Below are 57,671 nucleotides of genomic sequence, written 5' to 3'. Positions count from 1 at the left end.
CGGCTTCCGGCAGGTGGCCGAATCGCTGGAGAACCAGCTGGCCAAGCTGGGCCTCGAGCAGTTCGGCACGGCCGGCGAGCTGTTCGACCCGAACGTGCACGAGGCGCTGATGCACACGGTCTCCCCGGACGTCGAGGAGGACACCTGCGTGGAGATCCTGCAGCCCGGGTACCGCCTCGGTGACAGGATCCTGCGGGTCGCCCGGGTAACCGTGGCCCAGCCCGGAGAGCCCGACGAGTAGCCGGCCCGCGGCGGTGTGTGCCGCACGGCAGTTCAGCGATCTTCGAGCACCGCAAGGAGCAGAGGCGAACCCGAGATGAGCACCAAGGACTACCTCGAGAAGGACTACTACAAGGTGCTCGGCGTCCCCAAGGACGCTCCCGCGGCCGACATCAAGAAGGCCTACCGGAAGCTGGCCCGGCAGTATCACCCGGACGCCAACAAGGGGGACGCCGCCGCCGAGGAGAAGTTCAAGGAGATCTCAGAGGCCTACGACGTCCTGTCCGACGACAAGCGGCGCAAGGAGTACGACGAGGCCAGGTCGCTGTTCGGGGGCGGGTTCCGCGGCGCCGGGGCGGGCAACGGCTTCCCGTTCGACCTCGGCGACCTGCTCGGCAACGCCGGCGGGACCGCGGGCGGCGGGCTCGGCGACATCCTCGGCGGGATCTTCAACCGTGGCCGCACGACCACGACGCAGACCACCCCCGGCCGGCGCGGCGCGGACGTCGAGACCGAGGCCACGATCACCTTCATGCAGTCGATCGACGGCGTGACCATCCCGCTGCGGATGACCAGCGAGCACCCGTGCCGGGCCTGTTCCGGCACCGGGGCAAGGGCTGGAACGACGCCGCGGGTGTGCCCGAACTGCGCCGGGACCGGCCAGGTGAGCCGCAACCAGGGCGGCTTCGCCTTCTCCGAGCCCTGCCGGGACTGCAAGGGCCGCGGCCTGGTGGTGGACGACCCGTGCCCGGTCTGCCACGGCTCCGGACGCGCCGCCTCGACGCGCACGCTTCAGGCGCGCATCCCCTCGGGCGTGCGGGACGGGATGCGGATCAGGCTTAAGGGCAAGGGCGCTCCGGGCGAGCGCGGCGGACCGGCGGGAGACCTGTACGTGGTGGTGCATGTGAAGCCGCACAAGGTTTTCGGGCGGGACGGCGACAACCTGACCGTGACCGTGCCGGTGACATACCCGGAGGCGGTGCTCGGCGCGGACATCAAGGTACCGGTGCTCGGCGGATTGCCGGTCACCGTGAAGCTTCCGGCCGGCAGCGCGAACGGCCGGACCCTGCGGGTGCGCGGCAAGGGCGCCCCGCGCAAGGACGGCAGCCGCGGCGACCTGCTGGTCACCTTCGAGGTCGCCGTGCCCACGAAGCTGAGCGAGGCCGCGAATGCGGCCCTGGAGAAGTACCGCGAAGCGACCGCGGACCACGACGTGCGAGCCGAACTGCTCGACGCGGCGAAGGGAGAGGCCTGAAATGTCGGCGGAGAACGGGAACCCGGGCGGGCGTAACGCGGCAGGGGAGGCGGCGATGTACGTGATCTCCGTCGCCGCGGAGCTCTCCGGCCTGCACCCGCAGACCCTGCGACAGTATGACCGGCTCGGCCTGGTCAGCCCGGATCGGGCGCCCGGCCGCGGCCGCCGCTACTCGGCGCGCGACATCGAGCGGCTGCGCGAGGTGCAGCGCCTCTCGCAGGACGAGGGCGTGAACCTGGCCGGGATCAAGCGGATCCGCGAGCTTCAGGACCAGGTCGAGCTGCTCAGCGCGCGGGTGGCCGAGCTGGAGGAGAGCCTGGCGATGGCCCGGGCGACCACGATCCCGGTGGCCGTTCCGGTCCAGCAGCCCGAGTACCAGGCCAGTGCGCAGGCGCAGGCCGCGGCGAACCCGCTGTACCGCCCGGACCTGCTTCCCGCGCTTCCGGCGTTCGGCACCTCCACCGCACTTGTGGTCTGGAAGCCGCAGCAGCACTAACCGCGTCATGCGGTCGAGACGGCGCTGAGTGGCCAAGTGAATAGCTCGCCCTGAGTTCCGTCGGTTTGGAAGTACAAGACAACGGGACGAGGAGCACCTGATGGAGCCCTACAAGCTGACCACTCGGTCGCAGGAGGCGTTGTCCGTCGCCGTGCGGTCGGCAGCCGCGGCGGGCAATCCGCAAGTGGAGACCGCGCACCTTCTCCTCGCCCTGCTCGCGCAGCAGGACGGCACGGCCAGGCCGCTGCTGGAGGCCGTCGGCGTGGACCGGGCGGATCTGACCGCGCGGGCACAGCGCCTCGTCAACCAGCTGCCCAAGGCCGCCGGTTCGACTGTCGCGGCGCCCGAGCTCGCGCGCACCACGATCACCGCGATGAACCAGGCCGCCGACGAGGCGCGCAGGCTGGATGACGAGTACGTCTCCACCGAGCACATCCTCGTCGGCCTCGCGGCCGGGCAGGACAAGACCGCCGACATCCTCAAGGCCTCGGGCGCGACGCAGCAGGCGCTGCGCGACGCTTTCACCAAGGTGCGCGGCAGCGCCCGGGTCACCTCCCCCGACCCCGAGGCGACGTTCCAGGCCTTGGAGAAGTACAGCCTGGACCTGACCGCAGCAGCGCGCGAAGGCAAGCTCGACCCGGTGATCGGCCGCGACACCGAGATCCGGCGCGTGGTGCAGGTCCTCTCCCGGCGCACCAAGAACAACCCGGTGCTCATCGGCGAGCCCGGCGTCGGGAAGACCGCGGTGGTCGAGGGTCTGGCGCAGCGGATCGTGGCCGGCGACGTGCCAGAGTCGCTGCGCGGGAAGCGGCTGGTCTCGCTGGACCTGGGCGCGATGGTGGCCGGCGCGAAGTACCGCGGCGAGTTCGAGGAGCGGCTGAAGGCGGTGCTCGGCGAGATCCGCGAGTCCGGCGGCCAGGTGATCACCTTCATCGACGAGCTGCACACCGTGGTCGGCGCCGGCGCGACCGGCGAGTCGGCGATGGACGCGGGCAACATGCTCAAGCCGATGCTGGCGCGCGGCGAGCTGCGGATGGTCGGCGCGACGACGCTGGACGAGTACCGCGAGCACATCGAGAAGGACCCGGCGCTGGAGCGGCGCTTCCAGCAGGTGCTGGTCGGCGAGCCGTCGGCCGAGGACACCGTGGCGATCCTGCGCGGCCTCAAGGGCCGGTACGAGGCGCACCACCAGGTGCAGATCTCGGACGCCGCGCTGGTGGCGGCGGCGACGCTGTCAGAGCGCTACATCACCGCCCGGTTCCTGCCGGACAAGGCGATCGACCTGATCGACGAGGCGGCGTCCAGGCTGCGCATGGAGATCGACTCGCGGCCGGTGGAGATCGACGAGCTGCAGCGCGCGGTGGACCGGCTGCGCATGGAGGAGCTGGCCCTCGCCAAGGAGTCGGACCCCGCCTCGAAGGAGCGCCTTGAGCGGATTCGCCGCGAGCTGGCGGACCGTCAGGAGCAGCTGAACGCGCTCAATGCGCGCTGGGAGCAGGAGAAGTCCGGCCTCAACCGGGTCGGTGAGCTGAAGAAGCGGCTCGACGATCTGCGCGGCCAGGCGGATCGGGCCCAGCGCGACGGCGACTTCGAGGCCGCGTCCCGGCTGATGTACGCCGAGATCCCGGCCGCGGAGCGCGAGCTGGCCGAGGCGTCGCAGGTCGCGAACACCCGCGAAACCATGGTCAAGGAAGAGGTCGGTCCGGACGACGTGGCCGAGGTGGTGGCCGCGTGGACCGGCATTCCGGCCGGTCGGCTGCTCGAGGGCGAGACCGCGAAGCTGCTGCGCATGGAGCAGGAGCTGGGCAAGCGGCTAATCGGACAGCTCGATGCGGTACGGGCGGTGTCGGATGCGGTACGTCGTGCCCGCGCCGGTATCTCCGATCCGGACCGGCCCACTGGCTCGTTCCTCTTCCTCGGCCCGACCGGCGTCGGCAAGACCGAGCTGGCGAAGTCGCTCGCCGACTTCCTCTTCGACGATGAGCACGCGATGGTCCGCATCGACATGTCCGAGTACGGAGAGAAGCACTCGGTCGCGCGGCTGGTCGGTGCCCCTCCCGGATACGTCGGCTACGAGGAAGGCGGGCAGCTGACCGAGGCGGTGCGGCGCCGGCCGTACACGGTCGTGCTGCTCGACGAGGTGGAGAAGGCGCACCCCGAGGTCTTCGACATCCTGCTTCAGGTGCTCGACGACGGCCGGCTCACCGACGGTCAGGGCCGCACCGTGGACTTCCGCAACACCATCCTCATCCTGACCTCGAACCTAGGCTCGCAGTTCCTGGTGGACCCGGCGCTGGGGGAGGAAAAGAAGCGCGCCCTGGTGATGAACCTGGTGCGTGCGACCTTCAAGCCGGAGTTCCTGAACCGGCTCGACGACATCGTGCTCTTCGACGCGCTCGGCACCGAGGAGCTCGGGCTGATCGTCGAGCAGCAGGTCGCCCGGCTCCAGCGCAGGCTGGCCGACCGGCGGCTGACGCTGGACGTGACCGCCGCGGCCCGGGACTGGCTGGTGCTCACCGGCTACGACCCGGCTTACGGCGCGCGTCCGCTGCGTCGGCTGGTGCAGTCGGCGATCGGCGACCAGTTGGCGAAGGCGATCCTGTCCGGCCGGGTGCGCGACGGGGCGACTGTGCGCGTCGACGTGGCGGACACGGAAGACGGGCTCTCGATCGAGGCGGTCTGACGCGGACCGGGACCAAAGTCCTCTCGCGCGGCTTTCCGCGCGAGAGGATAGTGAGGGTATGTCCAGAATCCGAGCCAAGATCGGGAAAGACGGAAAAGGCCGCAAGACGCCCCGAGCCGGTGAGCTGGGTTTGGTGGTGCTGCTGCTGGCGGCGGGAACCTTCGCTGCCCGGCTGATGGGCTACAAGCTGGGGCGCGAGACCATCGTGCGGTGCCGGGCCGGCCACCTTTACACGACGATCTGGATCCCGGGCGCGTCGTTGAAAGCGGTGCGGCTCGGCATGGTCCGCTGGCAGCGCTGCCCGGTCGGGAAGCACTGGACGCTGGTCTCGCCGGTGAACGAGGCCGACCTCACCGACGCCGAGCGGGAACTCGCCGCGCTGTCCCACGACGTACGCGTTCCCTGACACACGGTCAGCCGGTGAACCGGTCGGTCGTCACTCCGGTTTCGCCAGCACCGCCAGTCGATCCAGCGCCGCGCTGAGCACCTGTGGCTGCTTGCAGAAGGTGAAGCGCACGAAGGGCGCGCCCGCCTGCTTGTCGTCGTAGAAGACCGCGTTAGGAATCGCCACCACGCCGCAGCGCTCGGGCAGCGCGCGGCAGAACGCCAATCCGTCCTGCTCGCCGAGCGGCCGGATGTCCGTGGTGATGAAGTACGTGCCCTCAGTCGTGGATACGCCGAATCCGAGGTCTGCGAGGCCAGTGGCGAGCAGGTCTCGCCGTGCCCGCAGGCTTTCGCCGATCTCGGTGTAGTAGTCGCGCGGCAAGCGCAGCGCCTCGGCGATCGCGTACTGGAACGGGCCGCCGCTGACGTAGGTGAGGAACTGCTTGGTGGTACGCACGGCGGCGACCAGTTCGGGCGTGCCGGTGACCCAGCCGATCTTCCAGCCGGTGAACGAGAAGGTCTTGCCGGAGGAGGAGATCGTCACGGTGCGATCCCGCAGGCCGGGCAGCGTGGCCATCGGGATGTGTGAGCCTTCGAACACCAGGTGCTCGTAGACCTCGTCGGTGATGACGATCAGGTCGTGCTCGATCGCGAGCTGGGCGAGCCGGCGCAGCTCCGCTTCGTTGAGCACCATGCCGGTCGGGTTGTGCGGGGTGTTGAGCAGCAGCGCCCTGGTTCGGCTGGTGATCGATGCGGCCAGCGCGTCGAGATCGGGGTGCCAACGCGGCTGCTGCTGCGTCGGCGGGCGCAGCGTGGCGGGGACGCGCACCCCGCCGGCCATGGCGATACACGCGGCGTATGAGTCGTAGTAGGGCTCGAAGGCGATCACCTCGTCGCCCGGATTGACCACGGCGAGCAGCGCCGCGGCGATCGCCTCGGTGGCTCCGGCGGTGATCAGCACCTCGGTGTCGGGGTCGTATTCGAGGCCGTACCAGTCGGCCTGGTGGTCGGCGACCGCGCGGCGCAGTTCCGGGATGCCCGGGCCGGGCGGGTACTGGTTGCCCCGGCCTTCCAGGATCGCGCGGGCGGCGGCCTCGGCGACCGCGGCTGGGCCGTCGGTGTCCGGGAAACCCTGGCCGAGATTGATCGACCCGGTGGCCACGGCGAGCGCGGACATCTCGGCGAAGATCGTGGTGCCGAGCCCGCTCAGCCGCGAGGCCAGCACTGGGCGCCGGGCACCCGGTACGTCTTTCGGGTGATCTGCCTCAGGCGTGGCGTGATGACTCACGCGTCCTCCAGTCGTTGACCCAGGGCGAGCCGTTTGTCAGACAGAACGCCTTTTCTGGCAGCACGGCCCCCACCGGGAGAAGCCTACGGCCTGGGACGGTGCCGATCGATGTTCGTCGAGTTGACCGCGGCTTATTGCGATACCAGCGCCGAAGAGCTGGGCTGGTCGATGCAGCTGGAGCCGCAGCCCGCATTGGCCGTTCGGCGGCTCGACCTCACGCCGTTCCACGCGGAGCTGCGATTGCTGGGCGCCTCGCACCAGATCTCCGTATGGCTAGGCGGTGGCGGTCCGCCGGGAGGCGTCGAGCCGCTGTGCCTGGAAACCGTCGCCTGCCTGCCGGAACGCACGGTGCCGCTGCCCCGGACGGCCGAATGTGAACTGAGCGGCTGGCGGTACACGATCGAGTCGGACGTGCGCACCTGCTCCGAGGCGGAGTTCAGCGTGCGGGTCGCCGGAATCGAGCGATGCGCGGCCCACGGACTGGTCGGCCGGTACCCGGGGCTGCCGGGCGCGCTGACGGCGATCGTGATGCGACCGTGGCAGGCAGGGCTCTGGTGGACCACGTGGCATACGTATCCACAGGACTGCCAGATCGCTACGACGCTGAGCTTTCTGCGCCTGGAGTGATGATCACGCAGTGAAGATAACAAAACAGGTGATAGCGACCCATGCGATGCTCACGGCGACGCGGCGGCGTACGCTGGCCTGCGAGCACGGCGGTCCGTCGCCGTTGCGGCTGCCGGAAGCAGTGAGGGTGTCGATGCCGTACGAGGCCACGGTCCCGGTCCACCGACGACTGCTCTGGCCCGCTGTCACCGATGCCGAGCGTCTGATCGGCGCGCTGCCGAACGCCTCCATCGACGCCTCCGGCGCTCAAGGCGTGGCCGGGCGGCTGCGGGTACGCACCCGCGAGCAAACCGTCACCTTCCGCGGGGTCGCGCGCATAGTCGAGGTGGTGCCCGCCTCACTGCGCGTCTCGCTGGAGGTAGAGGCGGTGTTCGGCCGGGCCGGCGGCACCGTGGAAGGTGTCGTGGAGATCGCGTTGCGGCAGTCCGGTCCGGGCACTCGCGTAGTCGTCGGCGGGCAACTGGACATCTCGCCGGGGTCCGCTCCCTTCTCCGTCGAAGCGCTGGACAGCGCGTTCCAGCGAGTCGTGCAGCGCTGGTTCACCGCACTCGCCGAGACCTCGCCGGCGGCCAAGCCCGCCGCGGAGGAACGTCCCGAGCGGCGCGAACTGCCCGACTCGCCCCCGGAGGCCCAAGCGACGGAACCGCGGCCCGACACCGAGCTTCCGCGCAGGCGCAGCTCGAAACGCGCCCCGCTGGCCGTGGTACGGGACCTTCCGACAGGACAGCAGAAGCCGGGCAACGGCGCCTCCGCACCGGCTCAGCCTGCGCAGCCCGCCGAGCCGGAACCGCAGCGCTCGAGTCCTGCGAACGGCTGGTCCAGGCCCCCGCAGCAGGAGACGGCCGAATACGCAGCTGATGAGGCGCAGGCCGCTGAAGCGAAGACCTCTGAGAAGAAGAGTCCGGAGCCGAAGAACCCGGAGACAGGGACTCCGGAACCAAACAACGCAGAATCGAAGAACGCAGAATCAAAGAACGCTGAGCCGAAGAAGACCGTGCCGCACTCGCCGGCACCGCTGCGCCTTGTGACGCCTGAGCCCGAGGCAGCGCCGGACCCCGACGAACCCTCCGAGCCGGAGCCGCCCGAAACGGTCGGCGAGCAAGCCACGTCGGTGACCGAGGACGCGACCGTGCCGATCGAACCGGAACCCGACGACATCTGGAGCCGGCTGCGCGACCGCAGCCTGCCACCCTGGATCCCGTTCCTCGTCGGCGCCGCGACGGCGACGCTCGCCGCGCTGGCCTTCGTGCTCGCGGCGCTGCGCCGCCACTATCGCCGCTGAGCCCGCACGCTCGTAAGACCCCGGCATTCGCGCTGCGGAGGCGCCGTATGGGCGTCTTCTCCGGAGAGTGAGTCTTGTCATCGGATCGAGTGGTTGTCGGCTGAATCGGCGGCATCACCTCGACGCTGCTCCTACTGTGTGCATCACGTTCTGTGCGCGACCGGACGCGCACTGCAAGTCAGGAGCCGAAGCGTATGTACGTCGAAGGGTGGAACGTCCACCGGGTCGTCCGGCCCAGCCGCCTGGCCAACGCCGTGATCGAACGGCTCCTGCTGCGGATACTGGACGGCGAGTTCCAGCCCGGGGGCGACCTGCCGCCCGAGGCCGCGCTTGCCCAGGAGTTCGCGGTCAGCCGCACCATCCTGCGCGAAGCGCTCAAGGCGCTGGAGGAGAAGCGGGTCCTGCGGATCCGGCACGGCCGCGGCACCACCGTGCGGCCCAAGGCGGACTGGAACATCCTGGATCCGCTGGTGCTGTCGGTGCTGCTGGAGTACGGCGGCTCAGCCACGCTGGCCACCGAGCTCGACGAGGTGCGCACGGCGCTGCACCTGCTGATGGCCGACCTGGCCGCGCAGCGCATCGAGCCGGAGCAGCGCGACGCGCTCGACCTCGCGATCGGCCGGATGCGCGCCTGCCTGCCGAGCGACGTCTCCCCGGGCGATGTGCTCAGCTACCGCGAGGCCGCGCACCAGTTCGGGAAGATCCTCGCCGAGGCGTCGTGCAACGAGGTCGCGCGGTGTGTCGTCGAGACGATCGACGTTCCGGCGCCGGAAGCCGCGCTGGAGGACGAGCTGGCCGCGATGGCCAAGACTCAGGAGTTCGCCGAACGCCTTTACGCACGCATCGTGCGCGGGACGGACGCGGCCCGCGGTATCGAGAGCCCTGCGGTGCAGTACAGCGCGCCAGTCGCCGAGGATCTGACGCGACGTGAGATGGCAGCCGCCGAACCGAACGCTTCTAACGCGTCCGGTCTGCCCTTGCCGAACCAGTCGCCGCTACGCACGCAGCAGCTGCGTCGGCGGCCCGGTGTGGAACTGCGCCCGACGATGGTCGGCGCGGGAAGCGGTACCCGCTCGCTGCTATGAGCCGGCCGCCTTACCGCATTCCTTCCCTTCCCTCTCCTCACTCTCCTCCTGGTCGGGGCGTACCGCGGACTGATCCGCGTTCCGGCTGATCCGTATCCTTTGTGGGACGCCCCGACCGGAAGGACCATCCGCGATGCCGATCACCTACGCCCCGGCGAGCCAGCACCGCGCCGAACTCCTCGCGCAGATCAAGGCGAAGGCCGTGGTGCACGGCAAAGTCACGCTCAGCTCGGGTCAGGAGGCGGACTTCTACATCGATCTGCGCCGGGTCGGTCTCGACGGCGCGGCGGCCCCGCTGGTCGGGCTCGTCATGCTGGATCTGGTCCGCGATCTCGAGTTCGACGCGGTCGGCGGCCTGACCCTCGGCGCCGACCCGGTCGCCTCGGCGATGCTGCACGCGGCGGCCGCGCACCCGGAACTGGTGGGCGGCCGCAAGCTCGACGCCTTCGTCGTGCGTAAGACGGAGAAGGCGCACGGTCTGCAGCGGCGCATCGAGGGCCCGGACATCGCGGGACGGCGGGTGCTCATTGTGGAGGACACCTCCACCACGGGCAGTTCGCCGCTCACCGCAGTCGAGGCCGCGCGTGCCGCGGGTGCGGAGGTGGTCGCGGTCGCGGTGATCGTCGAGCGCGGCGCACAGCCGGCGATCGACAAGGCCGGTCTGCCTTACTACGCGGCTTTCAGCCTTACCGATCTCGGCCTGTAACTTTCCGCATCAAGCGGCCTTAGGCGCTACCGCATTCTCTCGGAGCCTCGGGCCGCGCGGCCCTGCGGTGCGAATGTCCCGAATCAGTCCCATCCTCACGCGACGTAAGGCGCCGGCTCACTTTCAACAGGTAGTCTTCCGCCGTGAGCTTCCACGCCCTCAGCATCCTCAACCCGGCATCTCTGATCAGCTCGTTCGGCCTGGTCGGCGTCTACGCCATCATCTTCGTCGAGTGCGCGCTGATCATCGGGTTCTTCCTGCCCGGCGACTCGCTGCTCTTCGTGGCCGGCGTGGCCGCGTCCAGCGCGGCGGACAAGCTCGTCGGCGCCCACCTGAACTACGCGGCCCTGCTGGTCGGAACGCCGATCGTCGCGATCGTCGGCTCGCAGATCGGTCACTACACCGGGGCGCGGTTCGGCCGCCGGCTCTTCGACAAGCCGGACTCGCGCTTCTTCAAGCGCAAGTACGCGGTGCGCGCCGAGTTCTACTTCAACAAGTACGGCGGCGCGAAGGCCGTGCTGGTGAGCCGGTTCATCGTCGGCGTGCGCACCTTCGTCAACCCGCTGGCCGGGATGCTGGAGATGCCCTCGCGGGCGTTCCTGCTGTGGAGCACCATCGGCAACATCTTCTGGGTGGAGCTGATGCTGGTGCTCGGCCACGAGCTCGGCGCGAAGGTCAAGGGCAACATCGACACCACCATCCTGCCGATCGCGGCCGTGGTCGCGGTGATCACGCTCATCCCGCTGGGCCTGGAGATGCTCAAGGAGCGCCGGGCCGCACAGCGCGGGGAGCTCACCGACCTGCAGCGCTTCGAGCAGGAGCAGGAGGAGATGTACTACGGCCGCTCGCCGCAGCAGCAGGCGCCGCTGCCCGTGGCCGGAGCGCGCCACCGCAAGTAACGGCTGATCCGCCGCCGCGCGCGGCCCCGCGCAGGGCCTTACGGCCCTGGCGCCGCGAACCCCGAAAAGCGACCGTGACGTGGGAGCCATCCCACATCACGGCCGCTTTTCCATTCCCTTGGGCGGGTCTGCGAGACTGGCCGGTGAGAGACAGGATCGTTTCGAGGAGTCCACATGCCCATCGCAAGCCCTGAGGTCTACGCGGAGATGATCGACCGGGCCAAGGCCGGCCGGTTCGCCTACCCCGCCATCAACGTGACCTCGTCGCAGACGCTCAACGCCGCGCTGCGCGGCTTCGCCGAGGCCGAGAGCGACGGCATCGTCCAGGTCTCCACCGGCGGCGCCGAGTTCCTCTCCGGCAGCACGGTCAAGGACATGGTGATCGGCGCCAGGGCGCTGGCCGAGTACGCGCATGTGGTCGCGGAGAAGTACGACATCAACATCGCGCTGCACACCGACCACTGCCCGAAGGACAAGCTGGACGGCTTCATGAAGCCGCTGGTCGCCATCTCGCAGGAGCGGGTCGCCAAGGGCCTTGAGCCGCTGTTCCAGTCGCACATGTGGGACGGCTCCGCGGTGCCGCTGGACGAGAACCTGCGGATCGCGGCGGAGCTGCTTGAGCAGACCGCGAAGGCGCGCACCATCCTGGAGATCGAGATCGGCGTGGTCGGCGGCGAAGAGGACGGCGTCGCCAACGAGATCAACGAGAAGCTGTACACCACCCCCGAGGACGTGCTGAAGACCGCCGAGGCGCTGGGCATCGGCGAGAACGGCCGCTACCTGCTGGCCGCCACCTTCGGCAACGTGCACGGCGTGTACAAGCCGGGCAACGTGAAGCTGCGCCCGTCGATCCTCAAGGAGATCCAGGACGCGGTCGGCGCCAAGTACAACAAGGACAAGCCGTTCGACCTGGTCTTCCACGGCGGCTCCGGCTCGCTGCTCTCGGAGATCCGCGAGGCGCTGGACTACGGCGTGGTGAAGATGAACGTGGACACCGACACCCAGTACGCGTTCACCCGGCCGATCGTGGACCACGTGTTCAAGAACTACGACGGCGTGCTGAAGATCGACGGCGAGGTCGGCAACAAGAAGGCCTACGACCCGCGCTCCTACGGCAAGTCGGCCGAGGCGGGCATGGCCCAGCGCGTGGTGACCGCGTGCCAGGACCTGCGCTCCGCGGGCACCAAGATCAAGTAACCCGGCGGTGCGAAGGACGCGGCCCGGATGGGTTCCGGGCCGCGTCCTTCGAGGTAGCCGGGAAAGTCCGGCTCAGGTAAGCTCTTGTTGCAAGAGGCCCGGTCGCGCTTGCACCGGGCTTTCACTATGTCCGGAAGAGGTGTAACCGGAATGCCAGCGCTTGTGCTCGTCGGCGCCCAATGGGGCGACGAAGGAAAGGGCAAGGCCACCGACCTGCTCGGCGGGTCCGTTGACTACGTCGTGCGCTACCAGGGCGGCAACAACGCGGGTCACACCGTCGTCATCGGCGACCAGTCCTACGCCCTGCACCTGCTGCCTTCCGGCATCCTGACCCCCGGCTGCGTTCCGGTGATCGGCAACGGGGTGGTGATCGACCCGGCGGTGCTGCTCCAGGAGCTCGACGGCCTCAGCGCCCGGGGCGTGGACACCTCCAACCTGGTCATCTCCGCCAACGCACACCTGATCACGCCGTACCACCGCACGATCGACAAGGTCTCCGAGCGGTTCCTGGGCAACAACCGGATCGGCACCACCGGCCGCGGCATCGGCCCGACGTACGCGGACAAGATCTCGCGCATGGGCATCCGGGTCCAGGACCTGTTCGACCCTGGCATCCTGGCCAAGAAGGTCGACGCCGCGCTGCGTGACCGCAACCAGATGTTGGTGAAGCTGTACAACCGGCGGGCGATCGCGGCCGAGGCCATCGTCGAGGAGTACCTCGGATACGCGGAACGGCTGCGCCCACACGTCGCGGACACTTCGCTGCTGCTCAACAAGGCGCTCGACGAGGGCAAGGTGGTGCTTTTGGAGGGATCTCAGGGCACGCTGCTCGACGTCGACCACGGCACGTATCCATTCGTTACGTCGTCGAACCCGACTACGGGCGGCGCGTGCTCCGGTTCAGGCATCGGGCCGACGAAGATCACCCGCTCGATCGGCATCCTCAAGGCGTACACCACGCGGGTCGGCGCTGGTCCGTTCCCGACCGAGCTGTTCGACGCGGACGGCGAAGCGCTGCGCTCAAAGGGTCACGAGCGCGGCGTGACGACCGGCCGGGACCGGCGCTGTGGCTGGTTCGACGCGGTGATCGCGCGGTACGCGACGCGGGTGAACGGCCTGACCGACTTCTTCCTCACCAAGCTGGACATCCTCACCGGCTGGGAGCGCATCCCGGTGTGCGTGGCGTATGACGTGGACGGCGTGCGGTACGACGAGCTGCCGATGACGCAGACCGACTTCCACCACGCCAAGCCGATCTACGAGTTCCTGCCCGGCTGGGACGAGGACATCACCAAGGCCCGGGACTTCTCTGACCTGCCGACGAACGCGCAAAGCTACGTGCGGACGCTGGAGCAGATGTCCGGAGCGCCGATCTCCGCGATCGGCGTCGGCCCGGAGCGGGACGCGACGATCCAGCTGCGCAGCTTCCTCTAGCCGGCCTGCTTCGCCGCGCGGTGGCGCCCGCGCGCTAGACAACCTGCCCGGATCGGGCCGTCCCGTCGTACAGAGTGGCGATGGAGCGGCCCGATCCGCGTTTCCTACGCTGGATGGCATGACCGATATCGCGCCCGCCGCGCCTTCCCTCCCCGCGCCCGACTCCGCCGTGCCGGATCTGACTGTGCCGGATCCAGGCGCGGGGAAGGCGGTGTTCGAGCGCGACCGGGCCCACGTCTTCCACTCCTGGTCCGCGCAGGACCAGATCGCCCCGCTGCCGATCGCCGGGGCCGCCGGCGCGCGGTTCTGGGACTACGAGGGCAACAGCTTTCTCGACTTCGCCAGCCAGCTGGTCTTCACCAACATCGGGCATCAGCACCCGAAGGTCGTCGCCGCGATCCAGGAGCAGGCGGCGCGGCTGTGCACGATCGCGCCGGGCTTCGGCAATGACAAGCGCGCCGAGGCCGCGGAACTGATCACGTCGTACGCACCGGAGGGCCTGAACCGGGTCTTCTTCACCAACGCCGGGGCTGACGCGATCGAGAATGCGGTACGCATGGCCCGCATTCACACCGGCCGGCCCAAAGTGCTGACGGCGTACCGCTCGTACCACGGCAACACCGCGACCGCGATCAGCTTGACCGGTGATCCTCGCCGCTGGGCCAACGAGAACGCTGGGCACCACGACGGCAACGTCGCGCATTTCTTCGGCCCGTACCTTTACCGCTCCTCCTTCTACGCGACCACGGAGGCGGAGGAGTCCGAGCGGGCGCTGGACCACCTTGAGCAGACGATCGTGTTCGAAGGCCCCGGTACCGTGGCCGCGATCCTGCTTGAGACCGTGGTCGGCACCAACGGCATCCTCATTCCGCCGCCGGGCTACCTGGCCGGCGTGCGCGCGCTGTGCGACAAGTACGGCATCGTCTACATCGCCGACGAGGTCATGGCGGGCTTCGGCCGGACCGGGGCCTGGTTCGCGGTGGACCACTGGAACGTGGCCCCGGACCTGATCACCTTCGCGAAGGGTGTCAACTCCGGGTATGTGCCGCTCGGCGGCGTGATCATCTCAGACGCGATTCACGACACGTTCCGCAACCAGGTCTTCCCCGGTGGCTTGACCTACTCCGGGCACCCGTTGGCCTGCGCGGCCGCGGTCGCGACGATCGAGGCGATGCGCGACGAGCGGATCGTGGAGAACGCGGCGTGGCTCGGCGAGAACGTGTTCGGCCCGACGTTGCGCGAGTTCGCCGAGCGGCATCCGTCGGTCGGCGAGGCCCGCGGCATCGGCGCGTTCTGGGCGCTGGACCTGGTGAAGAACAAGGAGACGCGTGAACCATTGGTGCCGTACGGCGCCGGAGGCGCTGCGGCCGCGCCGATGAACGCGGTCCTCGCCGAGTGCAAGAAGCACGGTACCTGGCCGTTCACCCACTTCAACCGGTTGCAGCTCACCCCGCCGCTGAACCTGACCGAGGCTGAGGCGCGCGAGGGCCTGGCCGCGATCGACAAGGCGCTCAATGTCGCCGACTCGTACACCGAGCAGTAGTTCGGTCATTCGGTCACACCTCGGCTGCCGACGCTAGGCTGCGTAAGTGATCGATGGTGTTCATAAGCTGATCGACGGTGTCGTGATGCGTCCGGCGGAAGTCGCCGATGCTGACGCGTTGGCGCGTGCCTATGTGCGCAACAGGGAGCATCTCGCGCCGTGGGAGCCCGTGCGCAGTGAGGAGTTCTTCACCGCGCGCGGGCAGGCGGCTCTGCTCGATCTGGAAGCGCGCAACCGCGGGGCTGGCCAGATGATGCGCTGGCTGCTGGCCGAGCCGACCGGAGAGATCATCGGCAGCGTGGCCCTGAGCGGAATCGTCTTCGGGCCGTTCCGCAGCGCCAACCTCGGATACTGGGTCGATAGCGAGGCGGGCGGCCGAGGGTTGGCCACCGCCGCGGTGCGGACCGTCTGCGGTCTGACCGACAGCGAGCTCAACCTGCACCGGATCCAGGCCGGCACGCTTCTGGACAACGTCAGGTCGCAGCGGGTGCTGGTTAAATGCGGGTTCGAATCCTTCGGGGTGGCGCCACGCTACCTACACATCGCGGGCCGGTGGCAGGACATACGGCTCTTTCAACGCCTTCTGAACGACCGCGAGCCGGGAGAGCCCGCGGCTGTGGCGTCGTCCGACTGACACAACAGGTCCGCTCCCTACGAGGGCCACTGCGGCTTGCGTCTCTCGGCGAAGGCACGGATGCCTTCGACTCGGTCGGCGGAAAAGGCAGTGGCTCGCCACGCTGAGTCTTCGACATCGAGCCCTGCGGTAAGCGGTAATTCGATGCCCGTGCGCAGTGCGTGCTTGGCGTTACGCACGCCTACCGGCGAGTTGGCGGCGATTTGTGCAGCCAGCTCTAGGGCAGCGTCGCGAGCGGTGTGCCGTCCAGGCACGCGTCGGTTCACGATGCCAAGCGCGCTCGCCTCGTCAGCGCTAATCCGCCGTCCGGTGTAGATCAGATCTGCTGCGCGGGTGAGGCCGCTGCGCCGCGAGAGCAGCTGTGTACCGCCGCCGCCCGGAACCAGTCCAACGGTGACCTCAGGCAGCCCGAACTGCGCACCGTCGTCTGCCACGATCAAGTCACAGCCAAGCGCCAGCTCGAAGCCGCCGCCGAGTGCGAATCCGCTGACGGCCGCGATCGCGGGCACTGGTAGATCGATGATCGAGCCGAAGGCGCGGCGGAACACCGGGCGCTGAGCGAGCAGGTCGGCGTCCGTGAACTCGTTGCGCTCCTTGAGATCCGCGCCCACGCAGAACGCCCGATCACCGGCAGCGCTGAGCACGACTGCGCGAACGTTCGGATCGGATGCGAGCGCGGAGACCTTGTCGCCCAGTTCGGCGGCCAGCGCGGTACTGATCGCGTTCAGTGCGTCGGGACGGTCGAGGACGACCTCGGCGACCTGGCCGTGGCGCCGCACCGCGATATGTGCGGGAGCGGCGTCCTGCGGCGCAGCATTGTCCGAGGGAGCAGGGTTGTTCAGGGACACAGTGCGAGCGTATCTGGGCTGACTTTCACGTACACCCGCAGGCCGATGCGGGCCCTCAGAATTGCATCTAGGCTGATCAGGTGGCCCTGACAGCGCCGTCCGGATCCGGCGGCGAATCCAGTTCCGGCGCACGCGCCGACGTTCTGATGCGCGCGCTGCGAACCGTGCTGACCGGGCCGCATCTGCGCGCATTCCGGCTGCTGTTCGCCACGCGGATCGTCGGGCAGCTTTCCGACGGCGCCTTCCAGGTCGCCCTGGCCTCCTACGTGATCTTCTCGCCGGAGAAACAGGCCACGGCGGCGCAGGTCGCCCAAGCGTTCGCGGTGCTGTTGCTGCCGTTCACCATCGTCGGTCCGTTCGCGGGGGTGTTCCTGGACCGCTGGCCGCGCCGGCAGGTGCTGGTCTGGGCGAACCTGCTGCGCGCGGCGCTGGTCGTCCTGGTCGCGGTGCTGGTAGATCTGCGCGTGCCCAACGTGGTGTTCTACATCGGCGCGCTCGGCGTGCTCTCCGCGAACCGGTTCATCCTGGCCGGGCTCTCCGCCTCGCTGCCGCACACCGTCCCGGCCAACAAACTGGTCATCGCCAACTCGGTACTGCCCACCGCCGGGACGCTCGCCGCGACGGCCGGCGGCGCCGTGAGCCTGATCGTGCACGCCCTTCTGGGCACCGGTAACAACGCCACCATCGGCGAGCTGGTCTGCGTCGCGGGGCTGTACACGGTCGCGGCGATGTTCGCGCTGGGCATCGGCCGGGCGAAACTCGGTCCGCTGGAGCTGCCGCAGGAAAGCACCTGGGCCGCGGTGCGCGCGGTGGCCCGCGGGGTGCTGGAAGGCGCGCGGCATCTCGCGGCGCGGCCGATCGCGGGGCGGGCACTGGCCGCGGTGACCGTATCCAGGTTCTGCTATGGCGTGGTCACCATCATCACGCTGCTGCTCTACCGCAACGCCTTCAACGACCCGAACCAGCCGAGCAAGGGTCTGGCCGGATTTGCGCTCGCGGTGGGGCTCTCCGGGGCCGGATTTGGACTCAGCGCCCTGATCACCCCGCTGGTCAGCCGCCGGATCCCATTGCCCGCGTGGATCACCCTGTGCCTGCTGGGCGCCTCCGTCACCGAGCTCTGCTTCGGCCTTCCGTTCCGCCCCGTCCCGCTGCTGATCGGTGCTTTCCTGCTCGGCGTGGCATCGCAGGGTCAGAAGATCTGCACCGACACCCTCGTGCAGCGCTCGGTCGACGACGAGTTCCGCGGACGCGTGTTCGTGTTCTACGACATGGTCTTCAACGGTGCCTTCGTGCTCGCCGCCGCCTTCGCCGCGGCCGCGCTACCGGCAAACGGCAAGTCGTACCTCGTCGTCATCATCGTCGCAGCCTGCTATGCCGTCATCGGGCTCTGGTACGGCGTGCGGACTCTGCGTAATCCGGTCAGCGTGCCGCCGTCTAATTCTGATGCTCCGGCTGAGTCGCCCACCACTCCCGCAGTGCGCTGACAGCGGCCTCATGCTCCAGCGGGCCCTGATCCAGCCGCAGCTCCAGCAGGAACTTGTACGCCCGGCCGACCACCGGCCCCGGCGAGACACCCAGAAGTTCCATGATCTGGTTGCCATCCAGGTCGGGCCGGATCGCGTCCAGCTCTTCCTGCTCCTTGAGCCGCTCGATCCGAGCCTCGAGCGCGTCGTAGGTCGCGGCGAGCGCCGCGGCCTTTCGGCGATTGCGGGTCGTGCAGTCGGAGCGGGTCAGCTTGTGCAGCCTGGTCAGCAGTGGGCCTGCGTCCCGCACGTAGCGGCGCACCGCCGAGTCGGTCCACTCGCCGTCGCCGTAGCCGTGGAAGCGAAGGTGCAACTCCACCAGGCGCGCGACGTCGTCGACGATCTCGTTTGAGTACTTCAGCTCGCGCAGCCGCTTCTTGGTCATCTTCGCGCCGACCAGCTCATGGTGGTGGAACGAGACCCCGCCGCCGGGCTCGAAGCGGCGCGTGCGCGGCTTGCCGATGTCGTGGAGCAGCGCGGCGAGACGCAGCACCAGGTCTGGTCCGTCATCCTCCAGCGCGATGGCCTGATCGAGGACGGTCAGCGTGTGCTCGTAGACGTCCTTGTGCCGGTGATGCTCGTCGATCTCCAGGCGCAGCCTCGGCAATTCGGGCAGCACGTACTCGGCGAGGCCAGTGTCTGTGAGCAGACCGAGGCCGATCCGCGGGTGTGGCGAGAGCAGCAGCTTGGTCAGTTCATCCCGGACGCGTTCCGCCGACACGATCTTCAGCCGGTCTGCCATCTCCCGCATCGCGGCGACGACTTCAGCTGCGACGTCGAAGTTGAGCTGCGCGGCGAAACGCGCGGCGCGCAGCATACGCAGCGGGTCGTCTGAAAAAGACTCTTCCGGCGTGGCAGGCGTACGCAGCGTCCGCTTGGCCAGGTCGCGAAGACCACCGTGCGGATCCACGAACTCGCGCTGCGGTAGCCGCAACGCCATCGCGTTAACGGTGAAGTCGCGACGCACCAGGTCATCCTCAAGCGTCTCGCCGTAGGACACCGCGGGCTTGCGCGACGTACGGTCGTACGCCTCGCTGCGGTACGTCGTGATCTCCAGCTTGTATCCGTCCTTCTGGCAGCCGATCGTGCCGAAGGCGATGCCCACGTCCCAGACCGCCTCGGCCCAACCCTTGACCAGCTTGAGCACCTGCTGTGGCCGCGCGTCGGTGGTGAAGTCGAGATCCTCTCCGAGCCGGCCCAGCAGGCCGTCCCGCACCGAGCCGCCGACCAGCGCGAGTTCGTGACCGGCCGCAGCGAAGCGGGCGGCCAGGTCATCCGCGACCGGGGCGAGCCTCAACAGCTGCGCGGCCGCCGCGGTGGCGCGGGCCGAGGCATCCGCGTCCGGGCGATCGGGCGGTGCGGCATCCGAAGGAGAGGTAGACACGTCATCCAAGGGTACGTGCTCCGCACGGGCGACCCGTCCGTGCGGCACTCCGCTGCACAACTAGGATTCCGCCCGTGAGTTCGCTCCGCGCCATGCGGCGCCACACCTGCGGCCTGCTCGCATTGGTCGCGGTTCTGGCCGCCCAGGTCTTGATGCTCGCCGCTCCCGCGCCGTCGTACGCGGCGAGCGGGAGTGCGAACGCGATCACGGTCGAACTCTCCTCGCTCAGTCCGGCCATAGCGGTCAAGGGCAGCACGCTGCACCTGGCCGGGAACCTCGTCGGAGGCTCCACAGCGCACACGAACGTAACCGTGTGGTTGGCGGTCGCCGAGATGCAGGTGCGTTCCGACATGACGAGCAACGCCGGCGTCGGCTCGCGCCTCATCTTCGGGCATGACTACACGGCCGGTACGGTCGCCTCCGGCGCGACGGTTCCGTGGTCACTCTCCATGCCGGTTTCCGCGCTCTCCTTGACCAGCCAGACGGTCTACGCGCTCGACGTCGAGGCGTACTCCGGTGACGTACGTATCGGCGCGACGCGCACCTACCTGCCTTACGCCATGAACGGCGATTCAAGCTTCCATGCGACGCAGATGGTCGTGGTCTGGCCGGTTACCGCAGCACCGACTCTCGACGGCCAAGTCGACAAGGACGTGCCCGAGGCCGTCAGCGACAGTCTCGCCACGCAGTTCGCTGCGGGCGGGCGGCTCGACAAGGCGCTGAGCGTTCCGGCGTCTATCAAGAACCTCACTGTTTCCTGGGCTGTCGATCCGGATCTGCTGACCACGGCCGATCGTGAGAGCCACGGGTACTCGCTCTACCCGGACAGCGATGCCGGAGTCGGCGCGCAGGACGCGTCGATCTGGCTGGCCGAGGCCAAGAGCGTGCTGAGCAGCGGCGGCGAGCTGTGGCAACTGCCGGCCACCGATCCCGATCTCGGCTCACTCGGTCGCGCGAACCCGACCGTGGCGGCGCAGCTCGTCCAAAGCGCGACGACCCGCTCCGGCAGCACGATTCAGGACCTGCTCGGGCGCGCGCCTCAGGGCACGCTGGCCTGGCCCGCCGACGGTCAGGCCGATTCCGGGACGCTCAACCTCGCCAAGGCTGCTGATCCGGACGCGGTGATCGTGCGTGCCGATTCGATCGGTCTGCACACCGCGCTCGACAGCTACACGCCCACGGGGCGTGCGCAGATTGGCGGCCAGGCGCTGGCGGTCAGCGATACGGCTCTCGACGCAATCTTCGCCGGGGACACGGCCGATACGGTGTGGAAGGGCTCGAACCAGTCCCTGCTGGCCTCCCAGCGCTTCCTGGCCGAGAGCGCGCTGATCGCACACGAGCGCCCGAATCTGTCCACGCCGCGCACGATCATGGTCACCGCCCCGCGCGGCGGCACCCCGGATCCGGCGCTGCTCACCGCGGTCAGCCAGGCGAGCTGGATCAAGACCGTGGGACTTTCCACGCTGCTCAACGCCAAGCCAGACCCGCACGCGCAGACCTCCGCGCCCAAGCGTGCCGCGGCGACGGCGCAGTCAGATCTGAGCACCACTCAGCTCTCCACCACCTCTTCGCTGAACGCTTCACTCGGCGCGCTCACGTCGATCATGGTCGGGCCGCAGCCGCAGCAGGCCACGGACAGCTACTACCCGGCGGTGCTGCGCACGGTCTCCACAGCCTGGCGTTCCTCCTCGGCGCAGCAGACCGAGTTCAGTAGCGCGGTGGCGAACCGGCTGGACACCACGATGGGCCTGGTGACGCTGGTTAAAAAGTCAGACCTGACGTTGTCCGGCAAGAGCGGAATCATTCCTTTCACGGTCGAGAACCGCTTCGACCATCCGGTCCGCGTCGGCATCCGGATCACCACCGATCACGGCGGGCTGACCGTGCAGTCCATCACGGTGCAGACCGTGCAGCAGGGCACTACCCCCATTAACGTGCACGTCAGCTCCAAGGTGTCGGGCACGCGCGTGACCGTTACCGCACAGCTGGTCACTCCCGACGGCGCCGACTACGGAGATCCACAGTCGCTTCAGGTGACGGTGTCGTCCATCGGCTCCGTGACATTGATCATTTTCGCGTTGTCAGCCGCGCTCCTGGTCATCGCTGTAGGGTTGCGTATCTACCGGGGCAGACGGACTCGTACCGCGCACACCGAGTCCGACTCGTCCGGCGCGTCCACGGACAACGGCGCCTTAGCCGATGCGGAACGGGAACAATGATTAATTGAACGCGGGGGCAGCCCGCGCGCGATGAAGGGTACCGAGGACCGGAGCCATGGCACGCTGGGCAGAAGACGATCGACCGCGCGCCGCCGCCCGGACGCAGCCACCACGGCAAGACCTGTGGTACCCGGCCATACCCGAAGACGAAGCTCCCGAGGAACGCGCGGCCCGCCGCGCCGCGTACGCCGAGGCGGTCGACGCCACCCGGTTCAACCTGCCGGTCTTCGGCACTTCCTTCCTCGACCCGGCGGCGATCCAGCAGCTGATCCCGCCGCGCCGCGGCCAAGTGCAGGGCCCGGCCACCCGGCCCGACGAGCTCGGCCCGTTCGACCCGTGGACCCCGGCGCCGGCCACCGGCACGATCGACGCGGTCCGCGAAGGGCAGGCGGCGCCGACCACCAGCGTGTCGCGGGCCAGCCGGATCATGGCGCTGGGCACCATCGTCTCCCGCGCCACTGGCATGATCCGCCAGCTGTTGCTGGTCGCCGCGCTCGGCACGGCCGCACTCGGCACCGGCTACAACATCGCCAACAACGTGCCGAACACGATCTACCTGCTGGTGATCGGCGGTGCGGTCAACTCCATCTTCGTGCCGCAACTGGTGCGCGCGATGAAGGACGACGCCGACGGCGGCCAGGCGTTCATGGACCGGCTGCTGACCCTGACCATCATCATCATGGCCGCACTCACCCTGGTGTGCGTGCTGTTCGCGCCCGAGATCGTCTCGCTGTTCAACCCGAACGCGACGATGGCCAACCGCGAGATCACGATCGTCTTCGCGCGCTACATGCTGCCGCAGATCTTCTTCTACGGCATGTTCGTGATGTTCGGGCAGATCTTGAACGCCAAGGACAAGTTCGGCCCGATGATGTGGACGCCGGTGCTGGCCAACGTCATCCAGATCGCCACCTTCGGCGCCTACCTCTGGATCGCCGGCTACGTGCAGAGCACCGCGAACATCACGCAGAACGAGCTGGCGCTGCTCGGCCTCGGCTCCACGATCAGCATCGCGCTGCAAACGGTGGCGCTGATCCCTTATCTGCGCCAGGTCGGCATCAGCTTCCGGCCCCGGTTCGACTGGCGCGGCGTCGGCCTGGGCAAGTCGATGACGCTGGCCAAGTGGACCATGGGCATGGTGCTGGTCGGGCAGATCAGCACGACGGTCATCACCCGGCTCAGCAGCTCAATGGACACGAGCGGTGCCCATCAGACCGAGGGGGTCGGCTACACCGCCTACTCGAACGCGCTGACCATCTGGATTCTGCCGCAGGCCATCATCACCGTGTCCATCATCACGGCCCTGCTGCCCCGGATGAGCCGGGCCGCGCAGTCGGGGGACCGGGGCGCGGTACGCGACTCCATCTCCTACGGCCTGCGCGTGAGTGCGGTCGCGATCGTGCCCTGCGCGTTCCTGTTCCTCGCCTTCGGCCAGCAGATCTCCGCGCTGCTCTTCGAGCACGGTGCGACGAACGCGACGATGGCCCGCAACCTCGGCTACATGCTGATGGCGTTCGGTCTCGGCCTGATCCCGTTCTCGGCGCAGTACCTGATGATGCGTGGGTTCTACGCATACGAGGACACCAAGACACCGTTCGTGGTTACCGCCTGGATCTCGTTCTTCAACGGGGGCCTGGCTTACGTCTCCTACGAGCTGCTGCACACCACGAAGTGGGCGGTCGCGGGCATGTGCGTGGGCTACGTCATCGCCTACACCATCGGCATGGTGATGACCGGTGCCAAGCTCAGCCGCAAGTTGCGCGGCCTGGACACGACGCGGATCGTGCGCACGCACGCCAAGCTCGGCGCGGCCTCGGCGCTGGGGGCGCTGATCGGCGGCCCGATCGGTTTCGAGATCACGCAGGCGCTGCACGGCGGCCTGACCGGGGCCGGGGCCGGGATCGTGGTCGGCGGCGGCCTGTTCGGCCTGCTCTTCCTGGCGGCCTCGCGCAAGATGCGCATCGAGGAGGTAGACATGCTGCTCGGAACGGTGCGGTCCCGCTTCGGCCGCTGAACCGCCGGATAGCGGTAAACCGAACCGAAAAGCGCTCACGAAGCGTCGTTGTTGCAGTGCGGACCGCACGAAGACGTGTCGTTCTTTCAGGGCGGCGCGCCCCGCGCTTCGGTTCGACGGGTGAGAACCGGGCACTAGCATGAGAGCGAGCGCGCTTTCGCGCGCGGGAGCCCCACGACGCCAACGATGCACAAGAGGGAGGGCCGTGGCTTCCCTGGCCGAAAAGCCCGCCGGAGACAGCGAGAACTCCGACCGCGCCCGCTTCGACCAACGGGTCCACGTCGGCGCGAGGCTGGCCGGCCGGTATCGGCTGGAACGGGAGCTGCGCCGGTTCTCCGGTGGGGAAGGGCCCGGGCCGCAGGCTTGGGTCGGCTTCGACGAGCTGCTCAACCGCGAAGTGGGCGTCGACCTGATCGACTCTGGCCACCCGCGCGCCCGGGCGATGGAGGCGGCCGCGCGTAACGCGGCGACCGTCCCCGACGTACGGTTCGTCCAAGTACTCGACGTGGCGGACGAGAACGGCCTGGTCTACGTCGTTACCGAGTGGGTTTCCGATGCCTCGGCGCTGACCCAGCGGCTCGCTCGCGGGCCGCTCTCCGTCGCGCTCGCGACCCGGATCGCGCGGGAACTGGCCGTGGCGATGGCGGAGGCGCACGCCTGTGAGATGCGACACGGAGCGCTCGACCCTGACAAGGTACTGCTGACCACCACGAACCAGGTCAAAATTCTCGGCCTGTGCCTGGAAACCGCGATGTCCGGCGCCGAGATGGCCACGCCGGCCGAGGACGTCCGGGCGGTCGGCGCGATCTGGTACGCCGCGCTGACCGGCCGCTGGCCGGGCGAGGAGCCGGCGTTCGGGCTACCCGCGGCGCCGCGCGCCCACGGCAAGCCGTTCACCCCGGCCCAGATCCGCGCTGCCATCCCGAAGGCGGTGGACCAGCTCGTAGAGCAGGCCCTCGAAGCCGCAGACGCCGACGTGCCGGTCATCGACAGCGCGAAAACCCTGACGTCGAGCATCGCGGCCCTGCCCAAGCTGCGCGACGAGTCGGAAACCACCGACGTCATCCCCCGGCCGATCCCCCGCCGCGCTCCGGTCTACCCGGTCGCGGCGCCGACCGCGGTGCAGCAACTCGGGAATCAAGGCGGCGGCCGCTCAGCGGGCCGGGTGCCGCGCGGTGTGCTCGCGGTGATCCTCGGCGTCGTCGTGGTCATCGGCGCGGTCGCGGCCTTCCAGCTCGGCGGCCACAACGGCGGCTCGTCGATGCCCCCGTCGAACAGCCCGCAAGCCCGCTCGGCTTCGTCCGCCCCGGCCACCACGCAGCAGCTGGCGATCACGGGCGCGTCGATATGGGACTCCGACAAGGGCCAAGACGACATCGAGCGGCTGCAACAGTCGTACAACGGCTCTTCGGAAGGCTGGATCACCACCACCTACAAGGACGGGCCCGACATAACGTCCTATCGGAGGGGCACCGGCATCATCTTCGACCTCGGCTCGGCGAAGAACGTCAGCAAGGTGACGTTCACCGTGGGCGTCCCGGGGGCGACCACCGAGGTGTGGACCGCCGATGCCGGACTCACCTCGCTGCCGTCGGTACAGAACGCGGCTCCGCCCGGGTTCGCCAAGCAGGCCACCAAGGCAGATGTGGGCGGCGGCGAGGTCGATGTGACGTTCTCGACCGCGGTCAAGACCCGGTACGTGATGATCTGGTTCACCGTCCTGCCCCATCAGGACGCCGGGCAGTACAACATCGCGGGCTACCGTGACAGCCTGGCGAACGTCAAAATCTTCTCGTAGCGCTTCGGCCCCGCGAAGCGCGCACGAACGGTGCGGGGGAGGAGCGGATGCGCGCACGTCGTGGCGAGGAGCAGCGCGCGCGTGATGACGCCGCCGACCGCGCCCTCATGGCCCGGCACGTCGATGGCGATCCCGAGGCATTCAGCGAGCTGTTCAATCGGCATCGGGACCGGCTGTGGGCCGTCGCGCTGCGTACGACCGGCGATCCGGAAGAGGCCGCGGATGCTCTCCAAGACGCGGCTGTCTCTGCGTTCCGCGCGGCGGCGAGCTTCCGCTCGGAAGCCGCGGTCGGGACGTGGCTGTACCGGATCGTGGTGAACGCCTGCGTAGACCGAGTGCGCCGGCAAGCCGCCCGGCCTACGGTCCGCTATCCCGACGAGCAGTCGGCGGCGTGGCAGCGTGCGGTTCGCGATCCGTCGGACATGGCCGAGAACCGCGAGCTGCGCATCGTTCTGGAGGACGCTCTTGCCACCCTGCCGCTCGACCAGCGCGCGGCCGTCGTCGCCGTGGACATCGAGGGGCTGTCGGTGGACGAGGCGGCGCAAGCGCTCGGTGTTCCCACGGGCACGGTCAAGAGCCGGTGTGCGCGGGGCCGGGCGAAGCTCGCGGTCTTGCTCGCGGATCTGCGGAACCGACCGGCCGTGGCGTCCGTCCAAGAGCAGACACCCGGCCGAAGCAGGGACGGCGGCAAACAGCACGACGGCGGCTCGGGAGTTGGCGACAGCCCGGAGCCGATGGAACGAGGTGTGCGGTGACAACGGCACACGAGCCCCGTAGAGGCCCGGACGTCCATCTTTCGACTGAGGACCTGTCCGCGTTGGCGGAAGGCGAGCAGCCGACCGCTGAGGGCGCGTCAGAACACCTTCTCGACTGCGCCGCCTGCCGTGCCGAGGTCGACGCGATCGCGCAACTGCTCGCCGCGTTCGAGACCTTGGAGGCTCCGCAGCTGCCGCAGGAGGTGGCGATCCGGATCGACGCGGCCCTCGCTCGCGAAGCGGCCGCCCGGGCCAGTTCGCCGAGTGCTGATGGTGCGATCGCATCCGCGAGCCAGGGCAGCGCATCGAGCGGGCGTCGGCGGTGGTGGCTGTCGCGTCGCGTCGGCGTGGGGTTGGCCTCACTCGCGGCATTGGCCGGCGGCCTGGCGCTGGCGGTCAACCTCATCTCCTCGAACGCGTCGAGCAACGGCGCGGCTTCCAGCAGCGGTTCCGCAGCACTCAGGCCTGATGCGGCCAGCAGCGGTCCTCGGCGGGCCCAAGGCTTGGTGGAGTCCCCCAACACGGTCGCTCCGACCGCTCCCCTGGCCGTCTGGGTGAAGCAGACGCTGGGCACTACGAGGCCGGATCTCGAGATCAACTCGCCGTGTTTGGCGAATCCGGCATTCAGCGGCGACCAAGCGCTGCGCGTGGTGACCGGAACCTTCGAGGGCGTGCCGGCAACGCTCGTCATCTACCCGAACGGTGGTGACGCCACGACGGTCAGGGCAGTCGTCTACTCGCAGTCGTGTGCCGCGTCGAACTACGAGGTTCTCGCGCAGGGGATCGTCGCGAAGTAGGCAGCGACTCAGCGCTCGCATCCGAGCGGAGATTCGAGTTAAGGCAAAAGCGCTAGTGGCCACCCGGAGTCGGGTGGCCACTAGCGCTTCGCGTTTGTCGTCTAGTGCTGCTACTGCGGTTCCGCTCAGGCGGAGACGAACTCCTGGAGGTCGTTGAGCAGAGCGCGCTTCGGCTTGGCGCCGACGATGGTCTTGGCGACCTCGCCCTTGACGTAGACGTTGAGCATCGGGATGTTCAGCACCCCGTACTTCGCGGCGATCTGCGGGTTCTCGTCGATGTTCACCTTGACGATCTCCAGCGAGTCGCCGTGCTCGGCGGCGATCTGGTCCAGGATCGGCGCGATCATCCGGCACGGAGCGCACCACGGCGCCCAGAAGTCCACCAGGACCGGCTTGTCGCTGTCGAGCACGTCCTGCTGGAAGGACGCGTCGGTTACCTGCTTGAGGTCTGACATGTTTCCTCGTCTCCCGGTGTCTCTTTGGTGCTGCCTTCGCCCGTCCGAAACGCCGCCTCGGACGGTTCTGCTTCCGATCGACGTAGCCGTCGATCCGTGTGCTGCCAACTCGGCTCGTGGCGCTCGTGTGCGGATCAGACCGCGGGCGCGCCGTCCTTCAACGCTGCCAGGTACCGCTCGGCGTCGAGCGCGGCCGCGCAGCCGGTGCCGGCGGCGGTGATTGCCTGACGGTATACGTGGTCGACCACGTCGCCGCTTGCGAACACCCCCGGCAGGTTCGTCCTGGTGCTCGGGGCGTCCACCTTGATGTAGCCCTCTGCGTCGATGTCGATCTGGCCGCGGAACAGGTCGCTGCGCGGTTCGTGGCCGATCGCGATGAACAGACCGGTGGCGGCCAGGGTGCGCTCCTCCCCTGTCACCGTGTCACGCAGCCGCACGGCGCTGACCCGGTCCTCGCCCTCGATGCCGACGACCTCGCTGTTCCAGGCGAAGGAGATCTTCGGATTGGCGAAGGCCCGGTTCTGCATGATCTTGCTGGCGCGCAGCTGGTCGCGGCGGTGCACCACGGTCACCGAGCGGGCGAACCGGGTCAGGAAGGTGGCCTCCTCGATCGCGGTGTCGCCGCCGCCGACCACGACGATGTCCTGCTCGCGGAAGAAGAAGCCGTCACAGGTGGCGCACCAAGAGACGCCGTGGCCGGACAGCCGCTTCTCGTCGGGCAGTCCGAGCTCGCGGTAGCCGGATCCGGTGGCGATGATGACGGTCTGCGCGAGGTGGGCCTCGCCCGCGCCGTCCACGACGCGCTTCAGCTCGCCGGTCAGCTCGACCTCGGTGACGTCATCCGCGACCAGTTCGGCGCCGAAGCGCTCGGCCTGCTTGCGGAGATTGTCCATCAGGTCCGGGCCCATGACGCCGTCGGGGAAGCCGGGGAAGTTCTCTACGTCCGTGGTGTTCATCAGCGCGCCGCCCGCGGTGACCGAGCCCTCGAACACGAGCGGCTTGAGTCCGGCCCGCGCGGTGTAGATAGCCGCTGTGTACCCGGCCGGGCCCGAACCGATGATGATGACTTCACGAACCTCGCTGGTTCGCTCTTCCGAGTTCTGCGGCACGGCTCGCTGACCTTCCCTCTTGGTGTGGCTGCATGGAGACGAACGGATACCGGGGGCCGGCTATTCCGCCGGTCCGCCCGGCCTCCCGACAGGGCGAGAGTAGTGGCCCGGCACAGCGATGGCCCCCCTGTTCCACGTGAAACATAGGGGACCATCGGGTGCGTAGTAAGGCCGAGTGCGAAGCAAGGCTTCGCCACACAGAGCGCTGTTAAGCCTCGACTGCGTTAGCGCCACCGGATCGCGCACGCACGCGCTCTCCGGGCACGAGCGTGGAGATGATGCGCTCCAGGTCCTCGATCGAGGCGAACTCGACCACGATCTTCCCGCGGCGGGCGCCGAGGTCCACCCGTACCCGGGTCTCCAGCCGATCGGACAGGCGCCCGGCGAGTTCGGAGAGCTCGGGGGAGACGCGGCTTCCGGCGCGCACCTTGCGCGGTGCGCGGGCGCGATCGCTTTCCGGATCCCCCACCGCCACGATCTCTTCGACCGTGCGCACCGATAGGCCCTCGGCGATGATGCGCTCGGCCAGGTGCTGCTGTTCCTCGGCGGTGTCCAGACCGAGCAGCGCCCGCGCGTGACCGGCGCTCAGCAGACCGCTTGCGACGCGCAGCTGCACCTTGGGCGGCAGCTTGAGCAGACGCAGCGTGTTCGACACCTGCGGACGGGAGCGGCCGATCCGGTCGGCCAACTCCTCGTGCGTGCAGGAGAAGTCCTTGAGCAGTTGGTCGTAGGCGGCCGCCTCTTCCAGCGGGTTGAGCTGTGACCGGTGCAGGTTCTCCAGGAGCGCGTCGAGGAGCATCCGCTCGTCTTCGGTCTCCCGGACAATCGCCGGGATGCGCTCGAGTCCCGCCTGCTGGGCGGCGCGCCACCGGCGCTCGCCCATGATGAGCTCGTACTTGCCGCTGCCGCTCGGCCCCTCCGGGCGCACCACGATCGGCTGGAGCAGACCCACCTCGCGGATCGAGTGGATCAGCTCTTCCATCGCGGTCTCGTCGAAGAAGTCGCGAGGCTGCTTGGCGTTCGGCACGATCGCGTCGATGGGCAGTTCGGCGAAGTGCGCTCCGGGTACCTCGTCGGCCACGATGGACGCGGCTACGAAGACCGGTTCGGTGGACTCCGGCTCCGGTGCCTCCTCCGCCTCGGGCCGGTAGATCTCGCCGAGCGGCAGTCGCCGTTGCGGCACGGACGGCGCGGCCGCCGGAGCGGTCAGCGCCGAGGTCCCCTCGGCTCCTTCCGCAGGCATCGTCGGGATCAGTGCCCCGAGTCCGCGGCCGAGTCCCCGTCGCCGGTCGTTCATCGCTTCACCTCAGCGTCGATCCCAACTTGCGTGCTGCCGTGCGTGCTGCCCTCATCCAACTGCACCGGGATGCGGGAAACCTTCTCCCGCGCCGCCCACCGCTCGGCGATTTCCCGGGCCGCCTCCCGATACGCGAGCGCACCGGTCGAGGCGGGGTCGTAGGTCATCACCGTCTGCATGTAGCTCGGCGCCTCGGAGATACGCACCGAGCGCGGCACCGAGGTGCGCAGGACCTGGTCCGGGAAGTGGGTGCGAACCTCGTCGGCGACCTGTGAGGCCAGCCGCGTGCGCGCGTCGTACATCGTCAGCAGGATCGTCGAGACGTGCAGGTTGGGGTTCAGGTGGGCGCGCACCAACTCGATGTTGCGCAGCAGCTGGCCAAGCCCCTCCAGCGCGTAGTACTCGCACTGGATCGGGATGAGCACCTCGTTGCCGGCCACCATCGCGTTGACCGTCAGCAGGCCGAGCGAGGGCGGGCAGTCGATGAGGATGTAGTCCATCGAGCTGTGGTAGACCGACAGCGCGCGCTGGAGCCGGCTCTCCCGCGCCACCATCGAGACCAGTTCGATCTCCGCGCCGGCCAGGTCGATGGTCGCCGGGGCGCAGAAGAGCCCCTGGATGTCGGCGACCGGCTGGACGATCTCCTCCATCGAGTACCGCTCGATCAGCACGTCATAGATCGAGGGGATCTCGGAATGGTGGTCGACGTTGAGCGCCGTCGAGGCGTTGCCCTGCGGGTCGAGATCGACGACCAGCACCTTCGCGCCGCCCTGAGCGAGCGCGGCGGCGATGTTGACGGTCGTGGTGGTCTTGCCCACCCCGCCCTTCTGGTTGGCCACCACGAAGGTGCGGGTCTGTCTTGGCCGCGGCATTTCCTGGTTGCTGCGCGAAAGCGCGGCCAGCGCCGCCTCGGCCTCACGGGCGATCGGGGTGTCTTCGGATCGGCCGCGGCCACCGTGCAGCAGATCGGTGTCCACCTCGGGATGCACCTCAATCTCGCGTGCGCTCGCTGCCGGCGGCTGGTCGTAGGGCATCGGCCAACTCTCTTCCTCCGTCGCCGAGACGACGGCTTGTTCGGCATCCGCGGCCCGCGGGTCGAGCTGCCAGGACCAGCTGAAGCCGTCCGGCGGCGCCGGCAGGTCCCGTGACTCGTCGAGCCGCCATCCGCGCGGAAGCGGCTCCCCGGTCGAATCCGCGCGTCCAATATCCGAGGGCGATTCACCGCGGTCGGGATCGTCCTGCGAAAAATCACTGTACTGACCGTGCGCGACCATCATGTCCCCTCGCCGCCTCGGTCGGAGAAACTACAGAGTCAGTCGCGGCGCATTTCCCCGGCAACTCACTCGTAGGGGTTACGTTTCACGTGAAACCCTCGCTGCATAAGCAGAGCGGTCTCCGTGAGACGTGCGCGCAGAGAGGCGGTGTCACATTTAACCACGGGTACCGCGGCGAGAGCGCTGTACCGGGCTCCGGAATCCGCTAGGGCCCAGATCGATGCGGATCACGCGTGTCGCGGCATCGCCGAGCACCGCTCCCACTTCCACCACGCCCCACGCCCGGGCGCCGAGCCCGGAAAGCGTGGGCGCTACCGCCGCGAGTTCCTCCGCAGCGGCCTCGCCCTTCAAGGCGAGCATTCGCCCGTGAGGACGAAGCAGCGGCAGGCACCAGCCGACCAGACGTTCCATGGGCGCCACCGCTCTCGCGGTCACCACGTCGGCGCCCATCCGCCGAGCCCAGTCCTCGGCGCGGCCGCGAAGCACCTCCGCGTTGTCGAGCTCAAGCGCGTCGAGGCACTCCTCGAGAAAGACGGTGCGACGCAGCAGCGGCTCCAGCAGCGTCACCCGCAAATCGGGCCGGATGGCCGCGAGCACCAAGCCTGGCAGTCCCGCCCCGGAGCCGACGTCGACGACATGCGCGTCCTGCGGCACCAGCTCCGCGACGGCGGCGCAGTTCATCAAATGCCGCTCCCAGAGCCGGTCCACCTCTCGTGGACCGATCAGTCCACGCTCGACGCCCGGCCCGGCCAGCAGCTCGCCGTACCGCTGGACGACCGGCAGTGCCGGGCCGAACAGATCGACGGCCGCCTGCGGCGGGGCGGGCAGCTTCGCATCGAGCATCGGGCATTCCCTCAGTTTCACGTGGAACGGCAGCCATCATCATGTCAAGGATCGGTCCTGCTCCGTACCGCCCACCTCGGGCCGGGTAACGCAAACCGGCCCCGCCTCCTGAGAGGCGGGGCCGGCCACTACCGGTTCCGGACCGGACGTCCGGTCACAGGGTGTTCAGACCGGGAGGACCACGACCCGGCGGTTGGGCTCCTCGCCCTCCGACTCGCTGCGCAAACCCGCGGCGGCGACGGCGTCGTGCACCATCTTGCGCTCGAACGGACTCATCGGCGCCAGCTTCACCGGTTCCCCGGTCTCTTTGACCTTGCGGGCGGTCTCGGCGCCGAGCCGCTCCAGCGCCGCGCGGCGCGCCGCCCGGTGCCCGCCGACATCCAGCATCAGCCGGGTACGCTCACCGGTCTCCCTGGTCACCGCGAGCCGGGTCAGCTCCTGCAGCGCCTCGAGCACCTCACCGCTCGACCCGATCAGCTGGTCGAGGCCGGTGCCGACGATGGAGACCGAGGCGCGGTCGCCCTCGACGTCCATGTCGATGTCCCCGTCGAGGTCCGCGATGTCGAGCAGCCCCTCGAGGTAGTCGGCCGCGATCTCGCCTTCCTCCTCAAGCCGGGTCAGCTCATCCTCGTCGGGCTCTTCCGAGGTCGTCTGCGCCGACACCGACTGCGCCGCCTCGACGGCCGAATCCGTCACCGTGTACTCCCTACGTCTGTCCTGGCCCGCATCGCCGGGCACCACCCTCGGGGATCCCCCGAAAAGCTATTTCTTCCGCGCGCTGCGCGTGGTGCGAACCGGCTGATTGCGTTGCGGCTTCGGCCGGGCATCCTCGATCTGCTTGGTGCCTGCGGCGTTGCCCGCGGTGCCGGTCTTCGCCTTCGCCGCGCCCTTGGCCGTGGCGCCGTTGACCGACTTGGCGCCGTTCGTGCCCACTGTCTTCTCGCCGGCCTGCGGAGGAACGGCGTCGACCGGCTCGCCCTCCTTGGCAGCCTTCTTGGCCTCTTTGGCCGCCAGGCGGGCGAGCTTGGCCTCGTGCGCCTTGGAGCCGGGCTGCGGTGCGTTGTGCAGCATGTAGAACTGCTGGCCCATGGTCCAGAAGTTAGTGGTCAACAGGTAGATAAGCACGCCGACCGGGGCGATGAAGCAGAACAGCGCCATCAGCGGAGGCATGACGTACATCATCATCTTCTGCTGCTGCACCATCGGATTGTCAGGTGCGCTGTTCTTCAAGATCATTTGACGCTGCGTGATGAATTGGGTCACCACGTAGACCACCGTCATCGCGATGATCACGACCTGCACGTTCAGCGTCGTGGAGCCGACCGCGGCCAGCTGCTTCGCGGGCGTGTTGAAATGCGCCGAGATCGGCGCTCCGAAGATGTGGGCCTTGTTCGCGCTGGTCACCAGCACGGCGGTCATGGCGCCGATCGACCTGCCGTTCGCCACCAGGTAGAGCATGCGGTAGAGCGACATGAAGAAGGGCGACTGCACGAGCAGGGGCAGGCAGCTGGCGAACGGGTTGGTCCCGTGCTCCTTGTAGAGCGCCATCATCTCGCGCTGCTGGCGCTGGCGGATCTCGTTCTTCCTGGCCGGATCGAACTTGGCCCGGTCGAGTTCCTTCTTGTACTTGTCCTGGAGCTTCTTGACCTCGGGCTGGACGCGCTGCATCGCCAGCATGGACTTCATCTGCTTGAAGAACAGCGGGATCAGCGCGGCCCGGATCAGCACGGTCAGGAAGACGATCGACAGACCCCAGGCCCAGCCGCTGTCGGGCAGGAACACCTGACTGAACAGCTTGTGGAATCCGGCGATGATCCAGCTGACACCCCAGATCAACGGATCCAGAAGCGAATACAGCGACGACACGGTCAGGCTCCTCGGCTCGACTCAAGACCCACGAACTACCTCACACGGAACGGCGCGCCGAAGCAGCGTCCCCGTCCATATCCACTATCCGCCACGCGCCGCGTGGAGGCACCGGGTCGACCCCGCCGGCGCTCCACGGATTGCATCGCAGGATCCGCCATGCCGTCAGGATCGAGCCCTTCACCGATCCATGTACCGCAATGGCCTCGTACCCATAGTGCGAGCAACTCGGGTAGTAGCGGCACACCGGTCCCAGCATCCGCGAGATCGTCAGCTGGTACAGCCGGATCAAACCCATCAGCAGGTACTTCATCAGCGCCTCCCGAGCCGCCCGAGCGCCGAGTCGAGGTCGCGCGCCAGCTCGCGGCCGTGCGCCTCGGCGGCCGGCGGCAGCGCCCTGATCACCAGCACCGCGCCGTCCGGCAGCTCGTCGAGCCGCTGCGCCACCAAGTGCCGCAGCCTGCGCTTGACCCGATTGCGGGTGACCGCCGGGCCCACCGCCTTGCTCACGACGAAGCCCGCACGGGCTGGACCCGTACGGGCTTCGGCAACGCTCGAGTTCGTCACGTCCAGGTCGGCCCGCCACAGGTGCGCGACGAGCGTCGGCCGCCCCGCCCGGCGCCCGCCGCGGATCGCGCGGGCGAACTCGTCGCCCCGCTTCACACGGCGGTCTGCGGGCAGCACCTGAAAGCTAGGCGGAAAGGTTGCGCCGGCCCTTGGCCCGGCGCGACGAGAGGATGGCCCGGCCGGCGCGCGTGCGCATGCGCAGCCGGAAGCCGTGGGTCTTGGCGCGACGCCGGTTGTTCGGCTGGAAGGTGCGCTTGGTCACTGGGGCTCCAGACAGGTGCTGATTCGGTCCTCGACGTCTCGATACCTGGAAGGTGTCGTGTGGAGCGCTTGCTGCTCCGGCGGCCCGCATCGTCGCGCTGGAGGCGTCCATTCCGCAGGCATGACACAACGCCGGTCGGCATCTCGACCTGCTTACGGTACGCGGACGATCGGCGACGGGTCAAACCGCCCGTTCCGATCACACACGGGCACCATTACTAAGCCGTTGGCGACTACCGAAGCGCCAGGCGATCGACCACACGCATCGGTACGACGCGTTAAGCACAGACCTGTGGACAACAAGTTGAACAGGGCGCGCTGGATGGCTACCGTCATCCGAGTCGCTATTGCCGGTCGAGTCGCCCGAATCCAGGTCCGCACCATGTCTGAGCTGCACGCTTTACGGTCGCGGCGGACGCGGGCCCAGCCGTGCGGCTGCCCCGGGGGAAACACCGGCGACCGCGCGCAGTCAGACGCCGGGTTTTCCACAGGGCTTGTGGAAAACTTGTGGACGGGCGCGACCCCTGCCCAGACCCGACCCGTGAGTGGTAGCCGTGCCTGACGATCCCTCCCGTTCCGTTCCCACGGACGGCGGCCCCCTGGACTTCGCGTCAGTGTGGGCTGCGTTCCTTTCCAGCGTCGACGCGGCGGACTCGGTCAGCCCGGGGGATCGGGCCTTCCTGCGCGTGATCGTGCCGATGGCGCTGGTCGGCGACACCGCCTTGCTGAGCGTGGGCGACGAGTTCTCCAAGGGCGTGCTGGAGACCAAGCTGCGGGATCTGATCACCTCGGGGCTCGGCCGCATCCTCGGCCAGGAGATGCGGATCGCCGTCACGGTCGCGGCCGCTAAGCCGGCGCCGGCCCAAACCGCGCCGCGTCTGCCGTTCGCTCCCGCGCCCGATGAGCGCGTCCCCGCCGATCCGGAGGGTTCGGCGCAGCCGCTTCCCGCGCAGCCGCCCATTCCGCCGCCGACCCGCAGTCCCGAGTTCGCCGACGGCGGGCGAAGCGATGACGGACCGGCGAACGCCGGCGCGCCGAGGCCCGAGCTCGCGCCGCACGGAAAGCAGCAGGGGACCAAGGAGGGGGAGAACGCCCGCCTCAACCCGAAGTACCTGTTCGAGACCTTCGTCATCGGTTCGAGCAACCGGTTCGCGCACGCCGCCGCCGTGGCCGTGGCCGAGGCGCCGGCCAAGGCGTACAACCCGCTGTTCATCTACGGCGACTCCGGCCTGGGCAAGACGCACCTGCTGCACGCGATCGGCCACTACACCCGCTCGCTGTACCCGGGCACGAAGGTGCGGTACGTCAGCACCGAGGAGTTCACCAACGACTTCATCAACGCGATCCGTGACGGCAAGCAGGACCTGCTGCGCCGCCGCTACCGCGACATCGACATCCTCATGATCGATGACATCCAGTTCCTGGAGAACAAGGAAGGAACGCAGGAGGAGTTCTTCCACACCTTCAACGCGCTGCACAACTCCAACAAGCAGATCGTCATCTCAAGTGACCGGCCGCCCAAGCAGCTGACCACCCTGGAGGACCGGCTGCGCTCCCGCTTCGAGTGGGGCCTGATCACCGACGTGCAGCCGCCGGAACTGGAGACGCGTATCGCGATCCTGCGCAAGAAGGCCGCGCAGGAGGGACTCAACGCACCGCCCGAGGTGCTTGAGTTCATCGCCAGCAAGATCTCCACCAACATCCGCGAGCTCGAAGGCGCCCTGATCCGGGTGACGGCCTTCGCTTCGCTCAACCGCGCCCCGGTGGACTTCCCGCTCGCCGAGGCGGTGCTGCGCGACCTGATCCCGGACAGCGGCGGTTCCGAGATCACCACCGCCACGATCATGGCGCAGACCGCCGCCTACTTCGGGCTGTCGATGGAGGACCTCTGCGGTACCTCGCGCAGCCGCGTGCTGGTGACGGCGCGTCAGATCGCAATGTATCTGTGCCGGGAGCTGACGGATCTGTCTCTGCCGAAGATCGGGCAGCAGTTCGGCGGCCGCGACCACACCACCGTCATGCACGCGGATCGCAAGATCCGGCTGCTGATGGCCGAGCGCCGCTCGATCTACAACCAGGTCACCGAGCTGACCAACCGCATCAAGTCGATGCGCGGCTGACCGCTTCTCCTACCGCACCCTCTCTGCACCTAACGCATCGCTGTATCCACAGGCATGTGGAAAAGTTATCGCGCTGTCCACAGCGACGTGTGGATAACTGAACACACAACGTCGCTGCCTTATCGGATCCCGTTTTCGGATTACGCGGGTTATCCACAGACTGTCCACAATGCCGATCCACGGCGCGTTAACACACACGCGCAGTCGAGTTCTTTTCGTCCGGAACCGGGCGTGTCATCTCACACCGGCTCGAATTAGTCGACTAATGTCCCCATCGACGCACCGAAGCGAAGAGAGCTCAGGAAAACGACATAACGGACATCGCTAGGCCGTTGCACACCGGTTTCCCACACCCTGTGGATGCTTGGGGATAACTTCTGTGCATAACTCCGCAGGTCGCAGCCGCTTCGCCCATCCGGGTGAACGCGTTGTCCCCAACCCTGGTGATCAACTTGGGGACAGGCTGTGCAAAACCGGGCTCCGACTGTGGAAACCGTGGGGAAAACTTTTCGCCATCCACAGGTCGCCCTCGATTATCCCCAGGTTGTACACATACCCCTGTGCACAGAATTTCTCAGCTGAGCTGCGAAAAAGGCCGTTTTCCACATATCCACAGCGCCTACTACTACGACTACAGAGATATAGACCGGGATCCCGAACTGCAGCCGTCTCGGCTCGAATCTGTGGAAAACCGTCGTCGGTCCTCTGAGGTCCAACCTCTCCGAACCTAGGTAAGCTGGCGCCCACAGCAGCGCCAGGTCCTCATTCGCCTTTCTTCCATCCACCGCCTGTGGAAAAACCTCCGGATCGCGCGAGCCGCTCCAGCGGACGCACAGCCGGCTCCGCAACCGGCTCGCACCGGTTCCACAGGCGGCACACCGGCTGTCGGAAGAAGGCGGCATGATGGGTCCCGGCGCGGCCGCCCCGACCCGTCGAGCCCCGCGCGGCGAAGCCAACGCCACGCGGCAGAACCCATACCCAGCCGTATCCGGCCGCCGAGGCCGGCGGCGCCCCCACTGCCAGGAGGCGGATACCGGTGAAGTTCCGAGTGGAACGCGACGTACTTGCCGACGCGGTCGCCTGGACCGCCCGCTCGCTGCCGGCCAGGCCGCCCGCTCCGGTGCTCGCCGGCCTGCTGCTGCGCGCCGAGGGCGGCCTGCTGACCGTCTCCGGCTTCGACTACGAGGTGTCGGCCCGCTCCGAGGTGCCCACCGAGATCGAGGAGGAGGGCACCGCGCTGGTCTCCGGCAAGCTGCTGGCCGAGATCACCCGGTCGCTGCCGAACCGCCCGGTGGAGATCGCCACCGAGGGCTCGAAGGTCACCCTGGTCTGCGGCACCTCCCGGTTCACCCTGCAGACCATGCCGGTGGACGACTACCCCGCGCTGCCGAGCATGCCCGGGGCCAGCGGCGCCATCGCGGGCTCCACCTTCGCCGCCGCCGTGGCGCAGGTCGCCGTCGCGGCCGGCAAGGACGACACGCTGCCCTTCCTCACCGGCGTGCGCGTGGAGATCAACGGCGACACCCTCCGCCTCGCCGCCACCGACCGCTACCGCCTCGCCGTGCGCGAAATCCTGTGGAAGCCGGAGCGGGCCGACGCCGAGGCGGTGGCCCTCGTTCCGGCCAAGACGCTGTACGACATCGCCAAGTCGCTCACCTCCGGCGAATGGGTCACCATCGCGCTGTCGAGCGAGGACGGCGGGGCCGGCGAGGGCCTGATCGGCTTCGAGGCCGGCGGCCGGCGCACCACCACCCGGCTGCTGGAGGGCGAGTTCATCAAGTACAACGCGCTGTTCCCGGCCGAGTACACCGGCGCCGCGGTCATCGAGACCGCCCCGCTGATCGAGGCCGTCAAGCGCGTCGCCCTGGTCGCCGAGCGCAACACGCCGATCCGGCTCAACTTCTCCGCCGGCCAGGTCACGCTGGAGGCCGGCTCCGGCGACGAGGCGCAGGCCTCGGAGACGATGGACGCGGTCTTCGAAGAGGAAGACATCTCCGTCGCCTTCAACCCCGGCTATCTGCTCGAAGGCCTCGGCGCGATCGACGCCCCCTACGCCCAGCTGTCCTACACGACCTCCACCAAGCCGGCCGTCCTCACCGGCCGTCCCGCCGTGGACGCCGACCACGACCCGGCTTACCGCTACCTGATCATGCCGATCCGCCTGTCCGGCTGAGCCCCCGGTCCGACCGACCCCGCGGGGCGCGGGCAACCCCCGCGGGCGAAGTGTGCGGCAACCGGGCACGGGCGATACGGTCGATCCCGGAAGCAACAGCGTCGTTGGGCGACAGGGTCGGTCGGACCCACGGAGCGGTCACAGCCTCGGCTCCGGGACAGCAGAGAGAAGGCGTCATGGAACTCGGACTCATCGGTCTGGGCAAGATGGGCGGAAACATGCGCGAGCGCATCCGCCGGGCCGGGCACACGGTCGTCGGATACGACCGCAGCCCGGACCTGTCGGACGTGGGCTCGCTCAAGGATCTGGTCGGCTCCCTCTCCGCGCCGCGCGTGGTGTGGGTCATGGTCCCGGCCGGCGGCCCGACCCACTCCACCATCGAGGAACTCGGCGAACTGCTGTCCGAGGGCGACGTCGTGGTGGACGGCGGCAACTCGCGGTGGACCGATGACAAGAAGCACGCCGAGCACCTCGCGACCAAGGGCATCGGCTTCGTCGACGCCGGGGTGTCCGGGGGAGTGTGGGGCCTGCAGAACGGCTACGCGCTGATGGTCGGCGGCGACGCCGCGGACGTCGCGAAGGTGCAGCCGATCTTCGACGCGCTCAAGCCGGCGGGAGAGTTCGGGTTCGTGCACGCCGGTGCGGTCGGCGCCGGCCACTTCTCCAAGATGGTGCACAACGGCATCGAGTACGCGATCATGCAGGCCTATGCCGAGGGCTGGGAGCTGCTCGAGGCCGTGGCCGAGGTCACCGACGTGCGCGAGGTGTTCCGGTCCTGGAAGGAGGGCACCGTCATCCGGTCCTGGCTGCTGGACCTGGCGGTCGCCGCGCTCGAACAGGACGAGCACCTGGAGAAGCTGCGCGGATACGCCGAGGACTCCGGCGAGGGCCGCTGGACGGTCGAGGCAGCCATCGACCACGCCGTGCCGCTGCCCGCGATCACCGCCTCGCTGTTCGCCCGGTTCTCCTCCCGCCAGGAGGACTCCCCCTCGATGAAGATGGTCGCCGCGCTGCGCAACCAGTTCGGCGGACACGCGGTCACCGGCGCCGACGGCAAGCACGCCGCCGAGCACCGCACCCCCGGAGCCTGACGGGTCGTCAGGCGCGCGGTTTCCGCGCCGCCGCGCCCGACGGCCCAAGGCGGGAATCCCGACCCCACGCGGTATCACAACAGGAACGTAGGCAGTGCGTCTCAGCCATCTGTCGCTGGCCGATTTCCGGTCCTATGCCGGTCTCGAGCTTCCGCTCGAGGCCGGCGTCGGCGTGTTCGTCGGCCGCAACGGCCAGGGCAAGACGAACGTGATCGAGGCGATCGGGTACCTGGCCAACCAGGGCAGCCACCGGGTGGCCCAGGACGCGCCGCTGGTGCGGGCCGGGGCCGAGCGCGCGGTGGTGCGCGGCGCGGTGCGGCACGAGGACCGGACCGCGCTGGTCGAACTGGAGATCAACCCGGGCCGCTCGAACCGGGCGCGGCTCAACCGCTCGCCGGTGAACCGGCCCCGTGACGTACTCGGCTACCTGCGTACCGTGCTGTTCGCGCCGGAGGATCTGGCGCTGGTGAAGGGCGATCCCTCGGAACGGCGCCGGTTCATCGACGAGCTCCTCGTCGCGCGCGCCCCGCGGTACGCGGCCGTGCGCGCGGATTACGAACGCGCGCTGAAGCAACGCAACGCTCTGCTGCGTTCCGCCTCGATGGTGCGTCGTGCGGCCCGCGGCGGTCAGACGCCTGATCTGAGCACCCTCGACGTCTGGGACGCGCATCTCGCCAGGGCCGGGGCGCAGTTGCTGGCCGCGCGGCTTGGACTGCTACGTGCGCTGACACCGTTGGTCGACAAGGCATACGGGACGATCGCCGGTCACCCGGGCGCGACGCTGGAGTACCGGCCGTCCTGTCCGCTCGACCCCGAGGCGCGTGACGAAGACGCCGCCGGTTCGCAGCCGGCGGCGGGATCCGCGAGCGCTGTCCAGCCGACTGCCGCTGGCTCGACCGCCACGAGTCGTCCGCCGGATGTGACTGAACTCGAGGCCGCGCTCGCCGCGGCCCTCGTCCGTTCCCGCCCGGACGAGGTGGAACGCGGGATCACACTCGTAGGACCGCACCGCGACGACTTGCTGCTCGCGATCGACTACGGCAGCGGGCCCCTTCCCGCCAAGGGCTATGCCAGCCACGGCGAATCCTGGTCGTTCGCGCTCGCCGTGAAGCTGGCCTCGTACGAGCTGCTGCGCTCCGACGGCATCGAGCCGGTGCTGCTGCTCGACGACGTGTTCGCCGAGCTGGATTCCTCGCGCCGCGCGCACCTGGTGTCGGTCGCCGCATCCGCCGAACAGGTCCTGATCACCGCCGCTGTCGATGCGGACGTGCCGGCTGAACTGCGCGGCGTTCGCTACGACGTCACCAAGGGTGCGGTAACGCGCCGGGATGAGAACGAACCGGCAGCACCTGTCCACAGCCCTGTGGACGAACTGGACGCCGACGACTCGAACGATGAGAGAGCTGACAGCGGCGCTGTCGCTGACGCTTCGGAGCGCTCCGCGTGACCGACGCCGAGAATTCCTCAGGCCTTCGCGGCGCCGATCTCGCCCGCGCCGCGCTCACCGCGGCACGCAAGCGGGCCCGAGAGCTCGAGGAGGGCAGAGCGCTGCGCCGCGGTTCGGCGGAGGCCAACGCCCGGCGCTCCAGCGCTCGTCCCGACGAGCGCGACCCCCAGCCACTGGAGGCCACGCTCTCCCGGCTTCTCGCCGAGGCAGGCTGGGAGGCCCCTGCCGCCGTCGGCGGCATCATCCACGGCTGGGCGGACATCGTCGGCCCGCGAATCGCCGCGCACTGCGCCCCGATCTCCTACGAGGACGGCGTGCTTACCGTGCAGACCGACTCCTCGGCATGGGCTACCGAGCTACGCCATCTATCGGCGACGCTGCTTTCCCGGCTTAACGCTGCGGTACCACGCCGTGCAGTACCCGGCGGCCCTCCGCGTGACGCTATAGAGCGCATTTCCGTCATCGGGCCGAATCCACCGAGCTGGCGCCGCGGTCGTCTGTCCGCGAACGGCGGTGCGCGAACCAGGCGAGTGCCCTGACCGTGTAGTCCTCTGGGCGCTCGGTGCTGCGTGCCCAGTGATCCGAAAGCGGCAACCGCGCACTACAGGGACCGACCACCCGCCAAGCGCCCGTAACGAGCACGCGTGGTGCAGCTGGTTATTCTGCGACAATCGGGTGGTATGACTCGGCGCCGCGAACGACGCCGTCATCGCGCCGAGCGTTTACCGACCCCCCAGCGCGTAGGGGGACACTTAACTAAGGGTGGATCAGCTCAGAAGCGCTGTCAGGGCGCGTGTGCCGCATCTTGTCCCCGTGAACCGGTAGAATGGAACAGGTTCTAGGCAGTCGGGGACTTCAGGCTGACGGCGACCCCTCGCCACCTCCTGTCCCGCGACGGCCTGCTGCTGGTGCCGCGATGGCGCGCTCCAGCTCCTCGCCTTGTGGCCCCGGCTCCTTCCCCAGCCGGCCGGTGCCGCTGACGTTGAGAAAGGGTTTCGCGTCCGTGGTCGCTTCAGAGCAGTCCGACCAGTCCGCCCCGGCGGTCGATGAGAACACCGCCGTCCCAGCGGCCGCCAGAAGCGGAAACGGCGACTACGACGCCAGCGCGATCAGCGTCCTCGAAGGCCTCGAGGCGGTGCGCAAGCGACCCGGCATGTACATCGGGTCCACCGGCGAGCGCGGCCTGCACCACCTGGTCTACGAAGTGGTCGACAACGCCGTGGACGAGGCGCTGGCCGGCTACTGCGACAACATCGAGGTCACGCTGCTGGCCGACGGCGGCGTCAGCGTCGTCGACAACGGCCGCGGCATCCCGGTCGGCATCGTGCCGGGCCAGGACAAGCCGGCTGTCGAGGTCGTGCTCACTGTGCTGCACGCCGGCGGCAAGTTCGGCGGCGGCGGCTACGCGGTCTCCGGCGGCCTGCACGGCGTCGGCGTCTCGGTGGTCAACGCGCTGTCCACCCGGCTGACCGTTGCGGTCAAGACCGACGGCGCCCTGTGGACCCAGGAATACCTGCGCGGAACACCCACCGCCGACCTGCACAAGGGCGAGGCCACCACCGAGACCGGCACCACGGTCTCCTTCTGGGCCGACGACGAGGTCTTCGAGACCACCACCTACAGCTTCGAGACGCTCTCCCGCCGGTTCCAGGAGACCGCCTTCCTCAACCGCGGCCTGACCATCTCGCTGACCGACGAGCGCCCGGAGTTCAAGGACGAAGAGGGCAACCCGCGCGCGGTGCGCTACCACTACGAGGGCGGCATCGCCGACTTCGTCCGGCACATCAACGCCGCCAAGGGCGATCTGGTGCACCCGCAGGTCATCGAGTTCGAGGCCGAGGACACCGACCACAAGATCTCCGCCGAGATCGCGATGCAGTGGAACACCCAGTACTCCGAGGGTGTGTACAGCTTCGCCAACATGATCAACACCCCGGACGGCGGGACGCACGAGGAGGGCTTCCGTTCGGCGTTGACGAACATCGTCAACAGGTACGCCAAAGACCAGAAGCTGCTCAAGGACAAGGACGACAACCTCGCCGGCGAGGACATCCGCGAGGGCCTGACCGCGATCATCTCGGTCAAGCTCGGGGAGCCGCAGTTCGAGGGCCAGACCAAGGCCAAGCTCGGCAACACCGCGGCGCGCACCTTCGTCCAGAAGATCACCTACGAGCAGCTGGCCGACTGGTTCGACCGCAACCCGAACGAAGCCCGGGACATCGTGCGCAAGTCGATCCAGGCGGCCACCGCCCGCATCGCCGCGCGCAAGGCCCGCGAGCTGACCCGGCGCAAGGGCCTGCTTGAGACCATGGCGCTGCCCGGCAAGCTGGCCGACTGCCAGTCCACCAACCCCGCGGAGTGCGAGATCTTCGTGGTCGAGGGCGACAGCGCCGGCGGCTCGGCCAAGTCCGGCCGCGACCCGCGCGTGCAGGCCATCCTGCCGATCCGCGGCAAGATCCTGAACGTGGAGAAGGCCCGGATCGACCGGGTGCTGCAGAACAACGAGGTGCAGGCGCTGATCTCCGCGCTCGGCACCGGCGTGCACGACGACTTCGACATCGCCAGGCTGCGCTACCACAAGATCATCCTGATGGCGGACGCCGACGTCGACGGCCAGCACATCACCACCCTGCTGCTCACCCTGCTGTTCCGGTTCATGAAGCCGCTGATCGAGGCCGGGCACGTGTACCTGGCCGCGCCGCCGCTGTTCAAGGTCAAGTGGACCGCCAACGACTTCGCCTACGCCTACTCCGACCGGGAGCGCGACGCGCTGCTCGCCGCCGGCGCACAGGCGGGCCGGCGGCTCAAGGACGACACCGTGCAGCGGTTCAAGGGTCTCGGCGAGATGAACGCCGAGGAGCTGCGGATCACCACCATGGACCGGGACACCCGCATCCTGCGCCAGGTCACCCTGGACGACGCGGCCCAGGCCGACGAGCTGTTCTCGATCTTGATGGGGGAGGACGTCGAGGCGCGCCGCCAGTTCATCCAGCGCAACGCCAAGGACGTGCGCTTCCTGGACATCTGACCCCCGTGCGGCGCGGCCCGCCGCGCACCGCGACCGCGAAGACCGCCAGCACCGCGTCTTCGAGACAACGTCCTAGAAAAGCTGGCCTTCGTTCAACAGAAGGAAAGACCCTCCGTGGCAGACGAGAACAACCCGACCGGCCCGGCCGATCCCGGCACCGCCCCCGCGACCGAAGGCGCCGTCGCCGCGCCCGTGATCGAGCAGACCGGCGACCGCATCGAGATGGTCGACCTGCTGACCGAGATGCAGCGGTCCTACCTCGACTACTCGATGGCCGTGATCGTCGGCCGGGCGCTGCCCGAGGTGCGCGACGGCCTCAAGCCGGTGCACCGCCGCGTGCTCTACGCCATGTACGACGGCGGTTACCGGCCCGACCGCGGATACTTCAAGTGCGCGCGCGTCGTCGGTGAGGTCATGGGTGTCTACCACCCGCACGGCGACTCCGCGATCTACGACACCCTGGTCCGGCTCGCCCAGCCCTGGGCGATGCGGATGCCGCTGGTCGACGGCAACGGCAACTTCGGCTCGCCGGGCAACGACCCAGCCGCCGCGATGCGGTACACCGAGTGCAAGCTCGCCCCGCTCGCCATGGAGATGCTGCGGGAGATCGACGAGGAGACCGTCGACTTCAACCCGAACTACGACGGGCGTTCGAGCGAGCCGGTCGTGCTGCCGAGCCGCTTCCCGAACCTGCTGGTCAACGGCTCCTCCGGGATCGCGGTCGGCATGGCCACGAACATCCCGATGCACAACCTGCGCGAGGTCAACGACGGTGTCCAGTGGTACCTCGCGCACCCTGAGGCCACCCCGGCCGAGCTGCTCGAGGCACTGATCGAGCGGATCAAGGGCCCGGACTTCCCGACCGGCGCGAAGATCGTCGGCCGACGCGGCATCGAGGACGCGTACCGCACCGGCCGCGGATCGATCATCATGCGCGCCGTGGTCGAGGTCGAGGAGATCAACGGGCGCACCTGCCTGGTGGTCACCGAGCTGCCGTACCAGGTGAACCCGGACAATCTCGCCTCCAAGATCGCCGAGCTGGTCAAGGACGGCAAGATCCAGGGCATCGCGGACGTGCGCGACGAGTCCTCGTCCCGCACCGGCCAGCGCCTGGTGATCGTGCTGCGCCGGGACGCGGTCGCCAAGGTGGTGCTCAACAACCTCTACAAGCACACCCAGCTGCAGGACACCTTCGGCGCCAACATGCTCGCCATGGTGGACGGGGTGCCGCGCACGCTCTCCCTCGACGCGTTCATCCGCTACTGGGTCGAGCACCAGGTCGAGGTCATCGTCCGGCGCACCCGCTACCGGCTGCGCAAGGCCCAGGAGCGCGACCACATCCTGCAGGGCCTGCTCAAGGCGCTGGACGCGATCGACGAGGTCATCGCGCTGATCCGGTCCAGCCAGACGGTCGAGGTCGCCCGGGTCGGCCTGATGAACCTGCTGGAGATCGACGAGGTCCAGGCCAACGCGATCCTGGAGATGCAGCTGCGCCGGCTGGCCGCCCTGGAGCGCCAGCGGATCCTGGACGAGCACGAGGAGCTGCAGCTGAAGATCGCCGAGTACCGGGCCATCCTGGAGTCCCCGGAGCGGCAGCGGCAGATCGTCTCCGACGAGCTGCAGGCGATCGTCGACAAGTACGGCGACGAGCGGCGCTCGCAGCTGGTGCCCTACGAGGGCGACATGTCCATCGAGGACCTGATCCCCGAAGAGGACATCGTCGTCACCATCACCCGCGGCGGCTACGCCAAGCGCACCAAGACCGACCTGTACCGCTCGCAGAAGCGCGGCGGCAAGGGAGTGCGCGGCGCCCAGCTCAAGCAGGACGACATCGTCGACCACTTCTTCACCACCACCACGCACCACTGGATCCTGTTCTTCACGAACAAGGGCCGGGTCTACCGGGCCAAGGCCTACGAGCTGCCGGATTCGGGCCGTGACGCGCGCGGCCAGCACGTGGCCAACGTCCTGGCCTTCCAGCCGGACGAGACCATCGCCCAGGTGCTGGACCTGCGCGACTACGAGGTCGCGCCGTACCTGGTGCTGGCGACCAAGCGCGGCCTGGTGAAGAAGACCGCCCTGAAGGACTACGACTCCCCGCGCTCCGGCGGCGTGATCGCGATCAACCTGCGCGAGGACGACGAGCTGATCGCGGCCGAGCTGGTCTCCCCGGACAACGACCTGCTGCTGGTCAGCAAGAAGGCGCAGGCGATCCGCTTCCCGGCCTCCGACGAGTCGCTGCGGCCGATGGGCCGGGCCACCTCCGGCGTGATCGGCATGCGCTTCCGCGAGGACGACGAGCTGCTGTCGATGAACGTCGTGAAAGAAGGCACCTTCGTCTTCACCGCGACCGACCGCGGCTTCGGCAAGCGCACTGCGGTTGAGCGGTACCCGGTACGCGGCCGCGGCGGCCTCGGCGTGATCGCGGCGAAGACCGTGGACGAGCGCGGCGACCTGGTCGGCGCCCTCATCGTCGAGGAGAACGACGAGGTGCTGGCGATCACCGCGAGCGGCGGAGTCATCCGCACCGGCGTCTCCGGCCTGCGCGAAACCGGCCGCGACACGATGGGCGTGCAGCTGATCCACGTCGCCAAGAAGGACGCGGTCATCGCCATCGCCCGCAACGCCGAGGCAGCCAACGGTGACGCGGACGGCGGCGAGGGCGAACCCGACGAGGCCGCGGACGCGGACAACACCGGGCTTGAGCCCGAGGCCGCGGCCGTGGACAGCGCGGGGCAGGCAACGGAAGACGGGGGTACCGTATCCGGAGCGGAACCGACGACCCCCGACGAAGCGTAGTAACCAGGAGCGAGTAGCCGGGCGGCGAGTCGGACTCGCCGCCCCGGGTATAGAGCCTGGGGCCTGCGGCCTCGTCCGGAGGTACGCACCAGACGATGAGCAACTTCGATGCAGGGGCCCTGGAGACGACCGTGAGTGAGAGCTCAAACCCGATAGACGGGCGGCCTTCGGGCAGCCGCAGCTACGGCGAAGCCCCGGCCGCCGTGCACTCGGCCGCGACACAGACCCAAACCGCGCCCACGGCCGCTCCCCCGTTCCCCACGGCGGCTCCCGCGCCGACCCCGGTCACCGCGGGCGTGGGCGCGAGTTCCAGCGGCGCGACCAGCCAGTTCCAGCCGGCGCCTGAAGGCCCTGACAGCCGCCGCTCCGGCTCCGGCCTGACCGGTCCCGCGGAAGGCGTGCGCGGCGCGCTCACCGGCGCCGGCCGCTCTTTCGCCCGCGTCGGCGCCGCGATCGGCAGCGCCACCCAGGAATCGCGCCAGAACCGCCCCGCCGGCGGCCCGAGCGGCCAGGTCTCCCCGCAGGCGCGCGTCCGCAAGGCCCGCCTGCGCGTGGCCCGAGTGGACCCGTGGTCGGTCATGAAGGTCTCGTTCGTGCTCTCCATCGCGATGGGCATCGTCACGATCGTCGGCACGGCGATCGTGTGGAACGTGCTCAACGCCCTCGGGGTCTTCAGCTCGCTCAACAAGACCGTGGGCGACCTCACCAGCAGCGGCACCACCACCGGCACCAGCTCGTTCAACCTCTCCAGCTTCCTGTCCTTCGGCCATGTCGAGGGCTACATGATGATCATCGCGCTGGTGGACGTGGTGCTGGCCACCGCACTGGCCACCCTCGGCGCGTACCTCTACAACCTCGCGGCCGGCTTCGTCGGCGGCTTCGAGGTCACCCTCGCCGAGGACCAGTAAGCCCGCCCGGCGGGCCGAATCCGGTTTTGGGGCGGCCCGCTCGATGCGGTAACCTGCTCTAGCGCTCGCACCGCGGCAGCGGTATCGGGCGCGATGGACCTATAGCTCAGTCGGTTAGAGCGCTTCCCTGATAAGGAAGAGGTCGGAGGTTCAAGTCCTCCTAGGTCCACCTCTCAGTTACTCTCCGCCGCAACGTGAGCGAGAATATGCGAACCAAGCGGCACGGCCTCACAGTTTTGGCTTAGAACGCCCTCGTCACGACGAGTTGTGGGCCCAAACGCATTGACGGCTTGTCTCAGCGTGAGGATAAAGTTGTCGCGCGTCTGTTCAGACGCTGTGCTGCTCGTTCGAGGGGGATCGCGTTGATTCGGCGCGTTGCGGGACCAGTTGCCCTGTTCTTGTCCGCCGGTTTCCTGAGCGCGCCCACCGCGGCGCACGCGGACGCGGTGATGGACCTGTATGTGAACAACGCGTCGTCCGCGCACTGCTCCAACACAGACGCGAACGCCGGCTCCTCGGCCGTGCCGTTCTGCACCATTCAAGCCGCCGCCGACGTGGCTGCGGCGGGTCAGACCGTGCACATCGCCGCGGGATCGTATCCGGAGCAGGTGACGCTGAGCCGGTCGGGCACGGCGACCGCGCCGATCAAGTTCGTCGGGGTGACCGGCGGTCCGGCCCTGTTCAACTCGAGCGTCAAGGTAGGCGACGTCTCGGGGAACAGCGTCTCGTACGGGCTCGAAATCACCGGTGCGCGGTACGTCTCGGTGTCCGGTGTCAGTGTGTGGAGCGGGACCATGGGCACGGCTCTCGTGACAGGGTCCTCCAACGTCGAACTCCAGCGCGCCAGCTTCCTGGGCGCAGTAGCTTCGGCGCCGGTCGTCGAGATTGACGGGACCTCGTCCGCCGTCGAAATGGACAACAGCTACGTCCGCACGTCGTCGCGGACCGTCCCGGCAATCCGGGTCGACGCAGGCGCCATTGGGACGGTACTGGCACAGAACATCGTCGAGCCCGGTGCCGACACCGGCCTTGAGGTCAACGGCGCTGCGGAGACGGCCGTGACCGCGAACACCGTCGTGGGCTTCTGCTCCACTTCCTGCGTTGCTGTAGACGGCGGCGCGACGGGCACGCGGCTCGAGAACAACATCGTGCGGCGCGCGAGCCAAACGGCGCCGGCCGTGCTCGTCGACGCGGCCTCGGCTCCGGCGACCACGCTCGACTACAACATCGTCTTCGCACCCGGCGTGGGCATCGACTACCAGTGGGCGGGCAGTGCGTATACGTCTGCCGCCGCGCTTGCCGCGGCGACCGGTCAGGGTTCGCATGACCTGACCACCGATCCGAAGCTCGGCAGCAATTACCTGCCCGCGGAAGGCTCGGCGGCGATCGATTCCGCCGACGCGAACGCCGTTGGAGAGCTCGCGACGGACTACTACGGCACTGTCCGAGCCGACGACCCGTCGACCGCGAACACGGGAACCGGCGGCGGATACTACGACCGTGGCGCGGTGGAGTTGGCCGACCCGATCGCGGTGGGGCTGTCCGCCTCCTCGAGCTGGGCCAGCGGCTCGGTGACCGAAACGCTGACCACGGCATTCACTACTGCACCGTGGTCGACCCAGGCTACATACGTTTACGACTTCGGAGACGGCGTAACGCAGACGTCGAACTCCCCGAGCATCACGCACACCTACTCCGCGATAGGTGCTTACCGTCCGTCTGTGACGGTAACCGATGCGGCCCACGGCACCGCGAGCGCAACGAGTTCGGTGACTGTCGCCGACGGCAACGCCTACTACCCGCTCACCTCCACGCGCGTCCTCGACACGCGTACAGGCGTGGGGACCGGCGGAGTTAAGGCGAAGCTTGCTGCGATGGGCACCCTCAAGCTCACACTCGCCGGGGTTGGATCGTTCCCGTCCAACGCCGCGGCTGCGGTACTCAACGTGACCGTGACCAACCCTGGCGACGGCGGCTATCTGACCGTCTATCCGAGCGGGACGAGTCTGCCCAAGGTCTCGAACCTGGACTTCCGAGCCGGACAAACCCTGGCCAACCTCGTGACGGTCAAGGTCGGCACCGACGGCGCGGTCCTGCTGCGCAACACCAGCTCGGCGCCGACAGACGTGATCGCCGACCTCGACGGCTACTACGGACCGGGCGCGGGCAGTTCCTTCGAAGGCATCTTCCCGGAGCGGGCGGCCAGCGCCATCGTTCAAGCGGGCACGTCGGTGCCGATGAACGTCAACGTCCAAGCGATGGGCTCGGGGTTCGCGTCGCAGGTGACTGCTGTGGCGTTGAACGTTACGGTCACGCAGACCGCCGGTAGCGGGTATCTCACCGTCTATCCGGCCGGCGCCGCACGCCCGCTTGCGTCGAGCATCGATTACGCCGCAGGCGTTTCGGTGCCGAACATGGCCATCGTCCCGGTCGGTCCCGACGGGACGATCAACGTCTACGCCTACGGCGCTGCGAACACGAGCGTCAAGGTGCTGCTCGACGTCGCCGGCTTCTACTCGACCAGCACCCAGGGCAGCGGATTCATCCCGGTCACGCCGACGCGGCTGATCGATACCCGGAACGGCACCGGAACCGGCACCCCGGGCAAGGTGGAAAATATCCTGCAGATCGCCGACGCCCAGCTGACCGCGATGCCGCCGGCCGCCACCGAACTGGTCAGCAACGTCACGGTCACCAATCCCACCGCGACCAGCTACATGACGGTCTTCCCCGGCTACTCGGTCATAACGCAGACCTCGAACCTGGACTTCAACGCCGGCCAGACCGTGCAGAACATGGTGATGGTGCCGACCTGGGCGAACAGCAGCGAGCCCTACCTGGACTTCGCCATGAACGGCTACGTGCAGGCCGATGTGATAGTCGACATGTTCGGCTACTTCGACTGACGGGTGGCGTAGCCAGGCGGATCGGCAGGCCGGCTGCCGACACGAGTCCGCGGTGCCGCCAGTGTTGTCGGTGCTGTCAGTGCTGTCAGGCCGGAGCTACCACCTTGCTCACGATCCACGCGTGCTTGCCGACCTGACGCACGCGGCTGAATCCGAACTCTTCGAACAGCTCGACGGTCGCGCTGAACAGAAAGCGGCCCGGCGCCTCGCGGCCGGCGGTCACCTCGGAGATGGCCTCGACGCGGCCGCCGCCCGCCAGCGCGATCTGGTCGAGGGCGCCTTCTAGTGCCGCCCGCGCGATGCCCTGACCGCGGTGCTTCTTGTCGACGTAGAAGCACGTGATCCGCCAGTCTGGCCGAAGCGGCGGCTCCTTCTCGTAGGCGATCCGGTGCTTGATGGCGGGCAGTTCCTCAGGGCTGCCGAACTGGCACCACCCCTGCGCCGCGCCATCCTGGTCGAAAACGAGCGCGGCGTGCGCGCGATCGGTGCGGACCCGCTCCTCCTTGATCGCGCGGTGGCTGACATCCGGGCCCCGCAAGGTGCGCTCCGGGTGGAAGCCGACGCACCAGCACCCGCCGAAGATCCCGTTGTTGCGCTCGACGAGTTCCGCGAACGCCGGCCAGGTCGAGGAATCGAGCGGGCGGACCGTGTACGAGGTCTGCCCTGTTTGCTGTGTCTGCTGCGTCTTCGGTGTCATCGCGCCCTCCTGCTCACGCCTCGTCGGCCGCCGCCGCGAGGAGCCGGGCCAACTCGGCGGGCCTGGTGAACATCGGCCAATGGCCCGAGTCGATGTCGACGAACTCGACGTGCTTCGCGTTGGCCAGTTCCGGCACCTCGCCGGCCGCGATCCACTCGCGCGCCTGGGCCGGGGTGAATTCGGGGCACACGACGACGACCGGGACGTCGAACCGTCGCTCGTCGGTCAGGTGCACGACGCCTGTCGCGACCCCCTCCGGCACCGGGATCGCGGCGGACGCGATGGCCTGCCTGGCCTGCTCGTCGAGGTCGGCGCTGTCCGGGCCCTCGAACGGGCCCCAGCCGGGAAACGGCATCGCGCCGTCCTTGATCTCGAAGAAATCGGCGTAGGGCCGCCCGTCCGCGCCCGGGAAGCCACCGATCAGTGCCAGCTTGCCCACCCGCTCCGGTCGCGCATCGGCGGCGAGCCAGGCCAGCGTGCAGGCGGCAGAGTGCCCGACCACCATGGGTTTCCCGGCCGCCGAATCAACCGCGGCGAGTACCGTCGCCACCTGGTCGTCGAGCGTGGCGGACGTCGAGCCGTCGCCTTGGCCCGGGAGGCTGACTGGTACCGGGCGATGGCCCAGCGACTCGAGTTCGGATGCGACGTCGGCCCAAACAGATGCGTCGAGCCACAAGCCGGCGATCAGCACGATGTCCATGTCAGTTCTCCTTCTCCGGGTTCTCCAACGCGGTCAGATCCCGCTCGGCGTAGAGCCGGTGCTCCCACTCCTCCTTAAGCACGATGAGAAGGCACTGCTTCAACGGGAAGGCCTCGATCTGAGGCCAGCCGGGCTCCAGGCGCGTGACCGTGGAGGCGAGTTGCTCGTCGGTGAGCGACTTCATCACGTCCCGAACCGTGGATTGCCGTTCACGGCGCACCGCGAGCACTTCGTCGAGTGAAGGCCGCGCCTCGCGATCCCACGGAATGCCGTCCCAACCCGGCGCCTCATCCCACGGCAGATCGAGCGCATGCCAGGGCGAGGCGTCGCCGAGCATCATCCGGTTCACCCACGCAGCGCTGGCGAAGTTAAGGTGTCGCAGGGTTTGAATGAAGGACCATTCGTCGTCGACGCTCTCATGCAGCATTGCTTCTGGCAGCGTCCGTGCCCGTGCGAGCGTGCCCTCCCACAGACGCTCCAGGATCGCCCACGCTTCGCGGAATCCGTCGCCATCGCTCGGCTGCATCTTCGCCCGCTCGGGCATGCGCCGATTGAGCTCCGCGTCCACGAGCGGCGCGACATCGACGCCGTTGATGACGACGTTTCGCAGCTCGGCACTGATCTCTACGTCGATCAGCTCGGCGCCGCGCATGCGGGCCCCACGGGCGAAGGCGCCGCGGAAATCCATCCCCGACATGTCGACCGAACGCACGCGGGCGTCGTTAAGCGCCACGCGGGTGAAGTTGGCGCCTCGAAGATCCACGCGCTCGAAGCGCGCCCCCGAGAGATCCTGGTCGCGGAACTCAGTCATGGACGTCACGCTAAGACCTATTCCGGACGATCCGCTTCCGGTTACCGTCTCTTCCGCATAATCTGCTCATGTGTCGAGCGAGCTGAGCCCCACCGCCCGGGCCCTGCGCACCCTCGAGATCTTGCAAAACCGCCCCGGCACGACGGCTGACCAGCTCGCCGAGCGGCTGGGTGTCACGGAACGCGCGGCGCGGCGGTACGTCGGCATCCTGCGTGAGGCGGGAATCCCGGTCGAGTCGGAGCGTGGCCCACATGGCGGTTATCGGCTCGGGCGCGGTACGAGGCTGCCGCCGGTGGCTTTCACGCAGGCCGAGGCGCTCGGCCTTGTCATGGCGGTGCTGGACGGCCGGCCGGCGGCCACGGACGTCGACGACCTCGTCGGCGCCGCGCTCGCCAAGGTCATCCAGGCGCTGCCGGAGAGCATCGGACGCCAGGCCGCCGCGCTGCGAGAACACGCCTGGGCCGCGCCAGACCGATACTCGACCCGCCCGGACCCGGCGACGACCAGCGCACTCGTCGCGGCGGTCGCGGCCAGGCGCCGCGTGCTGATCACGTACCGCAGCGAAGCCGGCAACGAGTGGGAGACCGAAGTCGACCCGTGGGCAGTGGTCGTCCGCTTCGGACGCTGGTACCTGCTGTGCCACTCCCATCGCGCGAACGCCATCCGCACATACCGAGTCGACCGGGTCCATGCGATCCAGCAGACCACGCACCCGTTCGAGCCGCCTGCCGACCTCGACCCGGTCGCCGTGCTGGAGGAGAACCTCGGGATCGGATGGGAGTTCTCGGCCCGCGTGGTTTTCCACGCTCCGCTCGCCGAGGTCGCACCGTGGATTCGGCGTCCCATGGGACGGCTCGAAGAGTCGAGAGACGGGTGCGTTCTCGTCGGGAGCACCACGAACCCGGCGATGTACGCGCAGGAGTGGCTGGCGAACGTGCCGTTCCCATTCCGGGTTGAGGGCGGACCGGAGCTGCGCGCCGCGGCTGCGGAGGTAGCGGCACGTTTCACGGCAGCGGTCAGCTGAGGCGGGCGCGGCCGTTCACGGCGCTGCCCGCGGTGCTTTCCCGCGTTCAACAGGCGAACCGCTAACGCACCGCGACGTTTCACCCCGCCCAAATCGGATAAACACCTGAATCCATCTCAGCCGGAGGAGATGAGCACGATGCTCCTTCTGGGTTTGGTCTTGTTCGGTGCCGCCGGAGCATTCGCCGGCTTGCTGGTCACGCAGAACGCGGCGAACGGTCCCGACTACACGGTCTCGCTGTTCGGCTTGGACCTGGGCAGGTTGAGCACGCCGCACGCCTTCCTCGCCGGAATCGCGCTCGCGCTGGTGTTCAGTCTGGGCCTGGCACTCGCGGTCGGCAGCATGCTGAGGACCCGCCACCGCCGCGCCGCCCGGCTCGCGGAACGGCGCGAGGCGAGCCGGCTGCGGGCCGAACGCGACGAACTCGCGGCCCGCCTCGGCATCCCGGTCAGCCAGACGGCCGATGAGGACTTCGAGGAGACCGCGCCGCTCGCCCCGACGATCTTCCCGTGGGCGAACCCGTGGTAGTCGACCGAGATCCAGCAGACTCCGGCAGATCCCCGCCTGACGGCCCGCGCACCGCCCACGATGCTCAATCCCGATAAGGCACTAGCCGGTTCTTACCGCATCAAGCGATCAAGCGGTGCGCCGAGACGCCTTGCCTGTCTTCTTCAGGAACGTTCGCAGCTCTCGTAGCGGCCACGTGTTGATGACGTCTGCCGCCGAGAGCCAGCCGCGCTGCGCGGTACCGACGCCGAAGCGGATGAGGTCCAGGTTCGCGGTGGCGTGCGCGTCACTGTCGATGGCGAACTTCACCCCGAAACGGCGGGCCGCGAGGATGTCCTCGTCGCGCAGGTCAAGCCGGTCCGGCAGGCTATTCACCTCCAACGCCGTGCCCGTGCGGGCGGCCGCCCGGAACACCTCGTCCCAGTCCGCGTCGATGCCGGCCCGACGCCCCAGCATCCGCGTGGTCGGGTGGCCGATCACGTTGACGTGCGGGTTCTCGCAGGCGCGCACCAAGCGCCGGGTCATCTGCGCGCGCGACAGGTTGAAGTGCGAGTGCACGGAAGCCACGCAGACATCGAAGCCGGCCAGGAAGTCCTCCGGCCAGTCCACCTCGCCGTCCGGATCGATGTTCAGCTCGGCGCCGTGCAGCAAGGTCATCCGCCGGTATTTGCCGTTCAGCTGCCGCACCTGTTCACGCTGAGCGAGGATCTTCTCGTCCGTCATGCGCTGCATCACCAGGTTCGGTGCGTGATCGGTGATCGCGTAATACGCGTAACCGCGCGCGGCCGCCGCCTTGACCATGTCCTCCAACGACGCGACGCCGTCGGTGAGGTTCGTGTGCGTATGCAGGTCGCCGCGTATGTCGGCCTCGGTCACCAACTCGGGCAGTGTGCCGTTGCGCGCCGCCTCGATCTCCCCGCGATCTTCGCGCAGCGGCGGGGGCACCCAGGCCATGCCCAGCCGCGCGTAAAGCTCCTCCTCGGTCTTGGAGACGACCAGCTCTCCGCTCTCGACCTCGAACAGGCCATACTCGGAAAGCTTGAGCCCGGCGCGTACGGCGATCTCGCGAACCCGCACGTTGTGAGCCTTCGAGCCGGTGAAGTACTGCAACGCCGCGCCCCACGACTCGATCGGCACGACGCGCAGGTCGACCTGCAAGCCGGAGGTGGTGCGAATCGAGGTCTTCTTGTCGCCCTGCGCGATCACCTCGGCGGTGTCGGGCAGCTTGGTCAGGGCGCGCATGATCGGCCTCGGGTCCGACGAAGCGGCCAGGACGTCGATGTCGCCAACGCTCTCCCGGAAGCGGCGCAGCGAGCCGGCGTATGTACAGCGCTCGCAGCCGACCACGGCCGACAACTCGCCCACGATCCGCTCGGCCACCGACGTGGCGACGTCCAGCTGTACCCGGCCCTCGGACTGCTGCAGCAAAGCGACGCCGTGCAGGATGTTCTCGCCGGTCTTCGGCCCGAAGCCACGCAGCCGATCGAGCCGGCCAGCCTGGATCGCGTCGACCAGCTCCTCGATCGAGGCGACGCCAAGCTCGCGATGCAGCGTCAGCGCCTTCTTCGGCCCGAGCGTCGGGATCTCGACCATCTGCCGCACCCCGGCCGGAATCGCCGCGCGCTGCTCCTCCAGCGCCTGAATGGTGCCGGTCCGGCAATACTCGACGATCTTCTCCGCGATCGACCGGCCGACACCCGGCAGCCTCTGCAGCGTCTTGGCGTCCAGCGCGCTGACGTCGCCTCGGTACCCGCCCACGGCATGGGCCGCTCGCTCGTAGGCGCGAACCTTGAAGGCGTCACCGCCCGTAATCGTCAGCAGGTCGGCGAGCTCCATGAGCGCGGCCTCGACCTCGTCATTCGACGGGGCCATCGCGATCACCGCCCCTCGTTCCGGCTCCTCACCTCATACCCGAACGCGCTTTCCGCACGCGGCCGCGGCGCCGCGATACGCCACGGGCCCTGATAGCACCGGTGGGCGACCATCCGGTGCGCGGCTGTTATCCTCAATCCGCACGGGAACTGTCGGGAACGGACAGGCCGTCTCAATCTCTAGTGAAGGGCCGGTGGCCATGAAGAAGCTGCTCCTGCTCGCCCTGTTCGCCGCGGGCGGTTTCCTCGTCTACCGGCAGGTTCAAGCCGACAAGGCGGAGCAGGACCTGTGGACCGAGGCCACGGACCCGGTCCCCGCCAACACCAAGGGCTGACCCGGCACCCTGGCTCGACCGGCCTGACGGCGCACTGACGTTCTGCGGCGGCGTCCCGCGCACCGGCTGAAATCCAACGGCGCGCAGCACGCCGCCCCGGTAAGATCCAGGCACAGTAGGATCGCAGCGCACGAAAGGGCCCGGCACCTCCGGGCTCGTCCGTTCAGTCGGCAGGCAGCGCCGCACCGCGGGGCCATAGCTCAACTGGCAGAGCACCGCCTTTGCAAGGCGGGGGTTGGGAGTTCGAGTCTCCTCGTCTCCACCTAAATTGGTATGACAATTTGTGATACGCTCGTCTCGTGGCTGCTATCAGTGTGCGTTTGGATGACGATGCGCTTCGTGCGCTGACTCAACTCGAGGCGGCCGGGCTTTCTCGCTCTGAGGCGATTCGGCGCGCGATCATCGACAGCGCCTCCCGGCTTCAGCAGCGCCGCGGGCTCGCCGCTGAAGCTGCTGCGCTCCAGGCAGATGAGGCTGATCGTCGCGAGATGCTTGAGGTCGCGGCTCTGATG

At 68.6% G+C, this 57,671-nt stretch carries 49 protein-coding genes, 2 tRNA genes and 1 pseudogene (1 of these 52 running past the window's edge); 35 read left to right on the top strand and 17 right to left on the bottom strand.

Going from position 1 to position 57,671, the window contains the following annotated elements; all coding sequences use genetic code 11:
• From grpE to VFA06_RS05195, 5 genes are all read left to right on the top strand, one after another.
• On the top strand, positions 1-241 hold the 3' end of the coding sequence (grpE, locus tag VFA06_RS05215; protein WP_324839249.1) for a nucleotide exchange factor GrpE. 407 nt of this gene lie to the left of the window's left edge; 241 of the gene's 648 nt are visible here — the last part of the coding sequence; its start codon lies beyond the left edge, outside the window; it ends in the stop codon at positions 239-241.
• Positions 242-316: 75 nt separating this feature from the next.
• Entirely contained in the window at positions 317-1,474 is a 1,158-nt protein-coding gene (gene dnaJ / locus VFA06_RS05210; protein ID WP_324839248.1) for a molecular chaperone DnaJ, read from the top strand.
• Position 1,475: 1 nt separating this feature from the next.
• Positions 1,476-1,970 (top strand): heat shock protein transcriptional repressor HspR, encoded by a 495-nt coding sequence (locus VFA06_RS05205; RefSeq protein WP_324839247.1) that lies wholly within the window; start codon positions 1,476-1,478, stop codon positions 1,968-1,970.
• A 100-nt stretch (positions 1,971-2,070) separates the two neighbouring features.
• The gene (gene clpB, locus VFA06_RS05200; RefSeq protein ID WP_324839246.1) at positions 2,071-4,653 is read left to right on the top strand and encodes an ATP-dependent chaperone ClpB; all 2,583 of its coding nucleotides are present in this window, start codon (positions 2,071-2,073) and stop codon (positions 4,651-4,653) included.
• Between the two features lie 58 nt (positions 4,654-4,711).
• Positions 4,712-5,059, top strand: a complete 348-nt coding sequence (locus VFA06_RS05195; protein ID WP_324839244.1) for a hypothetical protein — start codon at positions 4,712-4,714, stop codon at positions 5,057-5,059.
• A gap of 30 nt (positions 5,060-5,089) precedes the next feature.
• Here the strand turns inward: VFA06_RS05195 and VFA06_RS05190 are convergent, their stop codons facing one another.
• Positions 5,090-6,325 (bottom strand): pyridoxal phosphate-dependent aminotransferase, encoded by a 1,236-nt coding sequence (locus tag VFA06_RS05190; protein WP_324839243.1) that lies wholly within the window; start codon positions 6,323-6,325, stop codon positions 5,090-5,092.
• Positions 6,326-6,433: 108 nt separating this feature from the next.
• Here VFA06_RS05190 and VFA06_RS05185 point away from each other — a divergent pair, with 108 nt between their 5' ends.
• The 9 genes from VFA06_RS05185 to VFA06_RS05145 all read left to right on the top strand — a co-directional run bounded on the left by VFA06_RS05185 (position 6,434) and on the right by VFA06_RS05145 (position 15,732).
• Positions 6,434-6,952 (top strand): DUF2617 family protein, encoded by a 519-nt coding sequence (locus tag VFA06_RS05185; RefSeq protein WP_324839241.1) that lies wholly within the window; start codon positions 6,434-6,436, stop codon positions 6,950-6,952.
• Positions 6,953-6,980: 28 nt separating this feature from the next.
• Positions 6,981-8,234, top strand: a complete 1,254-nt coding sequence (locus VFA06_RS05180; RefSeq protein ID WP_324839240.1) for a hypothetical protein — start codon at positions 6,981-6,983, stop codon at positions 8,232-8,234.
• A 194-nt stretch (positions 8,235-8,428) separates the two neighbouring features.
• Positions 8,429-9,319, top strand: coding sequence for a FadR/GntR family transcriptional regulator (locus VFA06_RS05175; protein WP_324839239.1), 891 nt, complete (start codon positions 8,429-8,431; stop codon positions 9,317-9,319).
• A gap of 133 nt (positions 9,320-9,452) precedes the next feature.
• Positions 9,453-10,025, top strand: a complete 573-nt coding sequence (pyrE, locus tag VFA06_RS05170; RefSeq protein ID WP_324839238.1) for an orotate phosphoribosyltransferase — start codon at positions 9,453-9,455, stop codon at positions 10,023-10,025.
• 143 nt (positions 10,026-10,168) lie between these two features.
• Positions 10,169-10,924 carry a DedA family protein gene (locus VFA06_RS05165; RefSeq protein ID WP_324839236.1) on the top strand — a complete coding sequence of 252 codons (756 nt, stop codon included), beginning with the start codon at positions 10,169-10,171 and terminating at the stop codon, positions 10,922-10,924.
• 174 nt (positions 10,925-11,098) lie between these two features.
• Complete coding sequence (gene fbaA / locus VFA06_RS05160; RefSeq protein ID WP_324839235.1) at positions 11,099-12,121, top strand: class II fructose-bisphosphate aldolase; 1,023 nt, start codon at positions 11,099-11,101, stop codon at positions 12,119-12,121.
• 150 nt (positions 12,122-12,271) lie between these two features.
• Positions 12,272-13,555: an adenylosuccinate synthase gene (locus VFA06_RS05155; RefSeq protein WP_324839234.1), complete on the top strand. Its 1,284-nt coding sequence runs from the start codon at positions 12,272-12,274 to the stop codon at positions 13,553-13,555.
• A 118-nt stretch (positions 13,556-13,673) separates the two neighbouring features.
• Positions 13,674-15,098 carry an aspartate aminotransferase family protein gene (locus VFA06_RS05150; RefSeq protein WP_324839233.1) on the top strand — a complete coding sequence of 475 codons (1,425 nt, stop codon included), beginning with the start codon at positions 13,674-13,676 and terminating at the stop codon, positions 15,096-15,098.
• A gap of 46 nt (positions 15,099-15,144) precedes the next feature.
• Positions 15,145-15,732, top strand: coding sequence for a GNAT family protein (locus VFA06_RS05145; protein WP_324839232.1), 588 nt, complete (start codon positions 15,145-15,147; stop codon positions 15,730-15,732).
• 17 nt (positions 15,733-15,749) lie between these two features.
• On the opposite strand, the gene VFA06_RS05140 is transcribed toward VFA06_RS05145, so the two are convergent.
• Complete coding sequence (locus VFA06_RS05140) at positions 15,750-16,574, bottom strand: enoyl-CoA hydratase/isomerase family protein (RefSeq protein ID WP_349260058.1); 825 nt, start codon at positions 16,572-16,574, stop codon at positions 15,750-15,752.
• Between the two features lie 86 nt (positions 16,575-16,660).
• Here VFA06_RS05140 and VFA06_RS05135 point away from each other — a divergent pair, with 86 nt between their 5' ends.
• Positions 16,661-18,064: an MFS transporter gene (locus tag VFA06_RS05135; protein ID WP_324839229.1), complete on the top strand. Its 1,404-nt coding sequence runs from the start codon at positions 16,661-16,663 to the stop codon at positions 18,062-18,064.
• On the opposite strand, the gene VFA06_RS05130 is transcribed toward VFA06_RS05135, so the two are convergent.
• Positions 18,015-19,403 carry a CCA tRNA nucleotidyltransferase gene (locus tag VFA06_RS05130; protein ID WP_349260057.1) on the bottom strand — a complete coding sequence of 463 codons (1,389 nt, stop codon included), beginning with the start codon at positions 19,401-19,403 and terminating at the stop codon, positions 18,015-18,017. The two genes, VFA06_RS05135 and VFA06_RS05130, sit on opposite strands and share 50 nt — an antisense overlap.
• Positions 19,404-19,561: 158 nt before the next feature.
• Here VFA06_RS05130 and VFA06_RS05125 point away from each other — a divergent pair, with 158 nt between their 5' ends.
• The 5 genes from VFA06_RS05125 (at position 19,562) to VFA06_RS05105 (ending at position 27,070) form a co-directional block, all read left to right on the top strand.
• Positions 19,562-21,706 carry a DUF6049 family protein gene (locus VFA06_RS05125; RefSeq protein ID WP_324839227.1) on the top strand — a complete coding sequence of 715 codons (2,145 nt, stop codon included), beginning with the start codon at positions 19,562-19,564 and terminating at the stop codon, positions 21,704-21,706.
• A gap of 55 nt (positions 21,707-21,761) precedes the next feature.
• A complete protein-coding gene (gene murJ, locus VFA06_RS05120) occupies positions 21,762-23,720 on the top strand; it encodes a murein biosynthesis integral membrane protein MurJ (RefSeq protein WP_324839226.1) in 1,959 nt (652 codons plus the stop codon).
• Between the two features lie 205 nt (positions 23,721-23,925).
• The gene (locus VFA06_RS05115) at positions 23,926-25,518 is read left to right on the top strand and encodes a protein kinase family protein (protein WP_324839225.1); all 1,593 of its coding nucleotides are present in this window, start codon (positions 23,926-23,928) and stop codon (positions 25,516-25,518) included.
• 47 nt (positions 25,519-25,565) lie between these two features.
• A complete protein-coding gene (gene sigM, locus VFA06_RS05110; protein ID WP_324839224.1) occupies positions 25,566-26,273 on the top strand; it encodes an RNA polymerase sigma factor SigM in 708 nt (235 codons plus the stop codon).
• Complete coding sequence (locus VFA06_RS05105) at positions 26,270-27,070, top strand: hypothetical protein (RefSeq protein ID WP_324839223.1); 801 nt, start codon at positions 26,270-26,272, stop codon at positions 27,068-27,070. The genes sigM and VFA06_RS05105 overlap by 4 nt, the downstream gene beginning before the upstream one ends.
• A gap of 125 nt (positions 27,071-27,195) precedes the next feature.
• On the opposite strand, the gene trxA is transcribed toward VFA06_RS05105, so the two are convergent.
• The 10 genes from trxA to rpmH all read right to left on the bottom strand — a co-directional run bounded on the left by trxA (position 27,196) and on the right by rpmH (position 34,743).
• Complete coding sequence (gene trxA, locus VFA06_RS05100) at positions 27,196-27,525, bottom strand: thioredoxin (RefSeq protein WP_324839222.1); 330 nt, start codon at positions 27,523-27,525, stop codon at positions 27,196-27,198.
• Positions 27,526-27,659: 134 nt separating this feature from the next.
• Positions 27,660-28,634 (bottom strand): thioredoxin-disulfide reductase, encoded by a 975-nt coding sequence (gene trxB / locus VFA06_RS05095; RefSeq protein WP_324839221.1) that lies wholly within the window; start codon positions 28,632-28,634, stop codon positions 27,660-27,662.
• A 208-nt stretch (positions 28,635-28,842) separates the two neighbouring features.
• A complete protein-coding gene (locus VFA06_RS05090) occupies positions 28,843-29,931 on the bottom strand; it encodes a ParB/RepB/Spo0J family partition protein (protein ID WP_324839220.1) in 1,089 nt (362 codons plus the stop codon).
• Complete coding sequence (locus tag VFA06_RS05085; protein WP_414639828.1) at positions 29,928-30,965, bottom strand: ParA family protein; 1,038 nt, start codon at positions 30,963-30,965, stop codon at positions 29,928-29,930. The genes VFA06_RS05090 and VFA06_RS05085 overlap by 4 nt, the downstream gene beginning before the upstream one ends.
• 396 nt (positions 30,966-31,361) lie before the next feature.
• Positions 31,362-32,048 carry a 16S rRNA (guanine(527)-N(7))-methyltransferase RsmG gene (gene rsmG / locus VFA06_RS05080; RefSeq protein WP_324839218.1) on the bottom strand — a complete coding sequence of 229 codons (687 nt, stop codon included), beginning with the start codon at positions 32,046-32,048 and terminating at the stop codon, positions 31,362-31,364.
• A gap of 165 nt (positions 32,049-32,213) precedes the next feature.
• Complete coding sequence (locus tag VFA06_RS05075) at positions 32,214-32,711, bottom strand: protein jag (protein WP_349260055.1); 498 nt, start codon at positions 32,709-32,711, stop codon at positions 32,214-32,216.
• Between the two features lie 99 nt (positions 32,712-32,810).
• Positions 32,811-33,914, bottom strand: coding sequence for a membrane protein insertase YidC (yidC, locus tag VFA06_RS05070; protein ID WP_324839216.1), 1,104 nt, complete (start codon positions 33,912-33,914; stop codon positions 32,811-32,813).
• 40 nt (positions 33,915-33,954) lie between these two features.
• On the bottom strand, positions 33,955-34,227 hold the full coding sequence (gene yidD / locus VFA06_RS05065) for a membrane protein insertion efficiency factor YidD (RefSeq protein WP_324839215.1): 273 nt from the start codon (positions 34,225-34,227) through the stop codon (positions 33,955-33,957).
• Entirely contained in the window at positions 34,227-34,598 is a 372-nt protein-coding gene (gene rnpA, locus VFA06_RS05060) for a ribonuclease P protein component (protein ID WP_324839214.1), read from the bottom strand. Before rnpA ends, yidD begins: the two co-directional genes overlap by 1 nt.
• 7 nt (positions 34,599-34,605) lie before the next feature.
• The gene (gene rpmH / locus VFA06_RS05055) at positions 34,606-34,743 is read right to left on the bottom strand and encodes a 50S ribosomal protein L34 (RefSeq protein ID WP_211464442.1); all 138 of its coding nucleotides are present in this window, start codon (positions 34,741-34,743) and stop codon (positions 34,606-34,608) included.
• Positions 34,744-35,296: 553 nt separating this feature from the next.
• Here rpmH and dnaA point away from each other — a divergent pair.
• The 10 genes and pseudogenes from dnaA to VFA06_RS05005 all read left to right on the top strand — a co-directional run bounded on the left by dnaA (position 35,297) and on the right by VFA06_RS05005 (position 51,214).
• Positions 35,297-36,862 carry a chromosomal replication initiator protein DnaA gene (dnaA, locus tag VFA06_RS05050; RefSeq protein WP_324839213.1) on the top strand — a complete coding sequence of 522 codons (1,566 nt, stop codon included), beginning with the start codon at positions 35,297-35,299 and terminating at the stop codon, positions 36,860-36,862.
• 1,036 nt (positions 36,863-37,898) lie between these two features.
• Entirely contained in the window at positions 37,899-39,035 is a 1,137-nt protein-coding gene (gene dnaN / locus VFA06_RS05045) for a DNA polymerase III subunit beta (protein ID WP_324839212.1), read from the top strand.
• A gap of 176 nt (positions 39,036-39,211) precedes the next feature.
• On the top strand, positions 39,212-40,126 hold the full coding sequence (gnd, locus tag VFA06_RS05040) for a phosphogluconate dehydrogenase (NAD(+)-dependent, decarboxylating) (protein ID WP_324839211.1): 915 nt from the start codon (positions 39,212-39,214) through the stop codon (positions 40,124-40,126).
• A gap of 94 nt (positions 40,127-40,220) precedes the next feature.
• Positions 40,221-41,450: pseudogene (recF, locus tag VFA06_RS05035) on the top strand (DNA replication/repair protein RecF); the annotation flags it as partial.
• A gap of 119 nt (positions 41,451-41,569) precedes the next feature.
• Entirely contained in the window at positions 41,570-42,112 is a 543-nt protein-coding gene (locus VFA06_RS05030) for a DUF721 domain-containing protein (protein WP_324839209.1), read from the top strand.
• Between the two features lie 377 nt (positions 42,113-42,489).
• Complete coding sequence (gyrB, locus tag VFA06_RS05025) at positions 42,490-44,601, top strand: DNA topoisomerase (ATP-hydrolyzing) subunit B (RefSeq protein WP_414639827.1); 2,112 nt, start codon at positions 42,490-42,492, stop codon at positions 44,599-44,601.
• 114 nt (positions 44,602-44,715) lie between these two features.
• Positions 44,716-47,400 carry a DNA gyrase subunit A gene (gene gyrA / locus VFA06_RS05020; protein ID WP_324839207.1) on the top strand — a complete coding sequence of 895 codons (2,685 nt, stop codon included), beginning with the start codon at positions 44,716-44,718 and terminating at the stop codon, positions 47,398-47,400.
• Positions 47,401-47,531: 131 nt separating this feature from the next.
• A complete protein-coding gene (locus VFA06_RS05015) occupies positions 47,532-48,308 on the top strand; it encodes a DUF3566 domain-containing protein (RefSeq protein ID WP_324839206.1) in 777 nt (258 codons plus the stop codon).
• Positions 48,309-48,403: 95 nt separating this feature from the next.
• A tRNA-Ile gene (locus VFA06_RS05010) sits at positions 48,404-48,477 on the top strand.
• A 229-nt stretch (positions 48,478-48,706) separates the two neighbouring features.
• Entirely contained in the window at positions 48,707-51,214 is a 2,508-nt protein-coding gene (locus VFA06_RS05005; protein WP_324839205.1) for a PKD domain-containing protein, read from the top strand.
• A gap of 85 nt (positions 51,215-51,299) precedes the next feature.
• On the opposite strand, the gene VFA06_RS05000 is transcribed toward VFA06_RS05005, so the two are convergent.
• The 3 genes from VFA06_RS05000 to VFA06_RS04990 are packed head-to-tail and all read right to left on the bottom strand — an operon-like array spanning position 51,300 to position 53,422.
• The gene (locus VFA06_RS05000; RefSeq protein ID WP_324839204.1) at positions 51,300-51,911 is read right to left on the bottom strand and encodes a GNAT family N-acetyltransferase; all 612 of its coding nucleotides are present in this window, start codon (positions 51,909-51,911) and stop codon (positions 51,300-51,302) included.
• Between the two features lie 13 nt (positions 51,912-51,924).
• Positions 51,925-52,611, bottom strand: coding sequence for an alpha/beta hydrolase (locus VFA06_RS04995; RefSeq protein WP_324839203.1), 687 nt, complete (start codon positions 52,609-52,611; stop codon positions 51,925-51,927).
• A gap of 1 nt (position 52,612) precedes the next feature.
• A complete protein-coding gene (locus tag VFA06_RS04990) occupies positions 52,613-53,422 on the bottom strand; it encodes a DinB family protein (protein WP_324839202.1) in 810 nt (269 codons plus the stop codon).
• Between the two features lie 70 nt (positions 53,423-53,492).
• On the opposite strand from VFA06_RS04990, the gene VFA06_RS04985 reads away from it, so the two are divergent.
• Positions 53,493-54,446 carry a helix-turn-helix transcriptional regulator gene (locus VFA06_RS04985; protein ID WP_324839201.1) on the top strand — a complete coding sequence of 318 codons (954 nt, stop codon included), beginning with the start codon at positions 53,493-53,495 and terminating at the stop codon, positions 54,444-54,446.
• Between the two features lie 138 nt (positions 54,447-54,584).
• Positions 54,585-54,974 carry a hypothetical protein gene (locus tag VFA06_RS04980; protein ID WP_324839200.1) on the top strand — a complete coding sequence of 130 codons (390 nt, stop codon included), beginning with the start codon at positions 54,585-54,587 and terminating at the stop codon, positions 54,972-54,974.
• A 108-nt stretch (positions 54,975-55,082) separates the two neighbouring features.
• Here VFA06_RS04980 and polX read toward each other — a convergent pair whose 3' ends face one another.
• Complete coding sequence (gene polX, locus VFA06_RS04975; protein ID WP_324839199.1) at positions 55,083-56,825, bottom strand: DNA polymerase/3'-5' exonuclease PolX; 1,743 nt, start codon at positions 56,823-56,825, stop codon at positions 55,083-55,085.
• 199 nt (positions 56,826-57,024) lie between these two features.
• Between polX and VFA06_RS04970 the strand changes: the two genes are divergently transcribed.
• From VFA06_RS04970 to VFA06_RS04960, 3 genes are all read left to right on the top strand, one after another.
• Entirely contained in the window at positions 57,025-57,159 is a 135-nt protein-coding gene (locus VFA06_RS04970) for a DLW-39 family protein (protein WP_324839198.1), read from the top strand.
• Between the two features lie 189 nt (positions 57,160-57,348).
• A tRNA-Ala gene (locus VFA06_RS04965) sits at positions 57,349-57,421 on the top strand.
• 37 nt (positions 57,422-57,458) lie between these two features.
• Positions 57,459-57,671: ribbon-helix-helix protein, CopG family (locus VFA06_RS04960; RefSeq protein ID WP_324839197.1), on the top strand; the 213-nt coding region annotated here is incomplete at its 3' end.

Origin of the sequence: Actinocrinis sp. (genome assembly GCF_035653575.1) — a bacterium.
Lineage (GTDB): Bacteria > Actinomycetota > Actinomycetes > Streptomycetales > Catenulisporaceae > Actinocrinis.
The sequence above is the reverse complement of the archived record's forward strand: the minus strand, read 5'-3'. Positions and strand labels throughout refer to the sequence as shown.

Excerpts from the sequence above, each read along its gene's own strand:
- VFA06_RS05185 (WP_324839241.1), top strand. The coding sequence starts at position 6,434 with ATGTTCGTCGAGTTGACCGCGGCTTATTGCGATACCAGCGCCGAAGAG.
- pyrE (WP_324839238.1), top strand. The coding sequence starts at position 9,453 with ATGCCGATCACCTACGCCCCGGCGAGCCAGCACCGCGCCGAACTCCTC.
- VFA06_RS05195 (WP_324839244.1), top strand. The coding sequence starts at position 4,712 with ATGTCCAGAATCCGAGCCAAGATCGGGAAAGACGGAAAAGGCCGCAAG.
- clpB (WP_324839246.1), top strand. The coding sequence starts at position 2,071 with ATGGAGCCCTACAAGCTGACCACTCGGTCGCAGGAGGCGTTGTCCGTC.
- VFA06_RS04990 (WP_324839202.1), bottom strand. The coding sequence starts at position 53,422 with ATGACTGAGTTCCGCGACCAGGATCTCTCGGGGGCGCGCTTCGAGCGC.
- murJ (WP_324839226.1), top strand. The coding sequence starts at position 21,762 with ATGGCACGCTGGGCAGAAGACGATCGACCGCGCGCCGCCGCCCGGACG.
- trxA (WP_324839222.1), bottom strand. The coding sequence starts at position 27,525 with ATGTCAGACCTCAAGCAGGTAACCGACGCGTCCTTCCAGCAGGACGTG.
- VFA06_RS04995 (WP_324839203.1), bottom strand. The coding sequence starts at position 52,611 with ATGGACATCGTGCTGATCGCCGGCTTGTGGCTCGACGCATCTGTTTGG.
- dnaJ (WP_324839248.1), top strand. The coding sequence starts at position 317 with ATGAGCACCAAGGACTACCTCGAGAAGGACTACTACAAGGTGCTCGGC.
- yidD (WP_324839215.1), bottom strand. The coding sequence starts at position 34,227 with ATGAAGTACCTGCTGATGGGTTTGATCCGGCTGTACCAGCTGACGATC.
- VFA06_RS05175 (WP_324839239.1), top strand. The coding sequence starts at position 8,429 with ATGTACGTCGAAGGGTGGAACGTCCACCGGGTCGTCCGGCCCAGCCGC.
- polX (WP_324839199.1), bottom strand. The coding sequence starts at position 56,825 with ATGGCCCCGTCGAATGACGAGGTCGAGGCCGCGCTCATGGAGCTCGCC.
- sigM (WP_324839224.1), top strand. The coding sequence starts at position 25,566 with ATGCGCGCACGTCGTGGCGAGGAGCAGCGCGCGCGTGATGACGCCGCC.
- VFA06_RS05085 (WP_414639828.1), bottom strand. The coding sequence starts at position 30,965 with ATGCCCTACGACCAGCCGCCGGCAGCGAGCGCACGCGAGATTGAGGTG.
- VFA06_RS04980 (WP_324839200.1), top strand. The coding sequence starts at position 54,585 with ATGCTCCTTCTGGGTTTGGTCTTGTTCGGTGCCGCCGGAGCATTCGCC.
- VFA06_RS05090 (WP_324839220.1), bottom strand. The coding sequence starts at position 29,931 with ATGAACGACCGGCGACGGGGACTCGGCCGCGGACTCGGGGCACTGATC.
- fbaA (WP_324839235.1), top strand. The coding sequence starts at position 11,099 with ATGCCCATCGCAAGCCCTGAGGTCTACGCGGAGATGATCGACCGGGCC.
- gyrB (WP_414639827.1), top strand. The coding sequence starts at position 42,490 with ATGGCGCGCTCCAGCTCCTCGCCTTGTGGCCCCGGCTCCTTCCCCAGC.
- VFA06_RS05150 (WP_324839233.1), top strand. The coding sequence starts at position 13,674 with ATGACCGATATCGCGCCCGCCGCGCCTTCCCTCCCCGCGCCCGACTCC.
- VFA06_RS05155 (WP_324839234.1), top strand. The coding sequence starts at position 12,272 with ATGCCAGCGCTTGTGCTCGTCGGCGCCCAATGGGGCGACGAAGGAAAG.
- rsmG (WP_324839218.1), bottom strand. The coding sequence starts at position 32,048 with ATGCTCGATGCGAAGCTGCCCGCCCCGCCGCAGGCGGCCGTCGATCTG.
- VFA06_RS05000 (WP_324839204.1), bottom strand. The coding sequence starts at position 51,911 with ATGACACCGAAGACGCAGCAGACACAGCAAACAGGGCAGACCTCGTAC.
- VFA06_RS05205 (WP_324839247.1), top strand. The coding sequence starts at position 1,476 with ATGTCGGCGGAGAACGGGAACCCGGGCGGGCGTAACGCGGCAGGGGAG.
- gnd (WP_324839211.1), top strand. The coding sequence starts at position 39,212 with ATGGAACTCGGACTCATCGGTCTGGGCAAGATGGGCGGAAACATGCGC.
- VFA06_RS04970 (WP_324839198.1), top strand. The coding sequence starts at position 57,025 with ATGAAGAAGCTGCTCCTGCTCGCCCTGTTCGCCGCGGGCGGTTTCCTC.